A 57,671-nucleotide genomic window follows, 5' to 3' on the forward strand; every position below is an offset into this window, starting at 1 on the left:
TCAGCACCTTGGGGGCGCTGCGCGGATCACCGGAACTGTTCCCAACAAATACACCGGCGGCTTTTCCCTGCAATAGCTGGCCGACGTTGTTGGCCGTCACATCTTTCAGCTCCTTGGCCGTTACGACCTGGGCCGAACCGGCCAGATTGCGCTGGTTCGTGGTGGTATAGCCCATCACGACCACCTCGTCCAGCATGGTATCGGCTTTTTTGAGCGTAACGTCCACCGAGCTGCGGTTGCCAACGGTTACCGTTGTGCCCTGAAATCCAATCGAACTGATTTCCAAGACATCCGCCGGCGTCGCCCGAACGGAAAAAATACCCTGATCGTCAGTGGTGGTGCCCTGGGTCGTACCCCGGACGACGATCGTCGCACCCGGCAACGGTTGTCCGGCATCATCGCGGACCGTACCGCGCAAAACCGACTGCGCGAAGCTGCAAACTGTTACCGACAGCCACAGCAATAAGCTTACGGAAAGCTGTTTCATGTTTTTGTTGATTGATAAAGTGAGTGAAGAGGGCACTGGGTAAAGGCCAGAGTCGAGTAGCCGTGTCAAAACCTGACGGATTCGACACGGTATCAACCATACGATAGATTCGGGATTAATAAATCTCGTTCAGGCCGAAAATGGGCTTGTTGGTTTTCCATTTTCCCCGCGTAAAGTCGGGGATTTCGACCGGTTTGCTGCCCTGCGCAATGGATTGTTCCGATAGCGGACTGATGGCGCTCCAGGCCGCTGCGTCGTAGACGTCGATCGGCGGGGCTACCTGCGCCTTGATGGATTCGATGAAGGCCCGCAGCACGAAGAAATCGATGCCGCCGTGGCCACCACTCTGAGCGGTTGCACCATGTTGTTTCCAGAGCGGGTGATCGTATTTTTCCTGATACGCTTCAAACGGTTCCCATTGGTGCGGTTTCGGGCTAACACCTTCCAGGTAAATCGTTTTCCCGTCGTCCATCCAGATGCCCTGCGTTCCCTGCGCCCGGAAACCGAGTGAATACGGACGGGGTGAGTTCGTATCGTGCATGATGACGATGTTTTCGCCATTGGCACACTGGACTGTGGTGGTTACCACATCACCAAGTTTGAATTTGACTTTCGCGTTGGGGTGATCTTTACCCCCTTTATCAACGATGTATTTATGCAACCCGCGTGCCTGTGTGGCCATTGAGGTCAATCGAACAAATTGATTGCCCCGGTTGATGTTCAGCCAGTGAGCGACCGGCCCAAGGCCGTGCGTCGGGTACAGATCGCCATTCCGGTCCACCGAATGCTGCGTCCGCCATTTCGCTTCGGAATAGCCTTTGGCCCCAAATTCGGCCCCAACCCCGCGGGCCGTCCCATCATTGAATTTAATATTGCGCAGATCGTGCTGATAACCGCAGTGGGCATACAGCATTTCGCCGAACATCCCCTGGCGGATCATATTCAAAACCGCCAGTACATCGCGCCGGTAACAAACGTTCTCCAGAATCATGCAGTGCGACCCGGTTTTCTCGAAGGTATTCACCAGATCCCAGGATTCCTTCAGCGTGACTGTGGCCGAGACTTCCACGCCGGCATATTTCCCGGCTTTCATCGTAGCAACCGCCATCGGCACGTGCCATTCCCAGGGTGTCGCGATCACCACCCCGTCGATGTCGTCGCGTTTGAGCATGTTCAGAAAGTCTTCACCGCCTTTCGTATACGCTACGGGGGCCTTTTTGCCACTTTTTTCGATCATGGCGTTGGTGCGGCTAATGGCTTCCGGATCCGGGTCGCAGATGGCCGTAATGACCACATCGTCGCGCAGAAGGGCCTGATGAACGTGGCTCCGCCCGCGTGAACCGACACCAATGAAAGCCAGCCGGACCTGCGACAAAACCGCAGGTTTCGGAGCAGCCGCAGCCGTCTCGAAGAACGAAGGAATGAGCGGGACAGCGGCCGTGCTGAGCGCAGCAGTACGCAGGAAATTTCGGCGAGAAGAGGTTGGCATGGTAAAGGGTCGCTTAAATTTGCGGTGTGTTTTGTTAAGGAATTTGAGTTAGTTGATACCGAAATTTCAAGAAAAGGGAACAATCGATCAACTAAAACCGGGCACCCGGCGACCTGATTTGACCGGTTTTACGTTGTGCAAACGTTTGTTCTCAGGTGCGCAAACGTTTGTGCAAAACCAAAGATAATTTTACAATTAGTAACAAAAAAAGTAAATTGTAAGGCTGAACACGACACTTCAATGAAGGATGTTATTACCATCAAGGAGATTGCCCGACAATTGAATGTGTCGCCCTCAACCGTATCGCGGGCGCTCCAGAATCACCCGCGCATTAGTGCGCAGACCCGCGACGCCGTTCACGCGCTGGCCGATCAACTGAAGTATTCGCCCAGCACGATCGCCCGCAATCTCCAGCGGGGCCGAACGGGCGTCATTGGGATGGTGCTGCCGGAAATCCGCGAAAACTTCTTTTCGGAAGTCATCAACGGCGTCGAAGAACTAGCCTTCGAACACCATATTACGGTGGCGCTGTATCAATCCCACGACCGCTTCGACCGGGAAAAGCAGATTCTGACCATGCTGGCGTCTAACCGGGTCGATGGGGTGTTGCTGTCGGTCGCGAAAGAAACCCAGCAGATACACCACATCCAGGAGTTGATCGACCGGCAGATTCCGCTGGTGCTGTTCGACCGGATACCACCCCACATTGCCGCCCATCAGGTAGAATGCAACATGGAAAAGGGTGCTTACGAAGCCACCAAGTGGCTGGCCCGGCGCGGGCATCGGCGAATTGCCCTCCTCAACGGCCCACACGCACTGGCCGCCAGTGAAGAACGGTACCGGGGCTACATCAAGGCGTTGCTGGAAGAAGGGTTACCCGTTGAAAATGTACTTATTAAACGCATCGATCTGACGGCTCAGGAGACGGTTTTGAAAATGAACCAGCTCCTGTCGTCGCCGATCCGGCCGGATGCGGTGCTGGCATTCAATGATTATGTGGCGCTGGATGCGATGCAGATTTGCCGGAATTACGGACTGGTGGTTAACCGGGACATTGCGTTTGTCAGCTTTGCCAATCTGCCCCTGAATACGTATCTCGAACACCCGCCCCTGGCGTCGGTCGAGCAGCATCCGTACCAGATTGGGTACATGGCCGCCGAAATTCTGCTCAAGGTCCTGAATGGGAAAATTGCGCCGGATGATTGGCAAAAGGTAATTCTCGAACCGGAACTCGTAGTCCGGGAACAAAATGAGGTTCTCTAGCTATAAAATCCTTTTCGTGGCGTAATTAGCCGCTGAAATGTTCATCGCGGAACAACGGAAGGAAATTGGTCCCGTTTACTTTGCCAGCAGCGTTGTGATCAAAGCGGCTATTTTCTCCAGTTCCCGCCGATCGACCTCGCTGAAATCGTTCAAGTGCTCACTGTCTACGTCCAGCACCATCGCCACCGCTCCGTTTGGGTCAAATACCGGGACGACGATTTCGGACTTCGACAGGGAGCTACAGGCGATGTGCCCGGGGAACTGCTCGACATCCGGCACCAGAATCGTTTCTTTGCGTGCATAACTGGTCCCACAAACGCCTTTGGCAAAGGCGATCCGGGTACAGGCAATGGGCCCCTGAAACGGCCCCAGCACCAGTTGATTCTCCTTTTTGAGGTAAAAACCGACCCAGAAAAAACCAAATGCTTCCTTTAAAGCCGCGGAGATATTGGCCAGGTTCGCGATCAAATCCGGTTCATCGCCGGTCAGGGCCTGCAATTGCGGCAACAGACTCGCGTAAATTTCCGCCCGTTGCGTGGTTTGCGGCAGAATCAGGGTTTCAGCCATAGCTGGGAAAGAAAAGACGAAGGGAGAAAAGGAATAAGGAGGAAAAACGCATTCCTTATTCTTTTCCTCCCTTCGCCCGGTTTATACTACTGGTGTTGTTTTAAAATACCGTTTCAGCCACGAATCAGCGGCTTTGATCTGCCAGCGGTTTTGCAGTTCGGCTTTTGTCGCGACGAGCGTATTGAAAACCGGAGTATCGGGCGTGATGCGTCCTTCGGTCACGGCGGTTTTGATTTGCGGCAACGCCACCGTTTCGACGGCTCCTTCGGCGGTTACAAAAGCCGCCGAACGGTCAAAAAAGTCCGCATTGAGCGTTTGACCAATTCCCCGCACCCAGCGCACGGACGAATCGATGGAACAGCCGCTTGGTAAATGGTGGCCCTCGTCAACGGCCACGATCAAAAACCGGTTATTCCGCAATTGCGCCGAACCCAGCAGCGGGGTTCCGTGAGCAGCCCAGCCATCGACGGCCGGTTTTAAATCGGTTTCAATAGCCGCCACCTCGGCGTCGGTCAGTGGGCGGGCGGACTGGTAGACCCAGACGCGCGCCGTATCGGGAAGTTGTTCAAATGGAATCCACATGGCTACTGTACTCACAAACTGCCGGAAGGTGCCGTTCAGTCGGTGAGAGTTAATCGAGCATCAGATGTAAAAATCGCCAGATCACGGACTAAAGTCCGTGGGTACGTATTACAAACTCTGGGCTTTGGCAACGAGTTCCGCCAGGTCGTAGACTTTGACGGAATCTTCGCGGTTTTTATTCTTGATGCCGTCGGTCATCATGGTCATGCAGAACGGGCAGGCGACGGCAATGGTGTCGGCACCGGTGGTGAGGGCTTCTTCCGTGCGTTCGACGTTGATGTCTTTCCGGCCCGGTTCAGGTTCTTTAAAATACTGCGCCCCGCCGGCTCCGCAACACAGGCCTTTGGTCCGCGAGCGTTTCATTTCGACCAGATCCGCATCCAGCGCCTGCAAAACCTCGCGGGGTGCTTCGTAATTTTTGTTGGCCCGGCCAAGGTAGCACGAATCGTGGTAGGTAATCCGGCGACCTTTAAACTCGCCCCCACCTTTCAGCGTCACCTTGCCCTCGTTGATCAGCTGCTGCAAAAACTGCGAATGATGGATGACTTCGTAATGACCGCCCAGTTCGGGGTATTCGTTTTTGAGTGTATTGAAACAGTGCGGGCAGGCCGTCACAATTTTTTTGATACCGTAACCGTCCAGGACCTGAATATTGGCTACAGCCTGCATCTGGAATAAAAACTCGTTCCCCGCCCGGCGGGCCGGGTCGCCGGTGCAGCTTTCTTCCGTACCCAACACGGCGAATTTGATGCCGACATGGTTCAGGATTCTGACAAAGGCAATGGTTACTTTTTTGTACCGATCATCGAACGAACCGGCGCAACCGACCCAAAAAAGCACTTCCGGGGTTTCGCCTTTTGCGGCCAGTTCGGCCATCGTGGGTACCTGATAATTCATTTCCGCGCTCATGGTTTTGTCAAATCAAAGGTAACCGACGGGAATATCGGTTTGCCGGGACTGTCCGTGCGTAACGACCCGGTACAGCAACGTAAGAAAATAAACCAGACAACCGACCAAGGCCAGTTCCATTCCGTATTCAATCCATCTACTGGTTGAATTCAAGTCGCTCCAGCGGGTATACACCGGCGTATTAAGGCCCCACCAGTAGGTGGGGTGCACCACCACCAGCCCGTTGAACAGGAGCAATACCGCCACCTGCCGAACGTTGCGCAAATCGATAACATTCACCAGCATGGGCATCAGAAAGATAAACGCATAATTACCAAACGAGCTTTTATGAATAAACATCATAAAGCAGAAACAGAGGCTCCACAAAATGGGCAATGCTTTCGCATAATCCATCCGGTGTTTCAGAATCAGGGCACCCAGCGACGAAACCGCTACGGTGAGACCAACGCCCGTCCAGCTCAGGATTTTGGAATACGACCGGAAGTCCCCGATAATCGGTCCCAAAACCGTCCACAAATTCGGCGCGAAGGGCATATCGGCAAAAGCCAGGGGCGTCAGAAATTTATCGCCAACCAGCGCAATTAAAAGAGCCAAAACTGGTACTCCCGTCAAGGCCGCGCCAACGACATAGCGAACGGGCCGGTCGACCAGAAACAACATGGGAAGCACGATCAGGCACGCCAGCGCTTTCGTTGTCATCAGCGCCAGCGCCATAACCACCCCGATCCACAGGCTGTCGCGGGTCCGTCGCCAGACCAGTATGGATGCTACGGCGAATAACCACATCCAGATATCCTCCTGTCCGCCCAGTACACAGAGCACCAGCGGGCCGGGCAAAGCCAGGTAGACGACCATGCGCGTGAAAATATCCCGGATATCGCTGCGGTAGTTCCGCCACGTAAGGCCGAGCGCCAGTCCTTCCATCAGAATCATCAGCAAAACCAGTGCTTTCGGGCTATTCCAGAACCAGACCAGCAGCGTGGTCACGTACGGAAACAGCGGACTGTAGGGCGTCCAGAAATCGCGGTAAACCATTTTCCCCTGCATGGCCTGCAGGGCGGCCTCGTAAAAAACCGGGACGTCGGAACGGGCTTCCTGGTTCAGCACTACGTATACCATGAAAAACGGTACGATCCGGAACAGCGTAAAAAATAATACCAGCACCGATCGTTGCTGCCGAATCGAAACCCGGTCGATCAGGTATCGAAACCGCAGCAGCCCGGCCACTGCGACCGAACCGAGAACGGCAATCGCTATCTTGAAAAGAAGTACGGACATACAAAAAGGGAAACGCCTGCCGGGCTTCAATCGTATGAACTACAAGGTCTGATTGAGCCCTGGCAGTAAAAGTAGACAGATTTTTCAGGAAGCGGGCGACCATCGGCTGGAATTTTGGCCCAGGTTGCCTGCTTACGAATTCACCTGATCCGCCCAGTTAAACCGGTCGCCGGGCGAGAACTTCCAGGGAGCCATGTTATTTTCGACGTTGCTGAACATGGCGTTCCACGAAGCGGGCGCCTGGGCTTCTTCCATGATTTTGTAGCGCCGGAGTTGCAGAATGATGGCCAGCGGGTTGATATTAACGGGGCATTCCTGCACGCAAGCCTGGCAGGTGGTGCAGGCGTTGATTTCTTCGGCCGTGATGTAATCGCCCAGCAGCGTTTTGCCGTCGTCGTAGGTCGGCCCGTTTTGCTGCCAGCCGCGCTGCACGTCTTCCAGCCGGTCGCGGGTGTCCATCATGATTTTGCGCGGAGATAGTTTTTTACCGGTGATATTGGCCGGACAAGCCGCCGTACAACGGCCACACTCGGTGCAACTGTAGGCATCCATCAGGTTTTTCCACGACAAATCCCGCACGTCTTTAGCGCCAAACCGCCCCGGTTCGGCCGGAGTTTCGTTCGGATCCGCCTGCGCAATCCCGAGTGCCAGCTGTACTTCTTTCGTAATGTCCGGCATGTTCTTCATTTCGCCCTTGGGTTTCAGGTCGGAGAAGTAGGTGTTCGGGAAAGCCAGCACAATGTGCAGGTGTTTCGAATAGGTCAGGTAAACTGCAAAAAACAGAATGCCCAGGATGTGGAACCACCACGTAATCCGTTCGACCACCACCAGGGCCGTATCGCTCCAAGTGGCAAAAACCGGCATCAGCCCCTGACTGATCAGAAAGGGTTCGACCGGTCCTTTCAGTTCCCCGTAATGCCCCACGGCCCGCTCGCGGAGCACGCTATCCGAGGCATTCCAGGTTAGAAACGCTGTCATCAACAGGATTTCGAAGATCAGAATCAAAGCCGCATCGGTGCGGGGCCAGCGGCTCATTTCGCGGTGTCGTTCCGGTTGAAACCGGGGGACTTTCGTCACAAACCGCCTGATCAGAAAAACCGCACAGACGATCCAGACCCCCAGTGCCAGGATTTCGAAGGTGTTGATCAGGAAGGGATAAACCGGTCCAATAGCCGGGGCAAAAAGCCGGTGGGTCCCGAAAACACCATCGAGCACAATTTCCAGCACCTCAATATTGACAATGATGAACCCGACGTAAATCACGAAGTGCATGATGCCGACGGGCAGGTTGGTCATCATTTTTTTCTGCCCAAAGGCCACGCGAAGCATGATGCTTAGTCGCTCATCCGGATGATCCAGCCGGTTTTCCGGTTTTCCCAATTGAATCGCGCGACGGATGAGTCCAACCCGCCGGAAAAGCACCCATGCCACCGTTGCGAGGGCGGTCACAAATAAAATCTGCTGAAGAATTACCATAGTATTTGGTGTAATAGAAAAAACTGCTACCTTTGCACCCACAAAAACGCCACGCGGCTACCTGGTGATGTAGCTCAGTCGGTAGAGCAAAGGACTGAAAATCCTTGTGTCGGCGGTTCGATTCCGTCCATCACCACCTCAAAATCAGGCAGTTACGACGAAATGTTGTAGCTGCCTTTTTCTTTGGTACAACATAGGTACAACATTTTAATTTTGGGATTTTTAGTACGAACAATTAATGTCAAATAAATTCTAGTGAAATTAATGTCAAAATTGTGGTTACAAGTTATTAGCTCTTAATGCCTGGACATCCTTCACTTACGTCCATGTATTGCAGCCACTGCATCAGTTAAAGAATTAAATATTCCTAAGGTGTGAGTTGGCTGATCAAAACCACCCCGATTTTGATCAAACTCTACTCTATAAGACTGCCCATTCTTGGACACTCTATAATAACGCATGGTACTGTCAGCTACGAATACTTCTCCGTTGTCTTCCCAAGCTTGGATAGAGATAAAATCTGCATCTTGAATTTCTCGGCCAACCTCCGTTTTAGCCCTGTCATTCCCCGAATATTGTTTTATCCTCTCCATTAATTCCTCCACATTCTTGATTAGGCCACGATAATATTCTTTATTTTCACCGAATAGCCTTCCATCTGAAATAATATATAGATTCTCCTGATAGGATAACTCTAATTTAGTATAGGATCCATCATTCAAATATCTATATACAGGATATGGCATGTGATTCATTGGCTGAAAACCCAATTTTATTAGAGCTATGTCAGTTAGTGGATGCTGATATGGGTTCATATTGCTGTTTAAATTTGTTCTTTAACTGTGCGTAGTTACGTTTTTTATAATTCAACGACAAACCTACCAGGATCGTCTTCTTTTCTTTTGTCGGCTTCGTTCACGGATTTCCTTCTGCTCCAGTACCATTTTCTGCATCAGCTTTTCTTCGTCAGTAAGTTCTGCGGCCAATTCCTGATTATCAAAAAACTGTTGCGCGACGGTTTGATGTCTCTCTTTTTCATCCGTTAGAACTGATTGGGTAAACATGCCCTCTTCCGATTTGATAAAGTTTCTAAGCGTTTCCTGATGCAGTTTGTTTATCGGTTCCTCACCCGGCTGGATTAATTCTTTCTCATTCGCCATAAACTGGGCTGCGAATTTTAGACGGCGCTTCTTACTGTCATTCCTTTCCGGTTTGGTATGGATGTACTGTTTTGAGGCTATGTCGTTATCAAACTGGTTTTGCCGTTCTGCATCAGCGATAACCTTTTTATTTTGCTCAGTCAGTTCATCACTGTTGAGCATGTACGCTTCTGCCAGGTTCTTTTTCTTTTCAGGGCTGTTTTCTAGTTCGGCCTTCTCGGTCATTTCCTGCCCTGATTGAATGAAAGCATCCGCCAACTTTTTCATTTTCTTTTGGCTTTCGACTTCCGGGCTTTCTACTGTGGTTTCCAATTTATTGGTCCAGAATACCGATGCAGTACGGAGGGCTTTATCTTGATCCGTATCTCTTTGCTGTTCGGCTTTGCTGGAATCACTACTGCCATCCTGCTTCTGCCGCATGATTTCGATGGCTTCTTTTTCAGGCATCAGTTTTTCATTTCGGAGCCGGGCGCGGACCTCCTTAATGCGAATGCCTTTTAACTGACGAACCAGATCAAAGGAGCGGCCATTTTCATCCACTACCATAAATGGATGGCGCGGTACTCCTTCAGCCAGTAAATAGCCGTTGGCATGAACGGCGCGAATGAAGTCCTGGCCGGTTTCGGCCTCATGCCACAAATTGGTCAGTGTTTCCTTGAGTTCGGGACGGTGCTTATTTCGGTGGGGTGTTTGCTGATGTTCAAAGACGCGCTCCATTTCTTTCCGGGCGCGATCCTGGGCCAACCGGCTGAACCGGTTGGAAATGACTGTACCGGTCTGGTGGTCGTAGCGTTCCCAGACCACATGCGCATGCGTCCGGCCCTTCTTCTGGTGCAGGACGATAATGCGTCGCTGCTCTTGCAGCCCTAACTCCTGGCCTAAAATATCCGCAGCCTTCATCCAGTCTTGATCAGACATGCTCCGGTCTTCGCGGTAGGCCGGATTAATCTGGGCATGATAAAGGCCCTTACTGGTCCTGGTCAATTCACTGGTCAGCGACATGCTTTGCAGGGTCTGATGCAGATAGGCATCCGTTGCCTGACGCCGACCGGCCACGTCCAGAATCTGTACCCGTTCATTGGCTTCGCCCGAAACCAGATACTGCGCGAGTTGCTTGCCGTTGCCCCGGATGTTGCCCCTAATGACCATGCTCCAGCAGTGTCAAAACTTGGCCGGTCAATCCGTCCAATTTGTCAAGAGAACGGGTAATGTCTTCGGAGTTTACGTCGGCCAGTTGACCACTCAACCGAAAGTAATTCAGGGCATGGGCGATCTGGTTGACGTTGCTGCCAATCTTGCCCAGCTCTGCCATCAGGTTGAGCAGGACCGCCCGGTCGGGGGTTGGAACCTGGCGCAAGGGTGTACTGGCCATCGTCTTCAGACGCATGTAATCGCTGGGCGTATAACCAGCATCGGCAGCTAATTGCCAGATCTGGCGTTTCTCAGCGGCTGTTACCCGAACGCGAATGGTCACATTGCGTTTGGCATCCGTTTCCTTTTGCGGTCGGGCCATGCTTGCGGATATTTTACAGGAGGGTTAAGGGAGGAAATTTCCACCCTTACAAGCAAGGTTTGTAATTACGAAACAGCAGTTTCTGTAGCTACAAACCACGTCTTGCAACTTCTCCCCGAATATACAAAAACCTCCTGATTGACAGCAAATGTTGCCTTTTATTTTTTGGGCCAATTATCAGGCAAATACGGGAAAATTCCGGTTGGAATTCCCCGACGCTTTTTCTTTATTGGGTTCAAATCTGTACTTGAATTATCCTAACGTGTATGAACCCCGAATACGAAGAAGAGCTGCAAGAAAGCAGCCCGGTCAGGAATTGGTTTGGCGTTACTTCCCAGGAAATTGATTACCTCTTCCGGTTCAAATCGAACTCAGCTGCATTCAATAAATTTATCCTGATCCTGGTCGGGATATTCCTCACACCCATTACGTTGGCGGGAGCGTTGATCGGGTACGCTCGGGCTTACAACCGGTTTATGAGGCCATTAGAAGAATATCCCTTACTCTATCCTCTACGGCCAATTGTCCGGTTCGCCATGTTCGTCGGTGCAGCCCTAATTTGGGTGGCGTTATTTCTCGTCCTCGTCAGCCTGTTTCAATTTGCCGCCCTGATGGGGATGACCGGCCCGTTCTTTCTGGGATACGTCGCTTTCAACCTTCTTTTTACAGCAATTGTCTTTGGTGTCTTTCGACGTTGGCAGATTGGTATCAACAACATGTTGGTGGAAGGCGACCGATTTGGTTCGGCCCGTTTTGCTCGAGCGGACGAACTCGAACCCTACCGGCACGGTCAAGGCTTGTACATTGGTGGAGGCTATGTCTTTAAGGATAAGGGCCACATCCTGACGGTAGCCGGTACACGGGGCGGAAAAGGTACCAACCTGATTATTCCTAATCTTTTGGGGTTGGGCGGCTATACCGGCTCTTGGGTCGTGATCGATCCCAAGGGCGAGAATGCCGCGATTACCGCAAGGTATCAGCGCGAGAGTGGCCGACGGGTAGTCATTCTCAATCCCTGGGATTTACTGGCCGACAATGTTGGCGAAGCGGAATCCTACAATCCATTAGATATTCTGGCCGATACCAGCAGCATCCATTTAGTCGATGACGCGCACATGATCGCGGAAATGCTCGTACCCGTCGAGCGAGGTGATAAGAACAAGTTCTTCACCGATACGGCGCGTTCGATTGTAACGGGCCTGATCATGCAGATCGCTACGACGCAGGAAGGTGACGACCGAACACTGACAACCCTTTGGAGGTGGGCACGGCTGGCCGGAGATGATTGGGATGAATTGATCGCCCGCATGCGACTCAATTCCGATCCGGTCAATGGCGAGATTGTCCGGAATGCTGGTAATGAAATCGTCAAGCTAATGGAAGCCGGAGAAGAAACATTTGGCAGCATTCTTTCTTCAGTGTTGCAGGCAACGGATTTTTTGAAGTCTCCTTCCCTACAAAAATCCTTGCGTTCCGGTTATGATCCGACGACGTTATCCGACGGTGACACGGCGCTTTATATCATCATTCCGGCTGACAAATTGCAAAGCCACGCACGCTGGCTGCGGCTGATAGCTACGACGACGTTACGGGCTGTGGTCAGAAAGCCCAATAAGCGTGTAACATTTTTATTGGACGAATTTGCCGCTCTGGGATATTTGCCTGAAATTGAGACAGCTTTAAGTACCTATGCTGGATTTGAAATCACGGTTTGGCCGATCCTGCAATCGTTGATTCAATTGCAGGGATTGTACGGAGAGAACTGGGAAACCTTTACGGCGAATACAGCGATTAGGCAGTTTTTCACCATCAGCGACAATTTTACAGCGAACTATGTGAGTGCCGCTATTGGCCAAACATCCTATGTTATTACCTCTCATGGTTTATTTGGAGGTATCAATAATGCTAATGCTAATCAAAGGCCGCTTGTGACGCCAGATGAAGTAAGGCGCGGATCTGCAGACCACATTTTCGCCTTTCTTGGCAGCAATCCACCTACAGCGTTTACGAAGCGACCTTATTATCAAATGGATGAATTACTAAATAGAGATGACAGAAACCCTTATTATACAGTATATACGTATTAGCTGATATTTATTGATTTATGAATAATCTATATAATACCTTATGGCTCCTTAGCCTAATTTTGACGCATTTGCAGAGGTTACTTTACAGACTACTATACGCATCGCTAAAAAGGAGTCGAAAGTTCGACTCCTTTTTAAAAACTGTTGCACTTGAGTTAATTAAGAAACAGAGCGTCATTCCACAGGTGATGTTCCAGTGCAACGAACCACTCAGATTCGTTAAATAGACTTATAGACTCTTTCAACATCACTTTCTCATCCATTAAAAGATTTTTTTGATCAGGAATGTATTTATGAATGAGATTTCCTTCTGAATCTACAATTCGATGCACTGGAAGATCGAATCCAGCTTTAGTAATATAATTTGGAATTGCCCGAAGATAACTTTCTGCAACGCCCATACCACGAGTAATTTCTTTATATGTCACGACTTTACCTGCTGGTATCTGTGATACAAAGTGCTTAAATCTGTCAAATGGCAAATCTGAAAGTGGATAAAAAACATGAGGGTATATTGATACAGTCATGTCGTCACGTATTATTCCTCCTTCAACAACTACGCCTAATATCCCTCTTTTTCCCATGATTTCAGAAGGCTTTACGTACTGACTAATTCTTTTACAAGGCTCACAATTGAATGTTAGCCTAATTTTTGCTCTTCCAATTTGTAATAAACTACCAGGCTTGAAAACACTAGTATCTATATTATCTATTACTATGTTTTCACGTAATCCACCTAGAGGAATATTAAAATGTTCTAAATCTTCGTTGCGCACGATAAGGATTTGTCTTGGACTCATATTATCTGCATTCACGTCACCTTGAATACCATACCCTCTTATAAGCTCCATTTGTCCAACTTTGGTCATCGGCTGTCCATGCTTTTCTTTTAAAAAAAGAGATTTGATTTGAGCTTCCATATTTAATAAAATTAAGAGTGGTTGTCAGAAAACTGTTGATACACTTTTGCTAATCCATTAAAAATATCAATCAATGGATTAGCAACAATAGCAGATCCGGACTTAAATGATAAGCAGCAATTTTCGCAGTAGTGAGTATTATGCGGATTAACTGCATTGTCAAATTGATCAAAATGGCTATGATTACATACCGGGCAGTAGCAAGAATGAATAAAGCCCTTTAAATAATCTAAACCATTTTGAGCCATAAGGTGACGTACCATTTCTGGATTAAGGTATAAGCCATCAATTTTCACTTTACCAAAGGTTTCGTCCGCCTCTGGCTCAATTGAATAACTGTGGCGAAAACCATGGAAATGGATACCTCCTTCCTCAGGCTTAGAAGCAGTCCACAATATTGCAGGATTTGATCCCCAAATCTGGACCCCGCCTTTGAATCTCTCTTGCCGGGCATTCATCGTACGTTCAACTGGATCAATAACGATTCGATCTTGTAAGACATCACCACATAACTCTTTTAAAAGCATGATTGGATTACTAATAACTGGTTCGTCTGAGGTAAAAGTGTGGTTACAATATTCGCATTCATGAATCTCATGAGGATGAACAGCGTACCAATCTTTATCAGAATGAATTTTACCACAGTTGGGGCAGTGCAAATATTTTAATCTTTGTTTAAATATTGTGCTAATGTTGTAGTTAGATGCATCCAAACCATTAATTTCGAAATAAAGCTCTAATCCATTTTGAGACGTATATGGCACTTGGACTACATCATAAGTTTCATCTATTTCCTTTTTGCCACCTACTTCACGCCTAGCATGTACGTGTACTCCGTCTTCTTTAATACCTCCATGGGTATCGTATACAGGATTTAACGCTCCCCAAATAGCTATACCTCCCTTATACTCTGAAGGATTAATAATTAATTTCTTAAATTCCGATTTGTCACGGATGTGCGCATGGTCAATGTCATGGGACTGCAATGCATGATCAAAAAGATTTTTCATGGTTTTGAAGATTTATTTTGCTTGAAACTTCACCAAACACAAGAAAACCGGGGCAACCGGAAAGTAGAGCGATCCAGTAGATTATTAAAGAAGGTTACATATATGAGATTCTTCTTTTTTTGCTAAGCTATAAAATTACCAGGCTAAATCTTCAAAATATTTATAGTTAATTAGTTGATATACAGCACATTGTAATTTAGCCTAAGAATTTACATTATTTATTCATTAAATTTTTTTTAGATTTTTTTTAGTAAATGCTACATTTAAAAAAAATAAACTTTTTAAATAGTTTAGAAACTTTATGGGAAAGAAAAAGGCAGGAAACAAGAGTTTGACTAGCAAAAGTCATAATATGAATGATACAGATTTATTAGAGCTAATCCAGTGGTGGGACGTCATTAGATATGACTGGGGTATAACTCGCGAAATGCTAGGAGAGTATTTAAATAAAAAGAAAGCAATTAACTCAAGATATGGAGGCTATAGTGCATCCGAGATCCTTTATACAATAAAAGGTGCAAGGGAGGCTAAAGTAAATAAATTTAAGAGGCTATTAGGAGATATTTTTCATTATGATTTCAAAAATGGGTCGCCAGTTATTGGTCGTGAGGATGACCATAATAATGTTCGAGACTCAATGACATCTATTAGAAAAAGTAATATACCTATGTTTACTATAGACTTAGACTTACAAATAGCTGAAAGTTTTTCGGGTCTTTATTACTGCTTTGCATGTAATAGGGATCAAGAAAAGATTTTGCCTTTCTTATTTTATATAAGAAAAGATGGCTCTGTTGAACTAGCAGGGAAGGGCCAATATTATAAAAAAGGTTATATTGTGGCTATAGATCTGAACGTATATTTTTTCTTAGACTCCGCACGCAATCATAGTCCTGAACTTTATATCACTAGTATTTCAAAGAGGTTTAAAGATAATTATAAGTACGTAAAAGAATTTATAATGTGCGGAGTTTGGAGCGATGGGCGAACACGGCCTGCCCATGGGTCTTGCTTATTAATTAACCAATCAAAAAAAGATGATATCAGAAATTTAATAAAAGATAGTGAATTGTCTAAAACATTAGAAAATCTTCTTAGGAAGAAGCCTGCCTTAAACTCATTATCAAATAATATATTTGAAATAATGGAACAAGAATACGACTCCGAAGAGATATTGAAAGATCTAAAACATAGAGAACTAATGATTAATACACTTGATTTTGATGAATATGTTAATTTCGAACCTCGCTAGTGCAATATTTAGCTTTACAAAATACATTAGTCTTGTAAGGCTCATTATATTCTAATTGCCATAGATATGATGTTTTCTGGAATAGTTCTTTCCATTGTTGTCTTTCATTTCTATTTCTACCAAACCCCCCATTATGGCTTAGTATATTGCCAAAAATATTTATACAATCATTATAGTAGCTAACAGGCGATTCGAGGTGCTGGTGCCAGTAGTAATCAATATCTACAGTGGGGATAAATTTTTGATTAGGATATTTTTTGATTAAAAATAAAAACTTTTTGTAGCGATTTAAAGCAACCACTCTCCTTAATTTATCATCTTGCCAAAAGAGTAAGCGCTTAATTGGGCGTTCTTGAAAATTTATAGAAAGCTGAATTTGTCTGGTCGCTTCTACACTAGTATTCATAGTCTTACCTCGTAAAGTGAATAATCGATCTTAGATACTATAAAGGTATAAAATATTGAAACTTAATTGTCAAATCTTTTTTTAACTTAGATAACTATTTACAGGTAGACAAACTTGATAATAGTATGGACTACGTTTCGGGAAGATGTCTGACAGGTTTTATAACAGTCTGTCTTTCAACATATTACTTTCCTTTGCCAATTTATTGCTTATCTACTCTCCTTAACAATTCGACTATTTGACCAGGCTGATCCGGTTTGTCCTGTATAAAATCATGCATGATCCGCATGATCCAAAGCAGTTCCGCCGGTCAAGCCAGAGAGTATTTCAACTCCTCTTTGCGTCGTTCCGACTATTATCTAAACGGCCAAGAACAATCGGGCCAATTATGCGGTCGGATTGCAGCCCGTATAGGAATCGCAGGCTCTATTACAAAGAATACGTTTAACGCTCTTTGTGAGCATATCAATCCCATTACAGGCAAGGCCCTCACCCCTCGTAAGAAAGATAATCGTACAGTCGGCTATGACATCAATTTCCATTGCCCCAAGTCGGTTTCCATTCTCCACGCTCTGACCGACGACAATCATATTTTAAATGCATTTCAGGCCAGCGTTCAGGAAACCATGCTGGATATTGAAGCGGACGCCCAAACCCGCGTTCGTAAAAATGGCCAGGATGAAGACCGGCCAACGGGTGAACTTATCTGGGCCGATTTTATCCACCAGACCGCAAGACCTGTTGAAGGTTTGGTGCCTGATCCTCACCTCCATTGTCATTCGTTTGTATTCAACGTGACGTGGGATACCGTTGAACAGCAATTCAAGGCGGGGCAATTCCGGTCGATCAAACAGGACATGCCCTATTATCAGGCGCGGTTTCATAAGCGGCTGGCCGACAAACTGGTTGAACTAGGCTATCGCATCCGACGCACGGACAAAGCCTTTGAAATTGCCGGTGTACCCGAGCACATCATTGAACTGTTTTCCAAACGCACTAACGAAATCGGCCAGATTGCCAAAGAACTCGGCATTACGGAACAGGCCAAATTAGATCAATTGGGAGCCCGAACCCGTGCCAAGAAGCAAAAGGGTTTGACCATGAGCCAACTGAAGGCGGAGTGGCGCAAGCAGATATTCGCATTGGGGATACGAGATCAAGGTGAAGGCAATCAGCCGATCCGTTTTGCTCCTGTCAAACCTACTCCTACTCCCTCCCCCAAGCAGTGTGTCGATCATGCCTTGGCGATGCGATTTGAACGGGTGTCCGTCATGCAAGATCGGCGGATTTTGGAAGTCGCTTATCGACAAGGCTTGGGTCATCTAACGCTGACCGTCGATCAGATTACCGATCGCTTTGCCAGCGACAAGCGCATTATCCGGGTCAAGGATGGAGCCCAAATGCTTTGTACCACCAAAGAAGTGTTGGCAGAAGAGAAATGCATGGTGGCTTTAGCCCAACAAGGTAAAGGCAACATACCTCCGCTATATCGAATGGCTCCCTCTATCGAATTGACCGGCAAACAGGCGGAAGCGGTCCAGCATGTGCTGACCACCGCTAACCGTGTGTCGATCATTCGTGGGAAAGCCGGAACCGGCAAAACTACCCTGATGAAAGAAGCTATTCGGCTGATCGAGCAAACAGGATGTAAAGTTACGGTCGTGGCACCGACCGCTCAGGCTGCACGGGGTGTATTACGAGAGGAAGGCTTTAGCGAGGCCGAAACGGTTGCCAAATTGTTATCCTCTACGGAACTGCAAGCGGGTTTGACCCATGGTGTTCTGTGGGTCGATGAAGCAGGACTTTTGAATACCAAAGACATGACCACCCTGCTCCAACTGGTTACCCACAAAAACGCACGGCTGATTTTAAGCGGGGATACCAGGCAACACGCCAGCGTGGTTCGTGGCGATGCCTTACGCATTCTGAACACGGTTGCGGGTATCCAATCGTCCGAGGTCAGCCGCATCTACCGGCAGCGAAAGCTGGACTATCGCCAAGCCGTGCAAGCCTTATCCGATAACAAAGTTGGTGAAGCGTTTATGGTATTGGATAACATGGGAGCGATCAAAGCCCTTGATCCGGTCAATGGCTTTGCCGCTTTAGCTAACGATTATTTGACGGCTTTGAAAAAAGGGAAAACTGCGTTGGTGATTTCACCAATGCATCATCAAGGGGAACGTGTTACAACAGCGATCCGGACTACATTGCGAGAGGCTGGACGGATTGCCAGTGGGGAAACAGCCGTGCCGCAACTAGTCAATACCAACCTAACCGTGGCCGAAAAAAGCGATCCTCGCAATTACCGCACGGGGCAACTTATCCAATTCAATCAGAAACTGGGCGGCATTGAACGCGGTTCGCGCTGGTCAGTTCATTCCGTAACCGACGGAACAGTCTACATTCAGGATGCCAGCGGCCAGAAAACTGCTCTGCCCCTGGATAGAATGGATCAGTTTGATGTGTACCGACCAAACGAAATTGCGCTGTCGATAGGCGATAGAATCCGGATCACCCGTAACGGTTATGATGCGAATAAAAAGCGATTGACGAACGGGCAAATGCTGGACGTTGTAGCAGTTGATCGAAACGGGGCTTTGCGCCTACACAATAAGGCAAGCAAAGCCACCTACAGCGTTCCGGCTAATTTTGGTCATATCGCCCACGGCTATTGCCTGACCTCTCATGCCGCCCAAGGCAAGACCGTCGATGAGGTATTTATCGCCCAGCCCGCCAGCACCTTTGTTGCTACCAACCTCAATCAGTTCTATGTATCGGTGTCACGGGCGCGGGATGGGGTGCATATCTATACGGATGATAAAGCTTCTTTGTTGGCCCATGCATCGGAATTAGGAGACCGCCTGTCGGCGTTGGAACTCGTGAAACGCAAAAAGCCAAGCCGTAAAGCGGTGGAACAAGTGATCCGTACCAGCAAGCCGGTGGCGGTGAATGTAAAGAGGGCTTGCGAACCGGTTCAAACGACAATCAAACCGAAGACAAAACCGTATGCACCCCGTCCAGCACTTTAAAGCCAATTTCTCGCCGAATGAGGTGACGGATGCGACCAGCGATATCCGAATGGGTGATGTGGTTGCTAGTACCGAATGGCATGAGTTAGACAGCAATGTGCGAAATCTCTGCTTTGTCTGGGAGGACGGTCGAAGAGCGTTTTTCAATTACGCCTATCTTGTTTCGGTCGATCTGGTACTTAACGACAGTATGAATATGATGCAGCTTTATTTCAGTGGACAGATCGTCACCCTGAAAGGCTATCAGCTAGGATTGCTGTTCGATTTATTGCTGAAACATATCCCCAAAAACATTACAGCCCGCAATCCGCGCTATCATGTCGATGGGCAAATGCAGGATGGCATTGTGACCGAAATTCTGGTCAGGAGTGAATGAAACGAATAGTTGCGGAGATTAGGGTATTTATTCTCCGCATATTTTGCGGAGAATAAGCTTGACAATGCGTAGATAATCGGGTATATTCAACGCATATAATGCGGAGATTAGACCATGTATATCTACCAAAGGCGGAGTTGGCCGCATTTTCATTGGGATCAGGAGAAGCTGGCAAACCCATTGGCCCTCGTACGCCATAAGCAAGGAAGGCTAATCGGGCGGATGGAAGGCTTGGGCTTTTCCCTTCGGTCGGAAGCCATGCTGCAAACCATGACGTTAGAAATCCTTAAATCCAATGAGATAGAGGGCGAAAAGCTGGATCAGGATCAGGTTCGTTCGTCCATTGCCCAACGATTGGGAATTGAGACCTTTGGGCTGGTACCGGTTGATCGCAATATCGAAGGTGTAGTGGATATGCTGCTGGATGCAACCCAGCATTTCGATCAACCATTGACCAAAGACCGGCTGTTTGGCTGGCATGCGGCCTTGTTTCCAACGGGACATAGTAGCATGCACAAAATCACGATTGCCGATTGGCGGGGTAATGAAGCCGGACCGATGCAGGTGGTCTCGGGCCCACTAGGGCGGGAACGGGTCCATTTTCAAGCCCCCGATGCATCAGTTCTCGATTTTGAAATGCAGCAATTCCTGGATTGGTTTAATCGCGATATGAGATACGACCCGGTGATGAAAGCTGCTATTGCCCATTTATGGTTTGTCACGATCCACCCGTTTGATGATGGCAATGGGCGGATCGGCCGGACGATCGCCGATATGCAACTGGCACGGGCGGATGGCAGTGCGCAACGGTTTTACAGTATGTCAGCCCAAATCCGCAAAGAGCGTAATCGGTACTATGAGATGCTGGAAAAAACGCAAAAAGGAGATCTTGATATTACCGAATGGCTGGATTGGTTTTTAAGCTGCCTGGATCGGGCTCTGAGTGCCACCGAAGAGATCCTGGCCGGAGTGTTGAAAAAAGCCCGTTATTGGGAATGGCTTTCTACCAAACCAATCAGCGAACGGCAACGGCTCATGCTCAACAAGCTGCTCGACGGGTTTGACGGAAAATTGACCTCATCCAAATGGGCGAAAATCGCCAAATGTTCGCAGGATACAGCGTTACGAGATATTCAGAAGCTGATTGAACAAGACGTATTGGTCAAGGACGAGTCCGGGGGCCGGAGTACCAGCTATCTGTTGAAAGAGATCGCATAACATCGCTTCCCTTATGAATGGAACTGATGGAAGCTTGACTATTTCTCTGAATCTTCCTTGCAAATCGAACATTGTGTGTTCGATTTGCAAGGAAGAGATTTAATCAGAAGCCGTTATTGTTTCATAAAATGGAAAAAAGCCGGATGGATCCTGACCCATCCGGCTTTCTAATTAGGTAGCCTTCGGCTTATTCTTACGGATTTTGACCGGAATGTCCTGGCCCAGAATTTTTAAAGACAGATTCAACCCGTCTTTATCGCCGTGCTCCCAGGCAACACCCGCTTTGATCCAGTCTGGTTTGTCAGTGCCCTCTTTGGTTCTTAGGAAATAAACCGTGTGGGTCGGTGCTTTAGGATTGGTTTCGGTTTGTGTCATCATCAAATCTCCTTTCTTGTGTTGTTGATGATGGAAGCGGACAAAGCTCAAGAGGCTGTGACAGCTCCCCGCAGTCGTAGATCGTTTTTACATCGTCAAAATGAGGGATAAGCGCCATCACAGACAATTGGGCTAAGCTGACATACTCTATCAACTGACCCAAGAAAGGTGCCGTTGAAGAAGACGCGAAATTGTCCGTGGCCAACGCATGGGTTTATACTTTCAAAACTCAAAGCCGAGGGCTTTGCAACGCATGAATGTATTCAACAGCCTTTTGCGCGTGGGATGCCGCCTGAAAGATGAAGCGTTTATCATTGTTGAGCACCTGGAGCCAGGATTGGATGTAAGCGGCATGATGCGTTTCCGGTTGCGGTTCAAAGCCCAGGTCAGCGGCCAAAAAGCAGGCTCCCAGTTCGGCGACCAGTTCTTCCTTGCTATACCCCTCATCGCCGTAGCGTTTTTTGCCAAAGTCCCGGTTCAACCGTGCCGGGGTTTTCGTCCAGTGGCACATCTCATGCGCTAACACACCGTAGTAGCGCATGGCAGTTTCAAAGCTTTCAAATGGCGGCATTTGAATTCGGTCAGTGGCTTGGATGTAACACGCTTTGGAGCCAGTATAAATATCAGCTTTCGTCTGAGCAAAGAACGTTTCAAGTTTCGGATCACGCTCTTGCTGATGGGCTACCACCGGTTCCGGCGTTTTGTAAAAACCGTCGAATAGGCCTTCAAATTGCGCAGCATTGAAAACGGTGTAGCATTTGAGAAAGGGAATCTGGCTGGATTTGACTTCGCCATTGGCATCTTCCTCTTCCCTGGTGAATTTGTCGGCATAGACAATTTGAGTGCCCTTTTCGCCTTTCCGGACATTGGCTTTCATCTCGGTGGCCTGTTTAAAGGTCATCCAATAGGGTGAGGTAAAGCTTTGTTCGCTGGCGGCATTCCACAGGATTAGTGTATTGATGCCAGTATAGGGAATATCATTCCAGCGCAGCGGACGTATTACCTGACCAGCTAAATGCTCCGAGTTCCACGGCTTGCGCCACGAGAGATTCCCCTGTTCCAAGTCGGCCAGAATCTTGGCCGTAACGCGAGCGTAAATATCCTGCTGAACTTGTCCGGCAGGGGTTGAGGCGGTTTTGCGAGTAATTGGTTTGGTCATGTATCATGCTCCTATGGTTGGGGTTGTAGGGGCTAAAAAACACGGCGGCTTAGCGAGCAAACCAGCGAACGTCGCCCGGCTAGAATTTTGTTGCGCGAGGAAGGCCTTAGGCTGGGGAAAATTGTAGTTGGTGAGCGAGTGGCGTCGGGTACAGGCCCAAAAGCGACCCAACCATTGGCAAAATGAAAACGAACAGGTTACTCTTAGCGCGGCATACAGCCTTCATCGGCAAAGGAGTAGTAATTACGCGGTGTGACGATCAGGTGATCCAGCACGGCAATGTCAAGCAGCTTTCCAGCCTCGGACAGTTTGCGGGTCAGGGCCAAATCCTGATCACTGGGGTGGAGATTACCGGAAGGATGGTTGTGTGCTAAAATAATACCGGAAGCATTGGCTTTGAGGGCCGTTACAAAAATCACTTTGGGATCGACAATACAAGCGGCCATGCCACCCGTGGCAATGTCGGAAACTGCCAGACAATTGTTCTTTCGATCCAACAGGAGGATTTTAAATTGTTCCAGCAGTTCCAGCTTGTTATCATCCCAGGCTTGACGGAGGATTTCGTAAGCAGTAACGGAGCGCGTAATCTGAATCCGATCCTGATACGGTGTTTTGTTGCGATAGCTGATTTCGACTTCGTTGACCGTAAAGAGCGATTGAATGGACAGTTGCGACATAACGATCTCACCTTACAGAATTAAATTCAGCTTGTGCATATGCCAGGCATTGACATCCTTATGCGGGGCATAGACTTTATTCATCGGGGTATGTTTCAAATCAGATTCTGTTTGGAAGAATTCCGTCAACGAGGCTGTTGCCTGTTCTCCGGCTTTATCATTGTCCATCCAGCTATAAGCAATATGATAACCGTAATTCCGAATGTACGGCGTGGCTTGTTTCAAGCAGGCTAACGAATTCAGGATAATGACATCGGCTTTAAATCGCTTACCGTTCAATTGGCTAATCATTGATAGATAATCTATAAAGCCTTCAAACAGATGGATACTGTTTGGTTTCGGTGTTCGTCCTCGAACAAATGTAATGGCTTTAGCACCAAGACATCCCTTAAAAAAAGGGTTTCTCAACTCAAACCCGCCCTCTTCATTGGCAAAGCCGAGCGCATAGAAATTTTTCTTTGTTTGCGTATTGTGAACGCGAAGCTCTTTCAAATACCGATTGGCAATGCTTACTGGAATACCGCGTTTTTCGAGATAATGAATCAAACCAAGATGTTGAATTGGTTTTTTCGTTTTCAGAATCAAAACGGACTCATCTTTTGGAACCTCGTCCGTATTAGCGTAAACTGGGGCAATTTCGTAAGGCGCATCACCCATATTTCTGATCCAGCGTAACGCATCGGATACGGTATATTCTTCACGGGTGGATTTGAGGTAGGCGCAGACAAAATCAACCAGATCACCCCCAATACCTTCCCCGAAATCGTGCCAGCGATTGGTTTGGGTATCGACCTGAAAACTGGCCGTTTTTTCCGCTCTCAGTGGGGATAGATACCATAATTTCGTATTTCGGGTGCGCTGGGGTTGGCGATGCAACTTGCCCAGAATTTCGGACATCGGTATTCTATTCGCATGTTCTATATTCATTGCGATCTCTCAAAGGATGGATGGAATGTGGAGCAAAGGGTCATGAACTGTTCGGCTAAAACAGTTCATGACCCGGTAGGTTACGCCCTAAGACGTTGTTCGAGGAATTTATCTAAATCCGAACGGCGATAGCGAACAGATCGGCCTACTTTGATGGGTTTGAGATCATAGCGTTTGGTACAATCCCAGACGGCTAGGGTACCAGGAGAAACGCGGAGATATTTAGCGGCACTTTTTCGATCCAGTAGCGGCTCGGGAGGTTTATGAGGCATACATTATTCCTTTTTATCGGGAATCTGCACCGGTTTTGATGACAGACCCGACAGCTAAAGCATTTTAGGAGAGCCTGTCAATTTAATTATAGGTTGATTAATGAATGATAAATCCCGTTTATGATCAGGTTGAAAGTTATGTCTCTTCCAGTTGCGAAATTGGTTTGCCAGACCAAAAAATCGTCCGGTCGTTCACTTACTCAGTACCTCCAAATAGACCGTGTCCAGGTAATCAGCATAATGCTGCATCATAATGATCCGCTGGGATAAAAACTTCGCTCGATCATAAGCCCGGTCGGTACTGCTTTTGGGAACGTGGGCTAGCTGTCGATCCGCAATTTCGTGTGTGAAGCCCAGCTTCTCTTTCAAAATACTTAGTGCCAGGGATCGGAAGCCGTGCCCGGTCATCCGTCTACTGTAGCCCATGCGCTTTAAAGCCACTAAAATCGTTCCTTTGCTCATGGGTTTTCTCGGTCTGGGCAAACTGGGGAAAATATAATCCCTTTTTCCATTCATCGTTTTTAATTCTATCAGAATTTCCAGCGACTGGCGGGACAACGGCACTAAATGGGGACTACGCATTTTCATGCGTTCTGCCGGAATCGTCCACAGGGCTTTTTCAAAATCAATTTCTGACCATTTGGCTTCGATCAATTCGCTGGTACGCACAAAAGTGAGGAAAAGCAATCGAATGGCTAAGTACGTTTGATGGTATAGTCTGGCTTTGTGATTGTGCAAGGTTTTTAAAAGATCAGGTAATTCGTCAATATCAATCGAAGCAAAATGTCCCTTCTTGTATTTCTTCAAGGCGGTTTCTAATCCAATAGTCAAATCGCTTTCCAGGCGGCCTGTCGCAATGGCATATTTACAAATATGGCTGACGATCTGCTTTATACGTCGAGCCATTTCCGGTGCCGTTTTCTCAATCTTTTGCAAACAGGCCAGAATAATAATTGGCTTTAGAGTACGGATTGGATAACTGCCCAGATCATCAAACGTATATTTTTCCAACCGATGCATCAGCGTTTTAGCGTAACGGGGGTCCCAACTCTCGACACCTTTGCTGTGCCACTCTTTGGCAACCGCTTCAAACGTCTGCGCATTTGCAAAGGCGGCTGTTTGCTTCTTCTCGCGTTTCAGAAGAATGGGGTCTAATCCACTTTTAAGCTCGTCCTTGATCCGGCTTTTTTCTGCCCTGGCCTGTAATAGGCTGATTTTCGGGTAAACGCCGATAGCTATCCGCTTTTCCTTGCCATGAATACGATACTTCAGTTTCCAATAACGGCCACCCGATGGCAGAACTTCCAGGTAAAGCCCTTCACTATCTGACAGTTTGTATGGCTTAATTTTAGGTTTGGCCGTACGGCATTGCATATCCGATAATGGCATATCGGTTCATCCTTTCTTTTTCGGCTGTTTGAGAGAGTTTAAATTCTGGGGGACTATAAATATGGAATTAGCGAAATAGTCCCCCATTAGTCCCCCACAATTGATAAATGTGGGGTAACGTCCGTAACTGTCGGTAAATGAAAGAATACGCCAAAAGCCTTGAAAAACCTGGGTTTTTGCAAGGTTGATAAGAACAAATAAATTTGGGTAAAGAGAGTTTTGGCTCCTTGAGCAGAGAGTCATTTTCTATCCTAACTATAGAGAAATATTATATTTTCCCGATATGCATTTTGCATTTATGCCCCCATTTAGTCCCCCAAAACAGGAATAAAATCCGGTGCATCTCTATTAATTTATGTACCATAATGGCAATTATTGATCAACGATATTCTTTATCTCAATTACGCAACCGCCTGTTGCGTAATTAAAGGTTCTGACAGATGTTCAGCAGAAGGCATTTTGAGAGCATCAAAATGTCCAGTTTTTTTACTAAAAAACTGGACATTTTTGGTTAAGGGAATTGGAAAAATCCAGGAGATCTTTATCTCCGCGCTCCTAGACAACCCCAGCTTTGATCTAATCCAGCTTGTGATCACCTTCTTTGGTTTTGGAAGACTAGTGTCAAGTTTTTTGATCAAAAAACTTGACACTTTGGGGCTATTTAATTTTGGTTCAGCCGCCGTACATTTTGCATCAAATATTTCAAATCTTGCTGGAGTGATGCGATTAAAAATTATAAATAAAAAAAAGCCAAAAAACTATTTACTATTTTTATAAAAATAGTAAAATCAGTTACTTAGCTTATTTTCGCTCTATCCCCACCACTGAATTAACGATGAGTTATTTCGAAGAGAACTATAATAATATCACCCTTTCTGTTGATAAAGGGACTGATGAAACAAGAGGCCTCCGAAGAGCACAGCTCGGAGCCATTCATGCGATCGCCTCACATTTTACGCTCCGCACCGATCCTGCACTTGTTGTCATGCCTACAGGATCTGGGAAAACGGCCGTTCTGATGATTTCAGCCTACTTATTACAAGCAAAACGCGTTCTAGTCGTAACACCAAGTAGATTAGTCAGAAATGACATCGCTCTTGGTTTTCGAGAATTGACAGTACTTAAAAGACTCCATGTTGTTTCAGAATCTATTGATGGACCCAAAGTGCATGAGCAAACTGACAAAATATCTTCTCTAGAAGATTGGGATCGTTTAAAACCTTATGACGTAGTTGTTGCAAGTCCGTCTAGTATTAGCCCAGCTATTGAAGATATCCCTTCTCCTCCCGATGATTTATTCGACCTCATTTTGGTTGATGAAGCACACCACAGTCCTGCTCGAACTTGGGAAGAACTTTTTAACGCATTTCCAAATGCAAAACGTATTCTTGTTACCGCAACACCATTTCGACGAGATAAACGAGAAATAAAAGGGAAGTTCGTATATGTGTATCCGTTGCGAGAAGCTTATAAAGATAAAATTTTTGGTAATATTCAATTTATTCCGGTTAGTCCAGAACAAGAAAACAGTGACATCGCAATTGCTAAAAAAGCGGAAGAGATATTCAATCTAGATAAAGCAGCAGGGTTACATCATGCTTTGATGGTGCGAACTGATTCTTTACGCAGAGCCAATGCACTTAAGCTAATCTATGCTGAACATACTTCTTTAAACCTCAGAACAATTCATAGTGACCATTCGTATGGCTTTATCAAGGCAACCATCAAGTTACTCCGTGAAGGTAACTTAGACGGTGTTATCTGTGTCAATATGATGGGAGAAGGTTTTGACTTCCCAAACTTAAAAATTGCTGCAATTCATTCTCCCCATAAATCTCTCGCTGTTACACTTCAATTTATTGGTCGTTTTGCACGTACAAATGCTGGAAACGTAGACATCGCAAAATTTATAGCCGTCCCAGCCGAGATTGAAATTGAAAGTGCCAAACTTTACAACCAAGATGCTATTTGGCAGGAAATGATCATTGACCTGTCACGCAGTAGAATTGACGAAGAGGTCTTTGTACAAGAAAGTATTCAAAATTTTCAGACAATAGAGCAAAACAATCCAGATACATCAGATGTATCAATCTATACACTGAGGCCTTACGTCCATGTCAAGGTTTACAAGATCAGTGGTAACGTGGATTTTAACAGATCAATTAATCTCCCTCCTGATTTTGAAATCATTAATTTTTGGGAAGACAGTGAAGCAAATGCAGCAATAATTATTGCTAAAGAAGTAAAGCGTCCTAAATGGTCGAGCAGCGATAAATTTTTAAGCTCTGCTTATCATCTATTTATTTTTTACTATGATAGTGAAAGCCAGCTCTTATTCATTAATTCAACGCTTAAACAAACAGAACTTTACGAAGAACTTGCCCGGTCTTTTACCGATCGCACTCCTAAGATTCTTCCTCTCAATCAAATAAACAAAGTGCTTTTAAGTCTTCGTGACCCTTCTTTTTATAACGTAGGAATGAAGAACCGCATGCAAAGTGCTAATGCGGAGTCCTACCGAAATGTAACAGGCCCAGCGGCTCAAAAATCCATAACTGAAAGTGATGGGCAACTCTATCACAGGGGTCATGTTTTCGGTGGTGATGAAGACTCAACAATTGGTTTTAGCAGTTCATCTAAAATATGGAGCAATGCCCGGTTTCTAGTGCCGAATCTAATTCGCTGGTGCCAAGATGTTGCTAGTTATTTAACGAGTAATTCTGAAGTGCAAACACGTTCTCCTTTGGATTATCTTAATGTAGGAGAAGATATATCCACTTTCCCAGAAGGTGTCATCGGTGCAATTTGGAACCAAACAGTTTATAAAAACCCGCCTATCATTCAGATTATAGAGGACGGAATTATCCGAGAAGCAAATTTGTTGGACGTTAATCTTGAAGTTGATCAATCAACATCGACACAGAATAATATTCGTCTCATTGCTACATGTAGGACATCAGCTAGAATTGAACTTGACTACCGGCTCGACGCCGATCATTGGTTTAATCCGATTGACCCATCTCAACTTAACCAGCTAACTATCGTTAGAAGCCATAAAAATGTCTCTCTATCGGATTATCTAAACGGTAATTTACCAGAGTTCTTCTTCAGCGATTTTTCTCGTCTCACCGGCTCTGAACTGTTCCCAGGTCCCGGTGGTATAGCCCCTTCTTTAAATGATGGACAGCTAATTGTACTCGACTGGATTGGTAAAAATGTCGATATAACAAAAGAATTTGGTGATTGTGCAGACGGAAGAATATCAATTCATTCTTGTTTGGCACAGGAACTCGGCCTTCTATCAGATATTGTATTTTATGACCATGGTTCCGGTGAGATTGCAGACTTTATAACATTCAAGTTGGAGCAAGATGAAGCGATTATCAGCTTTTACCACTGTAAAGGATCCAGCGCCAATGAGCCTGGTGAACGTGTAAAAGATTATTATGAAGTCTGTATGCAGGTTATAAAATCGCTGAAATGGATTGAAAATAATCAGCGGCTATTCAAGCAAATCCAATATAGAGAAAGTAATACAGCTGCCCATTTTATCAAAGGGAACCTAAGTGAACTGCAGGATTTCCTCACGGACACACGCTATTTAAGGACCATTTTCAAATTGGTAGTTGTACAACCGGGTATTTCCACAAACGACATGGAAAGCCTTTCAGTTCTGCTAGCTGCAACCGGCCATTACATTGCCAAATCACGCGGTCAGCATTTTGAAGTATGGTGTTCATAACCTTCATACTGGTACATTTCGTGTCTTTCATTATTCTCCGCATATTTTGCGGAGAATAAACCTTCTATTCACCGCATGGCTTCAATGCAAAAGATAACAAGCCCTTTGCTCTCAGTGTCAGGTAAGTAATAGATTACAACTGATGGGCATTCTTTTCATACTGTACTAAAATTAGTTTTTCGTGCTGCACGTTAATTAGTTTTTTGTGTCAAATATTGAATGTGGCAATTAAGCGATGCTTTTTGCAACTTCATTATTGTGACAACAATCTCGATGCTATTTGTGTCATCAATTTTGAAATTTTCAATGCTATTTATAGCATTGAAAAAGCGCCAGGGCATATTTTGAGAACCTTACAGGATTTGAATCCGCGACCACCCTCGCCCAATAGTAGATGCAGTTTCCCAATAAAATCAGCAGTATACATTAGCCAAATATGCCAATCTGGGGGACTAGGATTATGGCAGATAGAAATAGTCCCCCAAACCGCATTAATGCAGGTCGAAGTCAGTAAACGCTGATAAATGAAAACATGAAGAAAAGTGCCTGAAAAGCTTGTAAAATCATAGCTCAGGTAAGAACAAATAATGTAGATTAAGAAAGGTTAATGGCTCCTCGAGCAGTTCGCCATTTTTGATCCTAACTATTGAATAAAACTATATTTTCCCGATATTCATTTTGTCTTTGTGCCCCCATTTAGTCCCCCAAAACAGGAATAAAATCCGGTGCATCTCTATTAATTTATGTACCATAACCATAATTATTGATCAACCATATTCTTTAATATAATTGATCAGGGCCATTGCGCGTTGAAATTTACATACAGTTTTTGGTAATTGTGGTTCTGTAGCCTTACCAGATTTAGGACAGCAAGTATCTAGACTTTTGTAATTCTTTCTTGTTTGACATAGGTTGCTGGTGCCAATCCGCCCAACGATTGATGCGGATGTAAACGATTATATTGGTCGACCCATTCATCAGATAGGATCCGCACCTGCTCAAGGGACTCGAACAAATACGCATCCAAAACGTCTTCTCGATAAGTTCGGTTAAGCCGTTCAATATAGCCGTTTTGCATAGGCTTACCTGGTTGAATGTAATGAATGACAATATGGTTATCGGCACACCACTCTTTAAATTTATCTGCAATGAACTCCGGACCGTTGTCTACTCGAATTTGCTTGGGCAGAGGCCGTTCCAGAGCGATTGTCGCTAGTACATCGACCACTTTTCGAGCAGGTAATGAAAAATCGGCGTGTGCCGCCAATACCTCCCGATTATAATCATCCATAATAGTCAGCACCCGGATTTTGCGTTTGCTGACCAGAGCATCTGAGACAAAATCCATGCTCCAGCATTGGTTGACTTCATTAGGCACCTGTAAAGGCTGTTTAACCCGGGCTGGCAACCTACGCTTATGGTGTCTACGATGCTTTAACTTTAGCAATCGATATACTCGAAGCACTCGCTTGCGATTCCAGACAAGGCCTTCATTACGGATCTTTCCATAATAGTCATCAAAGCCTCGGGTCGGATAAGCTTCGGCATAAGCCCGCAATTTTTCAATGACGGGTTGATCGTTCTTTTTAGTTTGATAATACCATCTGGAACGATGTATTCCCACTACACGGCAGGCCCTGCCTACAGACACATTTTCTTCCACTGCCCATTCCACCAACCCCTTCTGTTGACAAGGCTCTACAGCTTTTTTTCAATGATCTCTTTAGCCAGCTTATAATCTAAACTGAGTTCAGCATACATCTGCTTCAGGCGTCGATTCTCCTCCTGAAGGGCTTTAAGTTCTTTCAGATGAGACGATTCCATGCCGCTATATTTCTTGCGCCAGTTGAATAAGGTGGCTTTAGAGATGCTGTACTCGCGACAGACATCCATGGCTTCTCGGCCTCCTTCGTACTGCTTGAGGATGGCCACAATCTGGGTCTCGGTGAACGTTTTCTTTTTCATGTGACAGTTAAAATTAGACCTTTTCGAGTCTAATCCTACACTGTCCTAATTTCCGGGAAGCTTACAGTTCTTTAAAGGTCAAAATGCTCGCAAGTATAATCTTCAAACAATCTTCACTATGAATAGTAATTTGGCCCGTTTGGCTGAACTACGTTTTCATAATCCAGTAAGAGTGAAGAAGGACAATCGTCTAATTGATGGAAAATATTAATTCTCTAAACAATCTATCATTAACATCGGCAATGATAGGAGCTATGCTGTTAATGGCCGCTTTGAATTGATGCGGGCTAACATCAAAGTCAATCTTTGTATTACTGACGCCTTCCGTTGTCGTCATATAATTAAACCAATTCAAAATTTTGCTACCTACATTGACGGGGGTAACCAGCCCTGGAACTGTAAAAACCAGAAATTTTTGTTCCTGGGGAGCATGTGTGGTCTGGTAATGGCCGTATTCCTTGAAGCACCAGTTATCACTTTGATCCAGGAAAGTTTCCTGTTGCGCTAGCAGGATCAGGACGATTGTGCGGCCACAGTAGTCGAATATCTTGGTTTCAATTTCCTCCCCGTTAACAATTTTATCAAGGTCAAAAAAGTAATTATTAAAGCCGTGATTATTTAAATACCGGACTATTAGTTTAGCCACAAAATTGACATCACTCCATTCTTTTGCGTGGGTATCCTGCTTTTTTCCAAGCACTTTATAAATGACCTGCTCGTATGAAGAATTAATTTCTGGTAATCCTTTGCGGGTGTACGAACAAAAGTAATCAATCTTTTTGTCCAAGTGATCTAATGCGGCTTTAACCTTCTCTTTTAAATCCGGATCAAAGAGCTCAAGCTCTAGGAAAATTAGGAATGATTTGTAAATAGCATAGTTATTCTTTTCCTGGGCATTTTTCTTTTCGTCCTTCAGATGATTGAGGTAGGCCTGAGAAAATACGACTGAATCTGGATAGGTAATTTTTATAGTTTGGTATATTTCATAGCAAGTTTTTACACTCGTTTGGAAAATTAATACATCTCGATCAACCGCTGTACCGACGGCTATTTCCGTCGGTACAGCGGTTTTATTTTTCTTTGCCGAAATGAAATTGTTTAGGATAAGTTCCTCTCGTGCATTCATTGTTACTTCATTTTATTATTATTGGAAAGCTTATCTTCCAAATGAGCTACACGTTGCTGTAAGAAGGAAACCTGCGATAACTGCGCCGCTGATTTTGCCTTTTCTGACCGGATTGCATTGACCTGTTCGATGTAATTTAACTGTTGGTAAAGCCCATCCAGCTCTTTTTTCTGATCCAAATTCAAGCCCTCTTCCTGCTTTACGCTCTCAAGTTTTTCGATCCAACTTTTAATCTCATCTTCATTGCGGGTAGAATATAATAAAAAAAGTTCATCTTTATCTTCGATTTCAAAAATTTTCTGAAACAGTTCCGGGGTCGACTTTCCGATAAAATTTTCCCGGCTTTGTTCGAGGGAAAATCCGTTGTCTGTATGGCGAATGACAGCTACTTCATTCTCTAGACAACCGGCGACAATCAGCGGGCTGTGAGCGGTAATAAAAAACTGCACGTTCGGAAACTCTCTTCTTAGAATCCCGATAATCTTCTGCTCCCAGCTTGGATGAAGGTGGGCGTCAATTTCGTCTATAAATACGATAGCTTTCTCTTTTAGCGAATTTGGACTAGCAGGGCGCAGTTCAATTAAAAAGCGATAGATCATCAGGCAAATAGCCAGAATGGAGAACGTTCCCTGAGAAATATTCTGTAACTGCACCTCTTCCTGACTCTCCTCAATTTTAACGTAGAGTTTATAATCGCCGGTCGTTGAGGAACTTTCTATGCGAGAGAATTTGAAAAAAGACTCAGTCGTCCCCATTCCTGTCCGGTTGCCAGCGAGTTCGGAAATAACACGTTCGATTAAGCTGTAGGGCTCTTGCTCAAAATCAAAACTATTGTTCTGTGCAACAATAAATAACCCTTTGTTAATGATAGGCCCGAATGGAAGGTAATACAAAAACTCTGTAGCTCCATCCCGTTTTAGATCGACGGAGATAGTGCTGTTGTTCCTAATGACTGATTGAGAACGGTCAATAAAACGTGAATCTGGAATAGCCAGTATCGGTACCCGTCCAATATTGCTGGTAATACCTTCTTTATTGACAAAAATTCGTCGCCGTTCGGCATCAATCTTTTCCTGAAGCTCTTCCATTTTTTTGTCATTGGATTTCAAGCGAGGAGACGGGCCTGCGTTGATAGTCAGCGGTTCACCGGTCAACAGCTCACTTCTTTGTTTGGCCAGTTTCTGCAGTTCGCTGGTTAAACTGGTAATTGCTTCTTCGTTGATTGGGTGATCACTGCTGACATATAACCTGCCCCTGGCATTGATCGGCGTAGTAGTTGGAATCCAATCCCGAATCTTCTGCTTGTCATTATACAACAAGGCTGCTAGTAAGCGTAGCAGATGACTTTTGCCGTAACCATTTTTCCCGAGCAGGATATTCATACCGGACGTGAAGTTCCAATTGAGGTTTCCAAAAAAAGGAAGGTTCTCAATGACTACTCGTTCCAGGATGATTTCTCGGGTAAGGTTCTGCCGGTATTTATTTTCATCATTTAACTCAACATAACGATCCAACATCACTTTGGCCCGTTCAGTATCGCCTAAGGTATTTAGAATTCTGGCCTTTAATTCATAGAGTTCAGGGCGGGGAAAATACTCTGCGTCCTGGATTGTTTTTTCGTCATCCAGTTCAATTGCGTAGTTAATATATTGAAGTGCTTTTTGGATATTCTTTCGATTCAATTGAAATGAAGCTGCGGAATGTAATTTATCAATATCGGTTTCACCGGATAATTCTTCTATGGTTTTCGCTAGCTCGACATCTAATACTTCGTCACTATCTTGTATTTCCTGTAAAGAGGTTTTAGTATTCTGAATTTCTAGATTGATACGCAGTTGTTGGGCAATCTGTTCACGTTGCCTTTCAAGGTCTTCCGATAGTAATTTTTGTCGTTCGGTCAATAAACGATGATAAAAGTCATTCTGCGTGCTTGTAATAGTTATATATAAATAGTATTGGAGCGATGCCATTCCAAAGAAGCCTAGTATAAATAAGAATGTATTTTCAATTGTCCAATAATAGGAAATGTCTACAATGGATAGGTCTCTTAATCTAGCTATGGAAAAAAGTGATAAGGCTAAGCTTGCTAACAAGCAGTTAATCAAAGCTGCGACAACAAAAATAAATTTTAACTCAAGCGTTATGTTGTTAATTAACTTCCGGATATTTAACTGCAGAAAGCCGACGGTAAAACCAGCGCTGATTAATGTTGCTACAGTGGCAGCGAGTTCGTATTTAAAAGAATAGATAAGTGCCCCACCGGTTATTACGATAAGATTTAAAATAATATAGTTTATAATCGCGATGCGCCTATACGGTGCCCGGTCTTCGTTAAGCAGGCTTTTAAAAATAATAGGATCGGTACCTGAAAGCTGCTTAAGAAAAGTATCGGTAAAAGATGGGATCGATTTATCGGATGCCATATGATATTAAAAATTTATTGCTACTTCAATACTTTTGCAGTCTTTCATTAATAACCATTTTAATGGTCGCAAATAAAATTATTGGCATTTAAATCGTAAAGAGTATCTCATTTCTACTAATGAAAACTTTCCATATATTTTTAGAGTCCGTTAATTTGCCGTGGTTTCCTTTGCCAATCGATCCTATAAGTTAATTGATAGTAAATAATAATCACTTTGTACTAAAACGTTTCTTTTCATCTTCTGTCAAATTACGCCCAGCAGCATTTTTAAGAGCAGTAGAAAGTATTTGTTTATCAAGGCAGAATAGCCTCGGTGCTTCTTCTATAGCTGACACGGCGATCCATTTGTCGTTAGGCGATATTCTGAGAATGTCAATTTTAGCCGAATAAGGCTTGAATACTAAAGAAGGTTGCGACATATCCTTCAATGACAATATACGGACAGAACCGGTTTCGTCACCGCTTACAATCAATTTACCATCATCTGAAATAGCAAGTGCTGTAATTTTTTTATCGTGCGAATATATTTTTATTGGTTCTCGAATTTCCTTGCTAAGGTCAATTGACCAAATAGATCCATTTTTTGTTCCAATATAAATGTTATCTTTATTTGTAACAAATTTTTGCGCATCTGCATCGAGTGAAAAACTGAAATGGTTTCTAGTAGCATCTTTATTATTTAAATCGAATATGTGAACAAATTTACTATGCTCCGACTGATAATGCTCATTTAAATGATATAACAAAAGCCAACGGTTCGAAATAATAGAAACTCCGTCAACAGGCATAATTGTTGGATTTATAGTCAAAAAAGGTTTACCACTTTTTAAATCATTTGTTCTAAATACTGTCCCACCTTGTCTACTTCAAGCGTCTTGTTGGGTTAAAACTACCCATTGAGAGTCTAAATAAGCTACATCTTGAGGAAATTTAAGGCTATCTTGTTTAATCCAAGCACTTTTCCCCTTATGATAAGTATTAATCAGAGTAAACACCCTGAGGTGGTATCCTGCTCCCCTAGGCCGTAACCATTGTATGTTGGAATTTTACACTGGTTTGATAGACCGTATCCGGCGTTTGATACCGTAGTGCCGAATGAGGTCTTTCAAAATTGTACACTTGCCACCAATCATCCAGGGCCGCTTGCAATTGGGTCGTAGTTTGAAACACTTTCAGGTTGAGACATTCTCTCCTTAAGGTCCCATTTAAACGTTCAACTAATCGCAACGGCGAACCGTCCATTTTGCATGGGTTTTCCAGTCGGACGGCCGATGCCGCTGCGAATACCGGATTTCAATCTTATGCTTCTTGGCAAACCTGTCCATTTGCTTGCTAATCAACTCCGGCCGCGGTGGCGGACCACCCATTATCGCAACGGATGTACTGTGGGCGGCCATACGTTTCTACCATTTGTTCTAAATACCGCATCAGCTTTCGAGCTTTGAAACTGGGCTGAGCCACCGCTAACAGACATTTCCGGCTAAACTCATCCATGACATTCAGAATGCGTATTTGCGTTTCACTATTAACCTTATCAGATAAAAAATCCAATGACCAATCTTGGTTAACGGCACTAGCTGCCAACGTATTAGGATTATCCCGTTTGATCTTTTTACGTTTGATCGGCTTGCGCAGATTCAACTCTAGTGATCGGTAGATGCGGTACACTTTCTTATGATTCCAGCAATGACCAACCAACCTCAAATAATTGAACAAGAGTCGAAAGCCCCAATTTAAATGCCGCATGGTAAGCACTTTCAGTTGGTCAGCAATCTGGTCATCCTCATTGGCTCGTCTGAGTTTATAATAGACGCTTGCTCGTCGTTGCCCCAATACCCGACAGACCCGACGCATCGAAGCCTGCTGTTCCCCGGCTACTGTTCTCACCAACTCCAGATGGGTAGTGGGGCTTATAGCTTTTTTATTAGTTCATACCCCTCTTTAAGGATCTGATGGTCAATACTTAGCTCGGCATACATCTTCTTTAATCGAGCGTTTTCGGCTTCTAAAGCTTTGAGCTTTCTGAGCTCATCGGTATCCATGCTGCCGTACTTTTGACGCCAATTATAAAATGTGGCGGATGAGATGTTGTGCTCCCGGCAAATTTCGTCGATCGATTTGCTTTTTCCGGCCAGGGAGAGGATCTCAACAATCTTGGCTTCGGAGAAAGTGTTCTTTTTCATTAGGAACCATTGCGTTAAGTGAAAATAAAAATTGTTTTCTACTTGACAATGGCTACGGCATTAGGGAATGGGACACATTGACCATGAATTAATTCAAAAACTTTGGTGGCTTCATCAGTCCCGCCATTTCTACGATAGCAGAGAAATACGGGAATTGTGTCTTGAGGTAACAGCTTAGGAGTTATTATTTTCGATCAAGCGTATCATTAATGTCAATTATTAATGTATGTTGGCTAGCACTTGCAATTAGTGGCGAATTTCGTGAATCAGGAATTTGTCAACGCCCAGGTTTCAATTACTTCTTTAAGGCTTTGAATAACCCCTTTCCAAGCAACGTCTCGCTCGGCGCGATTTGGAGAATCAATTGGCTTTGCTTTTGCCGGAATAATAGCCAGAGATGAGATAGAAGGCAGGCCTTCGAAGTAGCACGCACGAAGTAGAATTGGGACGACTCTGGCGGTGCCGTCGGTATGCCTATTTAGAGATTCCTGTAATTCAATCTCCCAGGTATAATCAGTATTAATAAAATCGGGACTGAGTAATAGTAAGACCAGGTCAGCCTGTTGTAATTGATTTTTAATCTGTATATCCCATTCCCGCCCTGGTTCAAGCATGCCGTCATGCCATAGGTCAATTAAACCTTCCCGGCGTAGACTGCTTAAATGAGTTTCCAGTTCATCACGAAGTTGCTTGTCGTGTCGAGAATATGAAATAAAAACCTTTAGGTTTAAATAGCGAGTATTGACGGAGGGCACATATACTAAGAATTCACGGAACTGTGCTACCCGATAGTACTTATTATTAAACGAAAATTCGCTTAACCGGGCATTAACAGTACGTTCTATAGTCGATAGCTCGATGAAGGTTCTGCGGTCAACCGAAACACATTCTTTTACTTCATAAAGGCAATTTATCACTCTTATTTTTTCAATAATACTCTGGAAAAATTCAGAATTCAACGCTACATTATCCCCGGTTGATAATTCAATACTATTCAGGTCTCGTTGAATTTTTATTAGCAACTGTTCTCCTTCTTTTTGGATAATTAACCCGTATTTCCAGATAATTGAATTATCAGAAGTATCACTAGAAAAGGTTTTGAAAATCTCAAAGATTACTTTCCTGTGTAGAAATCCTTTAAAGTTGAAACGAAAAAAAGGTTTAAAATTAACTAAGAAGAAACGGGTTTCTACTGACGGGTAATCGGGCAGGTATTGGGGTGCAATAAAGGTTTCTAACTCATCATTAACTTTAACTACTAATTGAAAACGTAATAAAAGATCCAAGAGGGTCTGACAATCTGCGTCGGACTTATCTTCACTTAGAACCGCCCGTACATATTCCTTTGTAAATCGCCCGCTTTTCGTAGCCAGATCCACATTCAACACTTTGTATATTTGCTCTGTCAACCAAGTTGGATCCGTAATTACCCATTCGTCATCTCTTGGAACAGGTCCGTCTTTGAAGTATTGTAAATTGAACGTATTGTGTAAAAACAAACACAAAAAATAGATAGCCTCCTCATTAATAGATGGATTAATAGATTGGCAAATCTGTTTAAACTGGAGGTAAGTTATTTTGCGTTCTTCTTGGTCAATCAGACGATCACGTATTGTTAGCCAAAATTCCGGTATTTCTTCACCTATAATTGTCGACTGCTGGCAAAACTCCTTAATAAATTCTTTTAGAATCGAAGTACCTTGGTTTTTTAGTAAGCTTGTAGCTATAAAATCGTAAATAAACGGGTATTTCTGCTTATAAAAGCTCTGATCTAACCACTCGCGTTCATTATCTGTCTCATCAATTCGGTTTTGAACTAGCAAGGCATGAACATTTAATTTGTTTCTTTTCTTATCTAATTCAGGTTTTCCATACTGGTTAACGCACCATAGCCAATAATCGATTGGAAAATGTTCCAGATCGACCTCTTGCTCAATACCATGAATAAACAGCTTTGTTTTCGTAATACTATGCTTGTTTTGCCGCTTATCCCACAGTATAACATATAGAGCATTGTTACTGAGAAAGAGGTGATGTGCATCGTGATAAAACTCTTGCCCTCCAAAATCCAGTATTTTTACATTAACCTTTTTCTGACCTCCAATGGTAAACGTAGGCTTCCATCTGGCCGTCACCATTCCATGTGTAGTGTCACGTTTGGGTGAGATTTTACCCGTTTGTAGCCACTCAATAAATGACGATTTTCCAGATGTACTATTGCCTAGGACAATGAGCTTAAGCTCGGTGTTAAGAATAAGATTTGCATTAATAAGATTTGAATTATCGATCGACTTAAAATAGGAGCGTATTGAAAGAATACCTTCTTGGGCAACCCCCATCGGTGGTGTTCTCAACGGATTGTCAGTACAACTCACTTCTTTCAGCGATATTAGATTTACTAAAGGCTTTAAGTCTGATAATTGATTATGTCGACAATCAAGTTTTTCGAGGGCATATAGATTTTGAATCGGCATTAAACTCTCAATTTTATTCCGACTGCAATTAAGTTCTTTCAATTCCAAAAGATTCGTAACGGGTGATATATCCCAGATCTCATTTCGGGCAAACTTTAGAATGCGTAGTTCTTTTAAGCCGGAAATCGGACTAAGATCTTGAATCTGATTACGACTGCAATCTAGCTCGCTTAAGGCATTTAAATGGATTAGAGGAGACAGATCGATATATTCATTATCACTTCCATATAGCACCTCCAGCTTCGTTAGATTAGCCAGTGGAGCAAGACTGGCAATCTTATTGTTGTAACAGAAAAGCCGCCTTAATTCTGTTAAGCCAGAGATCGGCGACAAGTCGGTTAATTTATTGTAGCCGCAATACAGTTTTCTTAAGTTCTGTAGAGACGACAGAGGTGTTAATTCGGCAATCGAATTGGACTGACAATCTATTTTCGTTAATGATTGCAGATTAGCTAACATCCGTAAATCTGAAATATGACACTTAAAGCAGGTTAGACGTTCCAGACGAGAAAGTTTTGCGAGTGGGGTTAAATCAAATAGTGGATTTTCGCTACAATTCAGTTGCTGTAAATTTTTTAACTTGGCTAAGGATGAAAGGTCGGTTATTTGATTTTTCTTAACGTTCAGATCAGTTAAATTTTCTAATACTTCTAAAGGTGATAGATTGCTGATCTGATTATTGAAGCAGTATAATGAAACCAACTGTGTCAGGTTTTTTAGAGGGCTTAGATTCGATAACCCAATACCTGTACAATACAATTGCCGTAAATTAGTTAAGGAACTGAGTGGAATAAGATCTTTAATGGGATTCGTACTGCAAGAAAGCTCGGTTAAAAGTGGTAAAGAACTAAGTGGTGACAGATCAGTAATTTGATTGCTATCACAAAACAAAGAAGTCAGAGATGGCATGGTAGCCAGAACGCTGAGATCTCTTATCTCCCAGCGTTTGGCAAAGGTTCCGCCTACCGATAGTTTTTTCAGACTTCTGAGTTTAGAGAGCTCAGTCGGTAGTACAGAAAAATAATTTTCATTCCCAGTGTTTTTACTTGGAACCCACTTACTAAGAGAACTGTCAAAATACTCGTTACTTAGAATCAGTTCTTCCAGTTCAAACAGCGTAAATAATTCCTGAGGGATATTTGACTCCGTCAGCCCACAACGACCCAGATCTAGAGTTTTAGCTGATGTTTCCTTGGCTATTCTTATTAATTCAATCGCCAATGTCTTCATATTGATTAGAATGTCTTCATATTGATTAGTAAGAAAAAGAATAGCTAAGGATACTGGGGTCACCTTAGTAGATCCTTTACTAATTCTTGCATGATGAGTGGGAAAGGAACATAGGCATTTTTAAAATACTTGGGCGTTTCGGGGTCGTTTACGGGTGAAATTTTTTCCTGAATTTCCTGGTCGATGAATGTGATAGGTAGCTCATCGTTAGTTGAGAGAAATGGGGTTGGATTTTTGGAAATAATAAAAGCTGCGCCACCTGTACTTCCTAAAACATACTTTTTAAAGTTGATTCTTTGCGTACTAAATAATGTTAGTTCGTGCTCAACTCCTTCCATGCCCCCAATGCAAACTATAGCATCTGGTTTCGTTTCGTTAATCAGCCTGGTGCGTAGATGGGTCAGACTATTGGCATGTTTATGTTTAAAACCAGCAACCAGTTCGTTGTCATTCTGTTCCTCTGTCCAGCGAATCTCGGCATAGCCAAGACGGAATAAACGCCAGGTTTCATCAGGTAGCTCGTTCTCGTAGACGCGAGACTGGTATATTATGATAGGTTTCCAATCTGAATCTTCTGCAGATAGAGTCGGGCTAGAATATTCGGCGGCTACTAGGGCGACCAGTGGGGCAATGGTAGGGTGCCCACCGAATACAAGTTGCCCACCTTCGAAAAATACTGTTCGGGCGAGACTGACAATGGCCTGCTCAATTTTGGGAGCCGCGTCTGAGTCTATCTTGACGTATTTGGGGTCTTTTTCTGGTACATGCCGAGGGATGCTGGCCGATAGAAAGATAGTTTTGCCGTTTAATCGTCGTTCCATAATATTAAAATTAGTAAAGTGTTCCCCCGGCTAATTTGTCGGCCATCGAACTCAGTTCTCCCTCATCGAAGGCGTAGATTTTACTGATTCCCGTCAACCATTTGAATCGCGCTTTATTTGCCTCTATCCAAAAGGCGGGTGGTCCGAACAGTATCCCAATCGCGAATTGGGGCGGCTGGCCAGTGGGCGAAGGGAGCCGAGTGTGCGTTTTATGAACATCAGGGAAATCGAAGGGGCGTGTCGTTACGGCAATTACATACTGCTGGTTGGATCCAGAGGCAGCCTTGGGTTGAACGTAAATCAGTCCATCGTTCCGTAATTCCGGTTCGGAGGTGCCTGCTAATCTTAAGGCGCTTAGGACGGACTCCGTCAGGTAGTCTAATCGGAAGGCATGGGCACGGTGATGCTCGGTCGTGATTCGCTGCAATATTCGGTCAAGGGCATCCTCTGTTAGGTCGAGGGTATCTACTTCTAGGTCTACTGTTTCGTCTGTTGTTTTAAAATCGGTTATGTCTAATTTTATTCGTTGTTGCTCACTGATCCCCGTTACGTATTTTTTGCTATTGGAATCTGGCTTGGCTCCGGGCATCTGAAGGGCCATAAGGCCAAGCCGGTTTTTAGTGGCAAAGCTCACTTCATAAACAGTCCATTCAGACTCATAGAACGTTTTTGATTCCAATACTATGATCATTGCTTTATCCGCTAGTTCCTGGGTCAGATATTCCTGGAAGTTAACAGCCAGCGGAATTTTAAACCGGTCCAAAAAAACGTCGTACCGAAGTCTTGACAGAGCATCAAACAATTGTTCCGCCAGGTGTCGGGTTTCACCCTGGCGATAGCTGATAAAAACCCGCAACTGGTCAGGTGAAAGACCGATGAGGGAAAAGATGGCAGAAACGACACCGTAGAAAGAGCTTGACCATTTTGTGGCATTCAGATGACTGATACTTTTAGGAAGTACGGTATGTATTTGGGGTATGTTTGGAAAAACTGGTAAGACTATGTAGTTCTTGCCTTTTGCCAGCCATTCGTCTAGCAGTTCTAGTGCTTCTTTTTCGGCTGTTTGATCATTACCAACCCAGATCAGCAGGTGAGAGCAGATATCCGGTCCCGGAAGTTGATAAGTTGAAGAGTCTAAAATCGAAGTGCCGGAACTGCTGGAATTCTGCCCGATAATTTTACCCACTGGATCCGTAATTTTTTCTACCAGTTCCTTTTTCAACCTTTGCGCGGCTACTCTTGCGCTTTTCGAACTAGGTAAGATAGCAACAAAAGCGGAGGTTTGGATTGTGGAACCGGAAAAGGTATCGCAGCTATAATTTCCGGAAATATCTCCGGTATGAAGGACAATCTTTCTCTCCTGTCCGAGTGAGGAAGTTTCCATTGACTGAATTGAATAAGGGCTAGTAGTTTATACGCATTAGCAGATCATAAGCAGGTTTATTTAGCTCACCTAAGCATGTAATTAGGTTGCAATTGAACTCACAATTGCATTTGCTACCTGAGGGTGGCATATATCCGAGTGGTCCATAATGCAATTATCTGCATTCAAATTATATAACGTATTTATTTGAAATGAGTAGACTGACCCGAAATCGAGGTTAAATTGTGTACTCGATGCTGGCGTTTTCTGGGCTCCGTTGGCTCCTAGGCCTCCAAAGAGATCATTCGGGTCGCCTAAAAAAGCACCGATTTGGCCGGCAATCCGGGAAGCTATAGCGTAAGCTACTCCTACTGCCTTATCATTATGCGTTTGGCTAATTAAAATCGGTCCCTTCACTTTGCGTTGAGTTAGTACACTACGAAAGAAGCCATCTTTTCCATCTTCATAATTTTCCGCAAATCCATAATGGGAAAAAGCAGCCTGAAGTAAAGAAAGCGTATCAATGGGTACAGTGGAAATCGTATCGGGGCCAGCAGTCGCCGCTGTTACGACTCGCGCCCCAAAACTGTGGCCAATTAAATGGAGTTTACAATTTGGCAAGGTTTGTTTAATTCGCTTTAAAATAGGATTTAATCCCAAAACACCTACTTTTCCAGCCCGGTCTTTCATCTGATAGTAAGTCGCGAAATTCAATAGGTTACGAGCCCCATTAGTTAATCCACTTAAATCGAAAAGACCACCTGCTCCTCCTCCTGCATTAAAGTCAGTGGTAGTACTAGAGCCGGAAAGGCCAGTGGAATCTCCTATAAAGTCCGTAGAATTTGCCAGTCGAACGTCTGATAACCTATTTAATAAATCCGTCGGATCATTCTTATTTACATGGCTTGCCGAAAAATCTTCGGGTTCTCCTTCTTTCTCCGGACTTGCCTTTGCTATTAATTGCTGAATAAGCGCTACATATTTTCTCGGTGCATTAAGGTCTGCACCAAATTGATCCACTTTATCTATAGCTTGCTGTACAATAGCCGTCGACTCGTCGCCATCGAAGAAATTTTGCAACTCTCTCAATTGATTGATCAGGACATCTGTAGGTGCTGCCGTCGTGAGACTTGCAGCACCTCCACCAGCGATTAAATCTTCCTCGGCAAATTTTTTAGATGGCCACAAAACAGCTGCTATGGCGAATTTCCTTTCCACTAATTCGGGCCGTTTTGCTATTTCGGCCGCAAATAAAGTTCCCAGTCGCTGATACAAACTACGAGCCTCCTCCATATCGTTGTTCCAGCCATGAGAAAGAACCAAAAGGTCTGTTATTTGTGATTCCGAAAGCAAATTAATTAAGTCTGTAACCTCCTCTGGTTGAAAAACTATACCCTCTTTTGTAAACTGAATCTCAAAATAAGGGAAACCTGCAAGTGTAGCCATACGATTAGATGAGTGTATTGAAAATAAATAATTATACTGCCTGGATTGCCCGCATTAGATCAACTAAACCATGACCCTGAAAAAATCGATCCCGTTTTAGATCGGTTGCCGTTGACAAAAACAAGTCCTTTACGGCTTCAGGTTGACCAATATATTCTCTACGAATAGATAAGAAAGCAGCGATTACACCAGATACATGAGGAGCCGCCATACTTGTACCGCTATCCTCTATATAGTCAAAAACTTGAGTAGCACCACTTACTCGTCTCTTCGCACCAGCAGCACATGAAATAATCTTTTCGCCTGGAGCAAGTAAATCAGGCTTAAGCCGTCCATCGCCTGTTGGTCCTTTTGAAGAAAAATAGGAGACTCCATAGGTGTGAGGTTGATCTCGGTGAGTGGATCCTACTGTAATAGCCAGCTCTGCATTACCGGGATCATTAATACTAAGTGATAACCCTGCCGCTACACTACCTCTGAATTTTGATTGCAGATTACCATACCCTGTATTTCCTGCTGCAATTACGACCACGACTCCCGATTTAACTAATCGGTTGACTTCTACGCAAAGTGGACTCTGCCCGCAAGCAAACCATTCTGGATCAAAATTATAGCCAAGACTCATGTTTACGCCATGTATCTTGATATCACGACCATAGCCATTTATCTCTTGAATATGTGAAATAGCAGCAATTAAGCTACTAACCTGGCCAGCACCTGCTTTATCCAATACTTTAATGCTTACTAACTTGCATTGGGGGGCCATCCCAGAAATAGTAGAGATACTTTCTTCAATAAATGCTATATCCCCTTTCTCATCTCGCATTCGCGTGACCGTAATAATGGGGTTCTTGTCATCAGCAATCACTTGACCTGCTATAATTCCCCCAACATGCGTACCATGGCCGAAGTCATCCTTGAATGGGTCTTCATTACCTGCAGTAGCAGTAAAATCTAAATGATAAGAGTTGTTAGAATGAATATTATCATGCAAGATGAAATGTCTATGGGACTTATCTATTCCAGAGTCCATAACGGCCCAAGTAATATTATTGCCTGATGCAGAAAAAGAATAATGAGCAGCATCTGCTTTAACAGTGCTGATTGATTTATTCATGAAGGCCTCTATTTTGAAATCAGGCCATATTTGATAAATGGCCTTTTTAGATTTATCTTTTCCTGCGGCTTCATTATCAAGCATTGTAATTAGCTGAATGATATCTCCAGGAAGCCAAGCAAAAATATATTGCGGATTGAATCGGCTTAGAGCTTCATTGATCTGTGAGTTTCCTCGCTGTGGAATACTTTCAATAGCCGTTTTTATTAACTCTTCTACCCGCTCTCGTGCTTTCTGACGCCCACCTTCAAAACGTAGATTTAAATCGATGATCACATTGTAACCTTGCTCTGATTGAGAATCGGATGTTACTCCAATACCCTTTTCGGTCGTTAGTTGATCTTTTTTACTTTTTTTTAGCCGATTTTTATTTTCTTTCTCAATTAACCGAAGAAGTGGAATTGCTATCGTTGTCTTGTCTAAATTTTTAGGATTGAAATTAAACCTTCCTTTCTTATCATCAATAGGGATTTCATTTCCCCTTGGTGAGTCATCAGGCTTAGGGTTGTCATTATTATTTTCCATATAGTAAAAAGTTAAATACTAAAAGGTACCGGCCATAAATGAGGTTATTGTCATTTATGGCCGGGCATTAAAAAAGAATAATTGTGTGAGAACTATAGATTTGTGAGGCCCCCGTCCAAAATTAAGTATTCGTGATTTTCTTGGTCACTTGTACTGAGATTTTGTAGAGGTTCTAAACTTGTTGCAGATAAAGCCCCACCTCCTGCATCTAATGATTTGAAAGCAGTGTATTTTCCATCCTCATAAATTAAACGGATGGCTTGGAATCCAAATATTAAAGGAATCGGGCCTTCAAATGTTACTTTAGTAGTTGTATCATTTTGACCAGATATACTAACATCTCCACCAACTATTCCTTTAATTTCTGGAATACTAATCTCCACATTAGTTCCGTTCTTTTTCTTTGCTTCAACACTAAATTTTTTGCTTTTAATAACTGCAGTGATGACATAAATATCATCAGCTTCAAGCATTTGACTTACAAATTGTGACAAAGGGTTCACATCTGCGTCAGCAAGGAATTGGTCGAGGGCTGCAATCTCAACCGTATCACTTAGAACATCAGCATATTCGAACGTTATTGTACGAGCTTGGCTGTATTTTGTCTCTAATCCAAGTTTAGATCCCCCCATCGCACCAATAATCGAACCAAGAATAGCAATCCCAACTCCTAAACTTAGTTCACTCGTTTTCTGACCTGAAATATTAGCCGTTGGTATATCACGCCTAATGGTAGTTAGATTAGCTTGGTTACCAGCTAATAGCAGAGTTGAAAGTTCACCAAGTGGGTTTAATATACCCTTCTTCAGCGATAGGATTTGTAGTGGCTGAATGTCTGCTTTAGGAACACGGACGACATTATAGCCAAACGATTTAAGAAAAGTGATAGACTGATCCTTACAAAACATAGCTAGTTAATTTAAATTAGGGTTTATAATAATATAAAATTAAAAGGGTAATTATATTTCAATTATTACTCGGGAAAAACAATTTTATTATGTTAATTTTTCTAGATTTCGGACCTATTCTGTAAATTCGCCTAAAATTGAAATTTTACCCATTTCAGGCTCAAATTTGTTGTCACAATAGTATGGAGGTTTTTTTGAAAAATTTTGATATAGAAGTATATTAGTTATGTTTACATAAAGTATTATAAAGGTATAAATCATGAAATATATTAAAAGATATATTATTAAGTATTTACTTAACGGTAATTTTAGAGTCTGTAGCCTTACCCAAATTAGGACAATGAGTATTTAGACTTTTGCGATTTTTTGAGGCCCTCCCGGATTTTCAGACGGTAATTAATAGAGTTTCCGGTGTTTCTTGGTGTAAGTTAACAAATTCTTTTGGGCTTAAATCGTTCAGGGAGCTGTGTGGTCTAAAGTGGTTGTATTCCCACCTAAAATCCTCAATTTTTTCCTGAGCATCTGACAGCGACAAGAACCAATTGACTGAAAGGCACTCATCACGGAATTTACCATTAAATGATTCCACATATGGGTTATCTGTGGGTTTTCCTGGTCTGGAAAAGTCCAGGGTTACGCCATTCGAGTAGGCCGGCACGGGCCGCCCCGCACAAATCCATTTCCTTCGAGATAAATTCACTTCCGTTATCGCATTGTATGCGCTCAGGAAAACACCCCTCGATCAAACAGATGCGGTTCAATTCAGCAACGACATCGGCTCCTTTCAGCGATTTGCCAAGCAATAAGCTGTGGCAAATTTTACTACAGTTATCCACTACAGTTAACACCCTAAACCGTTCACCGTTGAAGAGGGCATCTTGCACAAAATCCATGCTCCAGACCTTATTTATTGCTTGAGTGTCCAGTCGTTCCAACCGATGTTCTGCACTTCGATTACGCCGTGGCCGCTTAGTCCTTAAATTCAACCCATACGCCTTGTAGACACGGTACATACGCTTGTGATTGTCGCTGAAACCTTCCCTTCTCAAGAGGATAAAAATCCGCCAGAAACCATATCTCACCCTTGTCATTGCAATTTCCTTCATTCGCATGCTCAACAGGGTTTCATCACGACGATGCCGCTTATAATAATACATGGATCGAACCAACCGTACACAACGGCATGCCCGTTGAATTGAGACCCGATAATTGGTCACTAACCAATTGGCCATTTCCTTCTTGTAGGGAGGCTTCACAACTTTTTTTTTATCACATCCTGAAGCATTTGCTTATCGAGACTTAAGTCTGCAACAAGCTTTTTGAGTTGGGCATTTTCTTCTTCCAGTTGACGCAACTTTCGTAGCTCGGAAATGCCCATGCCGCCGAATTTTTTCTTCCAATTAAAGAAAGTGGCCTGGGAGACACCCAACTGGCGGCAGATCTCTTCTACGCGTGTGCCGGTCTCTGACTGCCGCAACGCAAATGCTATTTGTGCTTCGGTGAATTTGGTCTTTTTCATGGTGAAAATTTACGATTTTGACCTGTTTTTGCCACCGAAAATCTCTAATTATCACCCGTCTCGTTTTGCGGGGGGACGTCAACAGGGAAGCTTACAATTAGAGGGAAGCTTACATACCTCGTCAAGTAAAAGTGGACAAACAGGCAGAAAAAGAAAGGATGCGTCGCTCAGCTGACTTTCGTGATTCCAGCCCAGCCATTATAGACATCTGCAGGCATTAAGTTGTTCAGCCATTCATAATATGAAGTAGTCAAGACTTAATCTGACAGTTTACAAGTTTTCTAACTTTAAACCAACGATTAAGCCAATGACAACACAGCAGAAGATCATCAAGAACAAGTTGGGCATTCTCAACTTGGCCGATCAACTTCAGAATGTCTCGAAAGCCTGCCGCATTATGGGCTATTCGCGCGATAGTTTCTACCGCTTCAAAGAACTCTACGACCAAGGCGGTGAGATGGCACTTCAAGAAATGAGCCGTCGCAAGCCATGCCCGAAAAATCGCGTAGAAGAATCCATTGAGCAGGCTGTTTTGAAGATGGCCATTGAACAACCCGCTTTAGGTCAACTCCGGGTATCGAACGAGTTGAAAAAACAAGCCATCGTGATTTCACCTGGTGGAGTCCGCAGCATCTGGTTACGGCATGATGTAGAAACATTCGCTAAGCGGTTGAAAGCCTTAGAAGCCAAAGTCGCCCAGGAGGGTATTATTCTGACCGAAGAACAGCTTGCCGCTTTAGAAAAGGCCAAACAGGAAAAGCAGGCCATGGGTGAGATTGAGACGCACCATCCTGGCTATTTAGGGGCTCAAGACACCTATTATGTGGGGAATATCAAGGGCGTAGGCCATATCTACCAGCAGACCTATATTGATACCTATGCGAAAATAGCGTTTGTAAAAGTGTATGATCGTAAGAATGCCTTGGTGGCTGCTGATCTGCTCAATGACCGCGTTATTCCTTTCTATGAACAGCATCAACTACGGCTTTTACGGGTACTAACTGACCGGGGAACGGAATACTGCGGTAATCGAGAGCAACACGAATATCAGTTGTTTTTAGCCCTCGAAGATGTCGATCACTCGAAGACTAAGGCTAAAAGCCCGCAGACCAACGGTATTTGTGAACGTTTTCACAAGACGATTCAAGATGAGTTTTATGCGATTGCTTTCCGTAAAAAGCTCTATACCAGTTTGGAACAACTCCAGCAGGATGTAGATTTGTGGATGAATCACTATAACCGCACGGGCGGCCCCGCAGCAACGAACCCATTCGGGCAAGCATTGCTTTGGTAAAACCCCAATGCAGACGTTTATGGATACCGTTGACTTAGCCAGGGAAAAGTTGTTGGAGCAGTTGGCAAACCCACTTTTTTTTCCTTCTGTGCAAGCGGAAGCCGAACAGGAAGCAGTGGATCAGACTACATCGCAACAGTTCAATTGGTCAACGCTGAAGGCGGCAACTGACAGTTAATTTTCCCCCTTACTGTCAGATCAAGTAATGACTACTACACACATAATAACGGTGGTAATTGTAGTACTCGACTGTTCTACAGACTTAGTTCAGCCACCAATTGTTTGAGAGTCTATTTTTATAATTAATGGTTTGCACTCCCCATTATATTCAACTAATAAAAACAAAATGGTTGAATCCTTGAACAGGATTAAAATCTCCGACCGCCTATAGCTATTTTATTAGATGCCCAGAAGTAGACCAATTTTATAAACAAAACTCTTTAATTCTATTATAATCAACGAATGAACTTTTTAAGACGGGATAGGCGTAAATCTATACCCAAGGTTTTCCGACGAAAGACAACCATTTCCAAACTGGCGCCATAAATATCGGCTATGGCTGCATTTGCTAATCCTAAACGCGCTAATGTGAAAAGTCCTTGATCTGGGACCTGCAATGTTGCACCTAGCCATTTAGCCTCCTCCTCGTGTTGGGCATTGTATTGACGAAGAGCAATATCGGCATTGAGTTGTAAGCAGTCGCCAGGATGTTCACAAATGATATGGGCTAATTCATGCATAATATCACTCTCTTGGCGGGCAGGTGAGTGATCAGAGTTGAATAAAATCATTTTAAACCCTCCAACTATTGCAACTACTGCTGAAAATTCACCATTCCGGTTAAGTAACAAGGCCATCTTTTTATCGATATCCTGTTGGTCCGGAAATTCATCATAAAGGAAATTTTGAGCTAATCCGCTAAGGCATTGAATAGGTGTAACCGAGACTCCGTGCAGGTCGGCAACACAGCGTGCCGGACATGCACCAGTGGCTTCTACACCTAATTTTTCTCTAATTTCAATAGACCACGTTTCAGCATCTTTCTTAAATCCCCTGCGTAGTAGACTGTGCTTCATTTGGTAAAACATTACGTCGAGCCGCTGCGTAAGCAACTTCAATCATTGTAATCAAAGCTTCCCGCGTCTGTTGATTTAATAACTTATCTGCCCTTAAATGTACAATAATATCCTCCTTTTTCAATGATGTGTTCTTTTCTGAAACGGCCTTGTCGATCGGTTCAACTGCAAAATGCGCAGGGTCTACATTTAACCAGCGGCAAATTCGCATGTAGGTATCTAAATCAGGTAAACTACCCCTCTCAATTCGTGACAGTGTTGAAGGGCTTACACTTTCCATCTGCTCAGCCGCTGCCCTAACGGTTAGCTTTTTTGCTTCGCGTTGCCGTTGAATAGCCTCGCCTAAAGCGTTTACATTGATTTCATGTTGCATAGAGTGACAAATTGTCCGTTTAAGAATAAAGTTTTGGCATAGTCATTATTGTCTAAAACATAAAATGACCACAAATATACTGCCATTTGTGTCACAAATGCATGCATTTCTTGTATTGCACATGAAACTGTGTCACCAAAGGAACAAATGGCATTGTGTTTGCGTTAGAGTTAGTGTCGCTTAAATCAAACGGCACTAAAAAAAATGACAGACAACCAAATTAATCGGGCCAACGATGCAGGAGGCATCGACCCTCTCGTCCTCACCTTCCAGGATAATAAATATACTTGGCCGCATCAGTACATTAAAGGAGCCGAATTAAGAAAAATGTTTGGCTTGGCTCCCGAACAAGATCTCTATATGTCACTTATAGACCCTTGGGATGATGTATTGATTCCGAACGAGGAAGAAATTGACCTTGCCCGGCCAGGTATTGAAAAATTTTATATTCGTCAGCCACTCGATCTCCGTTTAGGTGACAAAAAATATAGCTGGGATAAGCCATTTATCACGGGTACAGAATTGCGGAAACTGGGCGAGATTGAGGAAGGTGATGAAATTTGGTTGTCGATTGCCGGAGACTACAAAGATAACCTGATCGGAGATAACGAAAGAATTGATCTGACGCGGCCCGGCATTGAACATTTCTACATAAAAAAATTAGAAGTTGTCATTCGCATTAACAATGTGGAGCACAAAATAAAACGAGGCACCTATACCGTAGCCCAGCTAAAGAAAATCGGCAATGTCAAAGCGTCGGATGAAATGGATGCCTTAGAAGGCCATAAGCTTACTCCACTTGACGATGCAGCTACAGTCGTGATTAAGGGTGGTGAGCAGTTTATTTCACACGTAAGAGACGGATCTTCTTCCTAAACTAATCTTACAATCATGGATTTCCCGGAAGAAGAAGTCAGCGAATTGAAAACGATAGCCCCCAATCTGAGCATAGCTCCAGAGGGGGGCTACACCTATATCTATATTTCAGGGCTAGTATTGCCAAATGGTTGTCAGCCCGAAATCGTAGATGCATTGCTTTGTTCAGTTCCAAGAGAAGGATATAACTCACGTCTCTTCTTCTCTGAGAAAATAACTGGCGGTCCGGAACGAAATTGGAATAGTACCATTCGTGTATTAGAACGAAACTGGTTTGCAATTTCTTGGCAAACCCAGCCTGGGTTGCGGCTGGCCGAAATATTAAGTATTCACTTGAAAGCTCTTCGTTAAGTGAAAAAAGGAAACAATACCATATGTCTACGCATTCCACAGGCGTTACATCAAAAAATGCTTGGCGACCTTCGTCGCACCCACTCTTTTGCCTACGAACGGGTAGGCTTCCTGCATACAACGTCCAAAATTATTGCCAACGGCACCGTTCTTATTATTGCTACAGATTATGTTCCTGTCGAGGATGATCATTACATCGAAGATAAATACGTAGGAGCCAAAATAAGTTCAGGAGCGATCCGGGCAGCCATGCAACGTTCATTAGAAAAAAAGGGCGGATGTTTCCACGTCCACTTACACGATCACTGTGGTAAACCTTACCCTAGTCGAACTGATAAAAGTAGTTTACCTGGAGTAGTTGAAAGTTTTGCCAATATAGCGCCCTTTCAAGCAAATGGAATATTGATTTTAAGTAAGGATTCATTCTATGCATCAGTTAAAATTGCTGGTGAGAAAAAATATTTGCACCCAAAATCGATTTCTATAGTCGGTAAACCGATGCTGATGTCATTTTCCGTCGAGAAAAAGTTGGAGAGCAAAGTATATGACCGACAATCCTTTTTAGGCGAATCTTCACAATTTTTATTCGAAAATATTAAAGTTGGAATCATCGGCTATGGTGGTGGCGGTTCACACCTCGGCCAGCAATTGGCCCATTTGGGTGTCAAAAATATTATTATTTTCGACGATGATATTGTAGAGGATACTAATCTAAACCGCTTGGTTGGAGCATGGTTTAGCGATATAAAAAAGGCAACTCTTAAAACGTCCGTAGCTAAACGTATAATTAGAAAGGTTATACCAACAGCAAATATAATCGCGGTGAACTGCCGCTGGCAAAATCAGCCAGAACTTCTGCAAATCTGTGATGTAGTGCTGGGAGGTGTTGATACTTATTCGGAACGGCAGCAGCTAGAAGCGGAATGCCGTCGCTATCTTATTTCCTACATTGATATTGGTATGGATGTTCACCAGATAGACGAGGAACCACCTTCTATCTCCGGTCAAGTTATTCTATCGGTCCCTGGCTCTCCCTGCATGAGTTGCTTTGGTTTTCTTACTGATAGAAAGCTAGCTCTGGAGGCAGCAAAGTATGGTAAAGTTGGTGGAAGACCTCAGGTTGTATGGCCAAACGGTGTTTTGGCTTCAACCGCTGTTGGGATGTTTGTGAATTTAGTGACCAATTGGGCTCAAGAAAAAGACTTTCCTTCTTACCTAGCGTATAATGGAAATTTAGGAACTGTAGAAGAACATATTCGATTAAAATACACGGACAAAGTGTGTTTACATTTTCCGCTTGATCAGGTGGGGCCCCCTGTTTTTGTAAAGCTGTAAGGCAATTGAACAGAATTGCAGTTTTTCGAACTAACATTTTGCAGCTATTGTATTTTTCTGATTAGCAACTGACCGTCATCCCCATTTATTCCCCTCCACTGAGGGGGCGGAATGCGAGTTTATCAATTTCCAGGTGTGAATTTTTGCTCAATGGCTTTTTCCTGAATATTTCTGGCAAACCATTGCAAGTCACGCTCAAGCATGATTTTATTGTCGTAAATGTCCCGCCCTTCTACTTTTAAGGTAATGGAAGCCAGTTGCTTGCGAGCCTGATCAATTTCAATTTCGTTTTCGTGGTCTTCAAACTGGGTTTCAAAAACAACCAAATGAGTATTCGGCAGCACGACGCGTTTCATTGTATCACTGACGGCCATCCGCATATATGATTTCAGATCCAGATGCAGGCAATCATCAATACTTGAGTATTGCTGGCCGTCCTTGACAAATGTCAGCCGGTCGATGATCAGCGGGCCTAAGCCATTATTCCGGATATGAACCGCCACTTGCTTTTTATAATCGGGTAAATCAATTTGCCCTAAGGGTTTCAGGGATTTTTCATTATGCATCCGTTGCAGATGCAACTGATAAAATGTGGCCAGCAACGCCAAAATTGAAATAATAATCGCCAAGATGCCCCACCTTTGCCTGATTAATGATACCGCAACAGTCTATAGCACATATGGCCGGACTAAAATTAGTTTTTCATGTTGCATTGAAATTAGTTTTTCGTGTCAAGAATTGGCCTTTTCAATAGTCCAGTCTACCGAAACAAGGCGTTTTTTAATCCGCGTCAACGTTTGAAACACAGCTTTATCAGCCGGTAACTCGCCAAAAACCAGATTTTTGAAGGAACCGTAGTACGTGCTCCGTAATTCCGGCCAAACGCTATCTAAATTGGAGAAGAGCAATGCATCAGCTGGATGCCGATACAGCCAGTCTTTATTGTTGCGAAAACTGACTTCGTCATCCCGGCCCACTTTGTGCAACATCCCCGCAAACTCATCGGAATCGAAGAAAGCCGAAATATCTTCTTGCTGTAATAGCTGATGTAGATCGTAAACGTGACGGATTTTATTGCGTAAGTCCACCAGCGGTTTCTCAGTGTAAGAAAACCGAACCAAGCTCATGACTTTTTCACATAAGGTGCGCGTGGGAGCCAATAGAACCACCTCGAACGGCAACAGATTACACTTGATGGCTAATTCGTCCTGTCCCCTCGCCTTCAGCATCTGATAAATAAACGAACTGACCTGGCCCGTTGTCACCGGTTCCGACGAACCCAGCCAACTCGATTCCAGAATGATCAAGTCGCGTACTTGGCCAAAATCACCGGTAAATATCCGCGAATAGGAATGGGCTGTTTTGCGGATCATGCCCTTTTTATTGGTAATCCCCGTTATTTCTTGTTCCGGTAGCCATTCCAAAACAGCGTTGCTAATCCGCTTGAGCCGTTCTTTAAGCTGATTGGCCGAAAGCGCGGGGGCTTTTAAAAGAACCAGATCGATATCCTCGGAAAAACGCTGGATAAAGGAAAAGCATTTGGCCAACGCCGTGCCCCCTTTAAACACCGTGAATTCCGCGAGCGATCCAGTAAAAATGCGTTGCAAAGCCAGCGTCACCCAATAGTCTTTCTCGACATAAATTTCGGGCAGCTTCATCTGCTGAGCCGTGATGGTGACGGCATCGGCAAAGAGGTCGCGGTTTTCGTGCAGTTTCATTGAATATTCCAGTCGGATGCGCCCGGCAGTACGTTATCATTGATGCCCAGGTCAAAGGTTGTCAGGGGGTTCAGACTGTCCCGTAGCTTGTCGATGCCTTTCGGCTCGTTTAAATCCGTCAGGATAATCCCCAGCAAAGCCCTCACCCGGGGCGGATAAGCCAGCGCATAGTCGATCATGGCCTGCCGTTGGGTTGGTTTAAGCTGTTTGATCCGGCCTTTAAAAATGACCAGAGCATTGCCCACATCGACGTCCGGGATTTGTTTGAGATCTTTCATCGCATCCAGAAATCCCAACAATTGATAATTATCATCGGTCACATCCACATAGCTTTTGACCGCCGTGGCTTTGAGAGCGCCGGTGTTGACAAAAATGCGCCGGTTGCGGCTGGCTATTTTGATCACCGCCGGTATTTGGGTCGTCAGCCCCAGTTGATTATATAGGTAGTCGCCAGTGATGTATGCTGTCCGTTGACCGTTTTGATAGAGATATGGCTTGAGCCGTTGCTGTTCGTCCGGCTTTTTCTCGCCAAAGATGGTTTGCTTGGGCTTGTAGAAGATCCCCTTGGCGAGTTTTTTAATGACGCCCTTCTTTTGCAGACGTTCCAGCACTTTAGCGGTCGTCAGATAGTCCTGTTTGGGAATCGCCAACTCGCTATACCCGAAAGAGGTGTCCTCTGGGAGTTGATCGATCTGTTGGGCAACGGTTTCGGCAAGCCTGGTCATGCTTCTAAAATAGCATGTTCCTCGAAAAATGTCAAGTTTTTTGATCAAAAAACTTGACATTCCACATATTTATAAATAATCCCGGCATAAAGTATATATCGCTGCTTAGTTACGCTTTAGGTTCCCTTCACTCCTCCCTATGTATCGGGAAAACCATTGAAAATCTCGCTCTAGCATGATTTTATTGTCGTAAATGTCTCGTCCCTCTACTTTTAAGGTGATCGGTGCCAGTTGCTCTCGGGCACGATCAATTTCGGCCTCGCTTTCATCCACTTCAAATTGGGTTTCAAAAACGACCAGATAAGCGTTCGGCAGCACCACACGTTTCACCCGGTCATTGATAAACATGCGCATATACGATCTCGGATCGAGCTCCAGGCAATCATCAATCGTGGGGTACGGTTGGCCGTCTTTAATGAAGGTCAGCCGATCAATGATCAATGGACCTAATCCATTATTACGAATATGAACGGCGACCTGCTTGTTATAGTCGGGTAGATCGATTTGGCCCAATGGTTTCAGGGATTTTTCGTTATGAAGCCGTTGCAGATATAACTGATAAAACGTCGCCAGCAACGCTATGATAGATATCACAATAGCCAAGACGACCTCCTAGGGCACAAGAGTTTAACGAGAAAACACCATCATGACAAAACGGCATCTCCCTGCTGGGCTATCATTCTATAATCCTGAAGCAATTTCAATCGTTCTCGGGCCTGCAATTCATAAATCATCGGAATAAACCGGTGGTAGAGGCTGCATTGCGGGTCTTTACCACCTACCCGATAGACTGGACAGCCGCTGGTACAAACCGACTTGTAGCGGCAGGTCTGACAATCGTTGGATTTCATGTCTTCATAGTGGCTGCCCTGCTCAATCATATCGACCAAATCCATATCCATATTGAAGAGGTTGTGGGAAAGCTCAGTCTGATCCCCGAAATGAACATGGCAATAATTGACCGTACCATCTACATAGATGGCCCCGCCAGAAAAGCCCGATGCACAGGTTTGAAAACCTAACTCGCTGGGTTTAAGATCATAAAATTGATGACGGCGGGAAAAACGCCACCCCTGCCCGATGGCGTTTTTCATTATCATATAGGACTCGGAGAGGTATTTTTCCAGTAATTGAGCATCAATGGCTTCGCCTTTGACAATCGAATAGCGAAACGGAACGTCCAGATCAATCAGATAGCGGGTTAGACGGGGTAAACCTGCCAAGTTATGGTTTGTTACAACGGTGTTAGTCGAGACCG

General features: G+C 44.3%; 49 protein-coding genes, 1 tRNA gene and 3 pseudogenes (2 of these 53 cut by a window edge). 13 read left to right on the forward strand and 40 right to left on the reverse strand.

What is annotated here, in order from left to right:
• Positions 1–487, reverse strand: the 5' end (the start) of a protein-coding gene (locus ACFPMF_RS15940; RefSeq protein WP_379846875.1) for a SusC/RagA family TonB-linked outer membrane protein. It extends 2,441 nt beyond the left edge of the window; only the first 487 of its 2,928 coding nucleotides appear in the window; it begins with the start codon at positions 485–487; its stop codon lies beyond the left edge, outside the window.
• A gap of 115 nt (positions 488–602) precedes the next feature.
• Positions 603–1,976 (reverse strand): Gfo/Idh/MocA family protein, encoded by a 1,374-nt coding sequence (locus ACFPMF_RS15945; protein ID WP_379846878.1) that lies wholly within the window; start codon positions 1,974–1,976, stop codon positions 603–605.
• 240 nt (positions 1,977–2,216) lie between these two features.
• Here ACFPMF_RS15945 and ACFPMF_RS15950 point away from each other — a divergent pair, with 240 nt between their 5' ends.
• Positions 2,217–3,239, forward strand: coding sequence for a LacI family DNA-binding transcriptional regulator (locus ACFPMF_RS15950; protein WP_379846880.1), 1,023 nt, complete (start codon positions 2,217–2,219; stop codon positions 3,237–3,239).
• Positions 3,240–3,314: 75 nt separating this feature from the next.
• On the opposite strand, the gene ACFPMF_RS15955 is transcribed toward ACFPMF_RS15950, so the two are convergent.
• The 5 genes from ACFPMF_RS15955 to ACFPMF_RS15975 form a co-directional block, all read right to left on the reverse strand.
• A complete protein-coding gene (locus ACFPMF_RS15955; RefSeq protein ID WP_379846883.1) occupies positions 3,315–3,806 on the reverse strand; it encodes a GAF domain-containing protein in 492 nt (163 codons plus the stop codon).
• 81 nt (positions 3,807–3,887) lie between these two features.
• A complete protein-coding gene (locus ACFPMF_RS15960) occupies positions 3,888–4,388 on the reverse strand; it encodes a hypothetical protein (RefSeq protein ID WP_379846886.1) in 501 nt (166 codons plus the stop codon).
• 108 nt (positions 4,389–4,496) lie between these two features.
• Positions 4,497–5,297 carry a (Fe-S)-binding protein gene (locus tag ACFPMF_RS15965; RefSeq protein WP_379846889.1) on the reverse strand — a complete coding sequence of 267 codons (801 nt, stop codon included), beginning with the start codon at positions 5,295–5,297 and terminating at the stop codon, positions 4,497–4,499.
• Positions 5,298–5,309: 12 nt separating this feature from the next.
• The gene (locus ACFPMF_RS15970) at positions 5,310–6,575 is read right to left on the reverse strand and encodes a hypothetical protein (protein ID WP_379846892.1); all 1,266 of its coding nucleotides are present in this window, start codon (positions 6,573–6,575) and stop codon (positions 5,310–5,312) included.
• A 132-nt stretch (positions 6,576–6,707) separates the two neighbouring features.
• Positions 6,708–8,051, reverse strand: coding sequence for a 4Fe-4S dicluster domain-containing protein (locus ACFPMF_RS15975; RefSeq protein WP_379846895.1), 1,344 nt, complete (start codon positions 8,049–8,051; stop codon positions 6,708–6,710).
• A 63-nt stretch (positions 8,052–8,114) separates the two neighbouring features.
• Between ACFPMF_RS15975 and ACFPMF_RS15980 the strand changes: the two genes are divergently transcribed.
• Positions 8,115–8,187, forward strand: a tRNA-Phe gene (locus tag ACFPMF_RS15980).
• 178 nt (positions 8,188–8,365) lie between these two features.
• Here the strand turns inward: ACFPMF_RS15980 and ACFPMF_RS15985 are convergent.
• The 3 genes from ACFPMF_RS15985 to ACFPMF_RS15995 form a co-directional block, all read right to left on the reverse strand.
• Positions 8,366–8,866: a hypothetical protein gene (locus ACFPMF_RS15985; protein ID WP_379846898.1), complete on the reverse strand. Its 501-nt coding sequence runs from the start codon at positions 8,864–8,866 to the stop codon at positions 8,366–8,368.
• A gap of 63 nt (positions 8,867–8,929) precedes the next feature.
• Positions 8,930–10,360: a relaxase/mobilization nuclease domain-containing protein gene (locus ACFPMF_RS15990; RefSeq protein ID WP_379846900.1), complete on the reverse strand. Its 1,431-nt coding sequence runs from the start codon at positions 10,358–10,360 to the stop codon at positions 8,930–8,932.
• Positions 10,350–10,724 carry a plasmid mobilization protein gene (locus ACFPMF_RS15995; protein ID WP_379846903.1) on the reverse strand — a complete coding sequence of 125 codons (375 nt, stop codon included), beginning with the start codon at positions 10,722–10,724 and terminating at the stop codon, positions 10,350–10,352. The genes ACFPMF_RS15990 and ACFPMF_RS15995 overlap by 11 nt, the downstream gene beginning before the upstream one ends.
• Before the next feature lie 266 nt (positions 10,725–10,990).
• Here ACFPMF_RS15995 and ACFPMF_RS16000 point away from each other — a divergent pair, with 266 nt between their 5' ends.
• Positions 10,991–12,811, forward strand: coding sequence for a type IV secretory system conjugative DNA transfer family protein (locus tag ACFPMF_RS16000; RefSeq protein WP_379846906.1), 1,821 nt, complete (start codon positions 10,991–10,993; stop codon positions 12,809–12,811).
• Positions 12,812–12,966: 155 nt separating this feature from the next.
• Here ACFPMF_RS16000 and ACFPMF_RS16005 read toward each other — a convergent pair whose 3' ends face one another.
• A complete protein-coding gene (locus tag ACFPMF_RS16005; protein WP_379846908.1) occupies positions 12,967–13,731 on the reverse strand; it encodes an MGMT family protein in 765 nt (254 codons plus the stop codon).
• 11 nt (positions 13,732–13,742) lie between these two features.
• Positions 13,743–14,741 (reverse strand): hypothetical protein, encoded by a 999-nt coding sequence (locus tag ACFPMF_RS16010; protein ID WP_379846911.1) that lies wholly within the window; start codon positions 14,739–14,741, stop codon positions 13,743–13,745.
• A gap of 301 nt (positions 14,742–15,042) precedes the next feature.
• On the opposite strand from ACFPMF_RS16010, the gene ACFPMF_RS16015 reads away from it, so the two are divergent.
• Positions 15,043–15,993 carry a hypothetical protein gene (locus ACFPMF_RS16015; RefSeq protein WP_379846913.1) on the forward strand — a complete coding sequence of 317 codons (951 nt, stop codon included), beginning with the start codon at positions 15,043–15,045 and terminating at the stop codon, positions 15,991–15,993.
• Here ACFPMF_RS16015 and ACFPMF_RS16020 read toward each other — a convergent pair.
• Positions 15,974–16,399 (reverse strand): glycine-rich domain-containing protein, encoded by a 426-nt coding sequence (locus tag ACFPMF_RS16020; RefSeq protein ID WP_379846916.1) that lies wholly within the window; start codon positions 16,397–16,399, stop codon positions 15,974–15,976. The two genes, ACFPMF_RS16015 and ACFPMF_RS16020, sit on opposite strands and share 20 nt — an antisense overlap.
• A 278-nt stretch (positions 16,400–16,677) precedes the next feature.
• Between ACFPMF_RS16020 and mobF the strand changes: the two genes are divergently transcribed.
• The 3 genes from mobF (at position 16,678) to ACFPMF_RS16035 (ending at position 21,022) form a co-directional block, all read left to right on the forward strand.
• The gene (gene mobF / locus ACFPMF_RS16025; RefSeq protein ID WP_379846919.1) at positions 16,678–19,428 is read left to right on the forward strand and encodes a MobF family relaxase; all 2,751 of its coding nucleotides are present in this window, start codon (positions 16,678–16,680) and stop codon (positions 19,426–19,428) included.
• Positions 19,406–19,804 carry a hypothetical protein gene (locus ACFPMF_RS16030; protein ID WP_379846921.1) on the forward strand — a complete coding sequence of 133 codons (399 nt, stop codon included), beginning with the start codon at positions 19,406–19,408 and terminating at the stop codon, positions 19,802–19,804. The genes mobF and ACFPMF_RS16030 overlap by 23 nt, the downstream gene beginning before the upstream one ends.
• 114 nt (positions 19,805–19,918) lie before the next feature.
• On the forward strand, positions 19,919–21,022 hold the full coding sequence (locus tag ACFPMF_RS16035; RefSeq protein ID WP_379846923.1) for a Fic family protein: 1,104 nt from the start codon (positions 19,919–19,921) through the stop codon (positions 21,020–21,022).
• Positions 21,023–21,193: 171 nt separating this feature from the next.
• Here the strand turns inward: ACFPMF_RS16035 and ACFPMF_RS16040 are convergent, their stop codons facing one another.
• The 6 genes from ACFPMF_RS16040 to ACFPMF_RS16065 form a co-directional block, all read right to left on the reverse strand.
• Positions 21,194–21,400 (reverse strand): hypothetical protein, encoded by a 207-nt coding sequence (locus ACFPMF_RS16040; protein WP_379846926.1) that lies wholly within the window; start codon positions 21,398–21,400, stop codon positions 21,194–21,196.
• A gap of 226 nt (positions 21,401–21,626) precedes the next feature.
• Positions 21,627–22,556 carry an ArdC family protein gene (locus tag ACFPMF_RS16045; protein WP_379846929.1) on the reverse strand — a complete coding sequence of 310 codons (930 nt, stop codon included), beginning with the start codon at positions 22,554–22,556 and terminating at the stop codon, positions 21,627–21,629.
• 203 nt (positions 22,557–22,759) lie between these two features.
• Entirely contained in the window at positions 22,760–23,233 is a 474-nt protein-coding gene (locus tag ACFPMF_RS16050) for a JAB domain-containing protein (RefSeq protein ID WP_379846932.1), read from the reverse strand.
• Positions 23,234–23,245: 12 nt separating this feature from the next.
• Positions 23,246–24,160, reverse strand: a complete 915-nt coding sequence (locus ACFPMF_RS16055; protein WP_379846934.1) for a toprim domain-containing protein — start codon at positions 24,158–24,160, stop codon at positions 23,246–23,248.
• Positions 24,161–24,240: 80 nt separating this feature from the next.
• Complete coding sequence (locus ACFPMF_RS16060) at positions 24,241–24,432, reverse strand: helix-turn-helix domain-containing protein (protein ID WP_379846937.1); 192 nt, start codon at positions 24,430–24,432, stop codon at positions 24,241–24,243.
• Positions 24,433–24,624: 192 nt separating this feature from the next.
• On the reverse strand, positions 24,625–25,821 hold the full coding sequence (locus ACFPMF_RS16065) for a tyrosine-type recombinase/integrase (RefSeq protein WP_379846940.1): 1,197 nt from the start codon (positions 25,819–25,821) through the stop codon (positions 24,625–24,627).
• Between the two features lie 375 nt (positions 25,822–26,196).
• On the opposite strand from ACFPMF_RS16065, the gene ACFPMF_RS16070 reads away from it, so the two are divergent.
• Both ACFPMF_RS16070 and ACFPMF_RS16075 read left to right on the forward strand, forming a co-directional pair.
• Positions 26,197–26,598 (forward strand): hypothetical protein, encoded by a 402-nt coding sequence (locus ACFPMF_RS16070; RefSeq protein WP_379846942.1) that lies wholly within the window; start codon positions 26,197–26,199, stop codon positions 26,596–26,598.
• Between the two features lie 58 nt (positions 26,599–26,656).
• Positions 26,657–29,563 (forward strand): DEAD/DEAH box helicase, encoded by a 2,907-nt coding sequence (locus tag ACFPMF_RS16075; protein WP_379846945.1) that lies wholly within the window; start codon positions 26,657–26,659, stop codon positions 29,561–29,563.
• 877 nt (positions 29,564–30,440) lie between these two features.
• Here ACFPMF_RS16075 and ACFPMF_RS16080 read toward each other — a convergent pair.
• The 14 genes and pseudogenes from ACFPMF_RS16080 to ACFPMF_RS16145 all read right to left on the reverse strand — a co-directional run bounded on the left by ACFPMF_RS16080 (position 30,441) and on the right by ACFPMF_RS16145 (position 48,665).
• A pseudogene (locus ACFPMF_RS16080) lies at positions 30,441–31,528 on the reverse strand (IS3 family transposase).
• 190 nt (positions 31,529–31,718) lie between these two features.
• Positions 31,719–32,654, reverse strand: a complete 936-nt coding sequence (locus ACFPMF_RS16085) for a hypothetical protein (protein ID WP_379846947.1) — start codon at positions 32,652–32,654, stop codon at positions 31,719–31,721.
• Positions 32,655–32,656: 2 nt separating this feature from the next.
• Positions 32,657–35,077: an AAA family ATPase gene (locus ACFPMF_RS16090; protein WP_379846950.1), complete on the reverse strand. Its 2,421-nt coding sequence runs from the start codon at positions 35,075–35,077 to the stop codon at positions 32,657–32,659.
• A 211-nt stretch (positions 35,078–35,288) separates the two neighbouring features.
• Entirely contained in the window at positions 35,289–35,867 is a 579-nt protein-coding gene (locus tag ACFPMF_RS16095; RefSeq protein ID WP_379846953.1) for a WD40 repeat domain-containing protein, read from the reverse strand.
• A gap of 229 nt (positions 35,868–36,096) precedes the next feature.
• The gene (locus ACFPMF_RS16100; protein ID WP_379846956.1) at positions 36,097–36,321 is read right to left on the reverse strand and encodes an integrase core domain-containing protein; all 225 of its coding nucleotides are present in this window, start codon (positions 36,319–36,321) and stop codon (positions 36,097–36,099) included.
• A gap of 90 nt (positions 36,322–36,411) precedes the next feature.
• Complete coding sequence (locus ACFPMF_RS16105; RefSeq protein ID WP_379846958.1) at positions 36,412–36,966, reverse strand: DDE-type integrase/transposase/recombinase; 555 nt, start codon at positions 36,964–36,966, stop codon at positions 36,412–36,414.
• 23 nt (positions 36,967–36,989) lie between these two features.
• Positions 36,990–37,262 (reverse strand): transposase, encoded by a 273-nt coding sequence (locus ACFPMF_RS16110; RefSeq protein ID WP_379846961.1) that lies wholly within the window; start codon positions 37,260–37,262, stop codon positions 36,990–36,992.
• A gap of 266 nt (positions 37,263–37,528) precedes the next feature.
• Positions 37,529–40,966: a leucine-rich repeat domain-containing protein gene (locus ACFPMF_RS16115; protein ID WP_379846963.1), complete on the reverse strand. Its 3,438-nt coding sequence runs from the start codon at positions 40,964–40,966 to the stop codon at positions 37,529–37,531.
• Between the two features lie 59 nt (positions 40,967–41,025).
• The gene (locus ACFPMF_RS16120) at positions 41,026–41,787 is read right to left on the reverse strand and encodes an SLOG domain-containing protein (RefSeq protein ID WP_379846965.1); all 762 of its coding nucleotides are present in this window, start codon (positions 41,785–41,787) and stop codon (positions 41,026–41,028) included.
• Positions 41,788–41,797: 10 nt separating this feature from the next.
• The gene (locus ACFPMF_RS16125; RefSeq protein ID WP_379846968.1) at positions 41,798–43,171 is read right to left on the reverse strand and encodes a toll/interleukin-1 receptor domain-containing protein; all 1,374 of its coding nucleotides are present in this window, start codon (positions 43,169–43,171) and stop codon (positions 41,798–41,800) included.
• An 81-nt stretch (positions 43,172–43,252) separates the two neighbouring features.
• A complete protein-coding gene (locus ACFPMF_RS16130; protein WP_379846970.1) occupies positions 43,253–44,596 on the reverse strand; it encodes a hypothetical protein in 1,344 nt (447 codons plus the stop codon).
• 31 nt (positions 44,597–44,627) lie between these two features.
• Positions 44,628–46,238 (reverse strand): S8 family peptidase, encoded by a 1,611-nt coding sequence (locus tag ACFPMF_RS16135; protein ID WP_379846972.1) that lies wholly within the window; start codon positions 46,236–46,238, stop codon positions 44,628–44,630.
• Positions 46,239–46,330: 92 nt separating this feature from the next.
• Positions 46,331–47,146, reverse strand: coding sequence for a gasdermin (locus ACFPMF_RS16140; RefSeq protein WP_379846974.1), 816 nt, complete (start codon positions 47,144–47,146; stop codon positions 46,331–46,333).
• 385 nt (positions 47,147–47,531) lie between these two features.
• A pseudogene (locus tag ACFPMF_RS16145) lies at positions 47,532–48,665 on the reverse strand (IS3 family transposase).
• Positions 48,666–48,972: 307 nt separating this feature from the next.
• Between ACFPMF_RS16145 and ACFPMF_RS16150 the strand changes: the two are divergent.
• A pseudogene (locus ACFPMF_RS16150) lies at positions 48,973–50,137 on the forward strand (IS481 family transposase).
• Between the two features lie 277 nt (positions 50,138–50,414).
• Here ACFPMF_RS16150 and ACFPMF_RS16155 read toward each other — a convergent pair.
• The gene (locus ACFPMF_RS16155) at positions 50,415–51,035 is read right to left on the reverse strand and encodes an ImmA/IrrE family metallo-endopeptidase (RefSeq protein ID WP_379846976.1); all 621 of its coding nucleotides are present in this window, start codon (positions 51,033–51,035) and stop codon (positions 50,415–50,417) included.
• On the reverse strand, positions 51,004–51,408 hold the full coding sequence (locus ACFPMF_RS16160) for a helix-turn-helix domain-containing protein (RefSeq protein WP_379846978.1): 405 nt from the start codon (positions 51,406–51,408) through the stop codon (positions 51,004–51,006). The genes ACFPMF_RS16155 and ACFPMF_RS16160 overlap by 32 nt, the downstream gene beginning before the upstream one ends.
• Positions 51,409–51,612: 204 nt before the next feature.
• Between ACFPMF_RS16160 and ACFPMF_RS16165 the strand changes: the two genes are divergently transcribed.
• The 3 genes from ACFPMF_RS16165 to ACFPMF_RS16175 are packed head-to-tail and all read left to right on the forward strand — an operon-like array spanning position 51,613 to position 53,970.
• Positions 51,613–52,284 (forward strand): multiubiquitin domain-containing protein, encoded by a 672-nt coding sequence (locus ACFPMF_RS16165; RefSeq protein ID WP_379846980.1) that lies wholly within the window; start codon positions 51,613–51,615, stop codon positions 52,282–52,284.
• A 15-nt stretch (positions 52,285–52,299) separates the two neighbouring features.
• A complete protein-coding gene (locus ACFPMF_RS16170; protein WP_379846982.1) occupies positions 52,300–52,635 on the forward strand; it encodes a hypothetical protein in 336 nt (111 codons plus the stop codon).
• Positions 52,636–53,970, forward strand: coding sequence for a HesA/MoeB/ThiF family protein (locus tag ACFPMF_RS16175; RefSeq protein WP_379846985.1), 1,335 nt, complete (start codon positions 52,636–52,638; stop codon positions 53,968–53,970).
• Between the two features lie 122 nt (positions 53,971–54,092).
• Here the strand turns inward: ACFPMF_RS16175 and ACFPMF_RS16180 are convergent, their stop codons facing one another.
• The 5 genes from ACFPMF_RS16180 to ACFPMF_RS16200 form a co-directional block, all read right to left on the reverse strand.
• Positions 54,093–54,599 (reverse strand): hypothetical protein, encoded by a 507-nt coding sequence (locus ACFPMF_RS16180; RefSeq protein ID WP_379846988.1) that lies wholly within the window; start codon positions 54,597–54,599, stop codon positions 54,093–54,095.
• A gap of 102 nt (positions 54,600–54,701) precedes the next feature.
• The gene (locus ACFPMF_RS16185; protein WP_379846991.1) at positions 54,702–55,688 is read right to left on the reverse strand and encodes a nucleotidyl transferase AbiEii/AbiGii toxin family protein; all 987 of its coding nucleotides are present in this window, start codon (positions 55,686–55,688) and stop codon (positions 54,702–54,704) included.
• Positions 55,685–56,413, reverse strand: coding sequence for a DUF6088 family protein (locus ACFPMF_RS16190; RefSeq protein WP_379846993.1), 729 nt, complete (start codon positions 56,411–56,413; stop codon positions 55,685–55,687). Before ACFPMF_RS16190 ends, ACFPMF_RS16185 begins: the two co-directional genes overlap by 4 nt.
• Positions 56,414–56,518: 105 nt before the next feature.
• Positions 56,519–56,989, reverse strand: coding sequence for a hypothetical protein (locus ACFPMF_RS16195; protein ID WP_379846995.1), 471 nt, complete (start codon positions 56,987–56,989; stop codon positions 56,519–56,521).
• A 68-nt stretch (positions 56,990–57,057) separates the two neighbouring features.
• On the reverse strand, positions 57,058–57,671 hold the final stretch of the coding sequence (locus ACFPMF_RS16200) for a radical SAM protein (RefSeq protein WP_379846998.1). 748 nt of this gene lie beyond the right edge of the window; only the last 614 of its 1,362 coding nucleotides appear in the window; its start codon lies off the right edge, out of view; it ends in the stop codon at positions 57,058–57,060.

Origin of the sequence: Larkinella bovis, assembly GCF_042655385.1 — a bacterium.
In the GTDB taxonomy this organism is placed as follows: domain Bacteria; phylum Bacteroidota; class Bacteroidia; order Cytophagales; family Spirosomataceae; genus Larkinella; species Larkinella bovis.

Coding starts and splice junctions, on each gene's coding strand:
- ACFPMF_RS15945 (WP_379846878.1), bottom strand. CDS start 1,976: ATGCCAACCTCTTCTCGCCGAAATTTCCTGCGTACTGCTGCGCTCAGC.
- ACFPMF_RS15950 (WP_379846880.1), top strand. CDS start 2,217: ATGAAGGATGTTATTACCATCAAGGAGATTGCCCGACAATTGAATGTG.
- ACFPMF_RS15955 (WP_379846883.1), bottom strand. CDS start 3,806: ATGGCTGAAACCCTGATTCTGCCGCAAACCACGCAACGGGCGGAAATT.
- ACFPMF_RS15960 (WP_379846886.1), bottom strand. CDS start 4,388: ATGTGGATTCCATTTGAACAACTTCCCGATACGGCGCGCGTCTGGGTC.
- ACFPMF_RS15965 (WP_379846889.1), bottom strand. CDS start 5,297: ATGAGCGCGGAAATGAATTATCAGGTACCCACGATGGCCGAACTGGCC.
- ACFPMF_RS15970 (WP_379846892.1), bottom strand. CDS start 6,575: ATGTCCGTACTTCTTTTCAAGATAGCGATTGCCGTTCTCGGTTCGGTC.
- ACFPMF_RS15975 (WP_379846895.1), bottom strand. CDS start 8,051: ATGGTAATTCTTCAGCAGATTTTATTTGTGACCGCCCTCGCAACGGTG.
- ACFPMF_RS15985 (WP_379846898.1), bottom strand. CDS start 8,866: ATGAACCCATATCAGCATCCACTAACTGACATAGCTCTAATAAAATTG.
- ACFPMF_RS15990 (WP_379846900.1), bottom strand. CDS start 10,360: ATGGTCATTAGGGGCAACATCCGGGGCAACGGCAAGCAACTCGCGCAG.
- ACFPMF_RS15995 (WP_379846903.1), bottom strand. CDS start 10,724: ATGGCCCGACCGCAAAAGGAAACGGATGCCAAACGCAATGTGACCATT.
- ACFPMF_RS16000 (WP_379846906.1), top strand. CDS start 10,991: ATGAACCCCGAATACGAAGAAGAGCTGCAAGAAAGCAGCCCGGTCAGG.
- ACFPMF_RS16005 (WP_379846908.1), bottom strand. CDS start 13,731: ATGGAAGCTCAAATCAAATCTCTTTTTTTAAAAGAAAAGCATGGACAG.
- ACFPMF_RS16010 (WP_379846911.1), bottom strand. CDS start 14,741: ATGAAAAATCTTTTTGATCATGCATTGCAGTCCCATGACATTGACCAT.
- ACFPMF_RS16015 (WP_379846913.1), top strand. CDS start 15,043: ATGGGAAAGAAAAAGGCAGGAAACAAGAGTTTGACTAGCAAAAGTCAT.
- ACFPMF_RS16020 (WP_379846916.1), bottom strand. CDS start 16,399: ATGAATACTAGTGTAGAAGCGACCAGACAAATTCAGCTTTCTATAAAT.
- mobF (WP_379846919.1), top strand. CDS start 16,678: ATGATCCGCATGATCCAAAGCAGTTCCGCCGGTCAAGCCAGAGAGTAT.
- ACFPMF_RS16030 (WP_379846921.1), top strand. CDS start 19,406: ATGCACCCCGTCCAGCACTTTAAAGCCAATTTCTCGCCGAATGAGGTG.
- ACFPMF_RS16035 (WP_379846923.1), top strand. CDS start 19,919: ATGTATATCTACCAAAGGCGGAGTTGGCCGCATTTTCATTGGGATCAG.
- ACFPMF_RS16040 (WP_379846926.1), bottom strand. CDS start 21,400: ATGATGACACAAACCGAAACCAATCCTAAAGCACCGACCCACACGGTT.
- ACFPMF_RS16045 (WP_379846929.1), bottom strand. CDS start 22,556: ATGACCAAACCAATTACTCGCAAAACCGCCTCAACCCCTGCCGGACAA.
- ACFPMF_RS16050 (WP_379846932.1), bottom strand. CDS start 23,233: ATGTCGCAACTGTCCATTCAATCGCTCTTTACGGTCAACGAAGTCGAA.
- ACFPMF_RS16055 (WP_379846934.1), bottom strand. CDS start 24,160: ATGAATATAGAACATGCGAATAGAATACCGATGTCCGAAATTCTGGGC.
- ACFPMF_RS16060 (WP_379846937.1), bottom strand. CDS start 24,432: ATGCCTCATAAACCTCCCGAGCCGCTACTGGATCGAAAAAGTGCCGCT.
- ACFPMF_RS16065 (WP_379846940.1), bottom strand. CDS start 25,821: ATGCCATTATCGGATATGCAATGCCGTACGGCCAAACCTAAAATTAAG.
- ACFPMF_RS16075 (WP_379846945.1), top strand. CDS start 26,657: ATGAGTTATTTCGAAGAGAACTATAATAATATCACCCTTTCTGTTGAT.
- ACFPMF_RS16085 (WP_379846947.1), bottom strand. CDS start 32,654: ATGAATGCACGAGAGGAACTTATCCTAAACAATTTCATTTCGGCAAAG.
- ACFPMF_RS16090 (WP_379846950.1), bottom strand. CDS start 35,077: ATGGCATCCGATAAATCGATCCCATCTTTTACCGATACTTTTCTTAAG.
- ACFPMF_RS16095 (WP_379846953.1), bottom strand. CDS start 35,867: ATGCCTGTTGACGGAGTTTCTATTATTTCGAACCGTTGGCTTTTGTTA.
- ACFPMF_RS16100 (WP_379846956.1), bottom strand. CDS start 36,321: ATGGACGGTTCGCCGTTGCGATTAGTTGAACGTTTAAATGGGACCTTA.
- ACFPMF_RS16110 (WP_379846961.1), bottom strand. CDS start 37,262: ATGAAAAAGAACACTTTCTCCGAAGCCAAGATTGTTGAGATCCTCTCC.
- ACFPMF_RS16115 (WP_379846963.1), bottom strand. CDS start 40,966: ATGAAGACATTGGCGATTGAATTAATAAGAATAGCCAAGGAAACATCA.
- ACFPMF_RS16120 (WP_379846965.1), bottom strand. CDS start 41,787: ATGGAACGACGATTAAACGGCAAAACTATCTTTCTATCGGCCAGCATC.
- ACFPMF_RS16125 (WP_379846968.1), bottom strand. CDS start 43,171: ATGGAAACTTCCTCACTCGGACAGGAGAGAAAGATTGTCCTTCATACC.
- ACFPMF_RS16130 (WP_379846970.1), bottom strand. CDS start 44,596: ATGGCTACACTTGCAGGTTTCCCTTATTTTGAGATTCAGTTTACAAAA.
- ACFPMF_RS16135 (WP_379846972.1), bottom strand. CDS start 46,238: ATGGAAAATAATAATGACAACCCTAAGCCTGATGACTCACCAAGGGGA.
- ACFPMF_RS16140 (WP_379846974.1), bottom strand. CDS start 47,146: ATGTTTTGTAAGGATCAGTCTATCACTTTTCTTAAATCGTTTGGCTAT.
- ACFPMF_RS16155 (WP_379846976.1), bottom strand. CDS start 51,035: ATGAAGCACAGTCTACTACGCAGGGGATTTAAGAAAGATGCTGAAACG.
- ACFPMF_RS16160 (WP_379846978.1), bottom strand. CDS start 51,408: ATGCAACATGAAATCAATGTAAACGCTTTAGGCGAGGCTATTCAACGG.
- ACFPMF_RS16165 (WP_379846980.1), top strand. CDS start 51,613: ATGACAGACAACCAAATTAATCGGGCCAACGATGCAGGAGGCATCGAC.
- ACFPMF_RS16170 (WP_379846982.1), top strand. CDS start 52,300: ATGGATTTCCCGGAAGAAGAAGTCAGCGAATTGAAAACGATAGCCCCC.
- ACFPMF_RS16185 (WP_379846991.1), bottom strand. CDS start 55,688: ATGAAACTGCACGAAAACCGCGACCTCTTTGCCGATGCCGTCACCATC.
- ACFPMF_RS16190 (WP_379846993.1), bottom strand. CDS start 56,413: ATGACCAGGCTTGCCGAAACCGTTGCCCAACAGATCGATCAACTCCCA.